We start from the raw sequence: 57,671 nt of genomic DNA on the forward strand, positions 1-57,671 counted from the left end.
AGCACTTTCGTAATAGAATCATTTTAAGTTCAAAATTATTCGCATCAGAAAAGAAAAAGGAAGTTAAGCAACAGCAAGTTGCCTAACCTCCTTAATTGAGCTGACCAGTCCTATTTGACAGAGAGCCAGAAAATTTTAATAAATCCCTCTATTTTTTACTAAATTTCGTGTATGATATTGCATAAGGAGGGATATTATGGAGTGGTTAAAATTAATTGGTATCATCATTATTGTACTAGGATTTTATTTTAAATGGGACACCATTGGTACAGTACTAATCGCTGCTGTCGTGACAGGTTTAGTTTCAAATATGCATTTTTTAAAAATCCTAGAAATATTAGGTCAAGCTTTTGTAGATAGCCGTATGGTTTCATTATTTGTATTAACGTTACCAATGGTCGGATTAATTGAACGTTACGGATTAAAGTCACAAGCAACACGGCTTATTCATAAAATACAGGGGATTACATCAGGAAGTATCATGTCCCTCTATTTATTTATTCGAGAATTAGCAGGACTCGCATCAATTCGTATTGGTGGTCATCCACAGTTTGTTAGACCATTAATGAATCCAATGGTTCAAGCTGCAGCACAGGCAAAATACAAAAGACCACTAGATGCAAAAGATGAAGAAAAATTAAAAGCACATATTTCAGCGATGGAAAACTATGGTAACTTCTTTGGTCAAAACTTATTTGTTGGTGCATCAGGTGTGTTATTAATCGTATCAACCTTTGAATCTTTAAATATGAACGTAACAGCGATTCAAATCGCATTATTTTCAGCGCCTATTGCTGTTGTGACATTAATTATAGGTGTAGTTCAAAATATATTATTTGATCGTAAGCTTGCACGTAAATACGGTGTGAAAGAAGGTCGAAAGCATGAGTGAAACAACAATTAATCAAATTCTAGAGTTTTTTTACATACTCATCGGTTTACAATTTTTTTATACAGCGTACCGTGTCTTGAAATTTAAAGATAATGATAAAAGAATAGGAACTGCTGCTTTTTGGATTATTTTAGGGTTAACCTTCATTATTGGACCATACGTACCGAATGTCATTAACGGTATCTTTGTTCTTGTGATGGGAGCGTTAACAATTACAAAAAATGTAAAGTTAGGGAAGGTCGTAGAAGTTAATCACGAGACTGAAGAAAAGGGTGCAACTCACTACGGGGTTAAACTATTTATCCCCGCAATTGTATTAGCAGTAGCAGCTATCATTATTTCTACGTGGACATCACTTGGTGGCGCTATAGGGATTGGTGCATCTTCAGTAATCGCACTCATTGCAGCCTATATCGTTTTAAAACCACGTCCTAAAGAAGGGTTGTATGATAGTGACCGTTTAGTTCAACAAATTGGTACGGTGGGGATATTACCACAATTTTTAGCGGCACTTGGTATTTTGTTTACCGTTAGTGGTGTTGGAGAGACAATTTCAAAAGGTATTTCAGGCTTTCTACCTGAAGGCAATGCACTTGTTGGTGCGACAGCGTATATTTTAGGAATGGTGTTATTTACGATGTTAATGGGGAATGCATTCGCTGCATTCACAGTAATTACGGTGAGTATCGGTTTACCTTTTGTAATTGCTATTGGTGGTGACCCTGCAATAGCGGGTGCGCTTGCAATGACAGGTGGTTTTTGTGGCACATTATTAACACCAATGGCTGCAAACTTCAATGCGTTACCTGTAGCACTACTTGAAATGAAAGATGAATTAGGAGTGATTAAAGCTCAAGTTCCTATGGCAGTCTTATTAATTATTGCACATATTGTTTTAATGTACTTGTTAGCATTTTAAATATGAGGAGGTATTTATATGAATATTTTAATTACAGGTTTTGATCCATTTGGCGGTGAAAAAGTCAATCCAGCACTTGAAGCGGTAAAGACTTTACCATCCGAAATTAAGGGACATCAAATAGATAAGTTGGAAATTCCTACCGTTTTTAACGACAGTATTGAAGTGATCAAATCACAGCTTGAGAAGAAAACGTACGACATTATTATAGCGGTAGGACAAGCAGGAGGACGTTATGAGATTACGCCAGAGCGCGTGGCTATCAATGTAGATGATGCACGTATTCCTGATAATCAAGGTAATCAACCTATCGATCAGCGTATACAAGATGATGGCGCACCAGCTTATTTTACAAATTTACCAGTGAAACGGATGGTAGAAGCAATGCGTAACGCACAAGTACCAGCAAGTTTGTCTAATAGTGCAGGTACTTTTGTGTGTAACCATATTATGTACCAACTGGCTTATCTTGCAGCACATTTAGATCATCCTGTTAAAACTGGATTTATACACGTACCATTTGCGCCTGAACAAGTCGTGGATAAGCCAAATCAACCATCGATGGCTATTGAAGTGATGACTAAAGGATTACGTATTGCAATAGAAACAAGTATTGAATACGATGGTGACGTAGAAGCTGTATTAGGCACAACACATTAGTGAATGATTTCAATTGCAAAGTCACCATTATTTGAAAAACGGACATAATGTGAAATATGGATTGAATTTGTGTGTTAATTTGTGTCCAAAGTATTACATTATTCTAATTTAAAGCAATGAAATGATATGCAATAAGATAATTTTATGGCTTATGGTTAACATTTTGTACAAAAGAGTATAAAATGGGGGTAACTAAGAATGTGGGGGCATCCTTAGGTTAGAGAAAATATAGGGGGGATATTTATGCAAGAACATCTTGTCGTAACTCTAGATGGTAAAGATTACCTTGTCGAACCCGGTAAGAACTTGCTTGAATTGATTAAAGAGCAAAATACGTTTGTACCTTCAATTTGTTATAACGAATCACTTGGTCCAATTCAAACGTGTGATACGTGTACAGTTGAAATTGACGGCCAACTTGCTCGTGCTTGTGGCACAACAGTTGATCGTTCAATGGTTGTAAATACCCAAAACAATTCGGTTCAAACAGCTCAAAAAGAAGCGTTAGACCGTATTTTAGAGAAACACCAACTCTATTGTACAGTCTGCGATTATAACAATGGCAACTGTGAAATTCATAATACTATGGATCAGTGGGGGCTTGAGCATCAAACATATGAATATAAACCAAAACCTTATGATGTTGACTTTGGCCCGTTCTATCGCTACGATCCAAACCAATGTATCTTATGTGGACGTTGTGTAGAAGTTTGTCAAGACGTTCAAGTTAATGAAACATTGTCTATCGATTGGGATAGAGAACAACCTCGCGTAATTTGGGACAATGACGTTTCAATTAATGAATCATCATGTGTTGGATGTGGTCAATGTGCTACAGTTTGTCCTTGTAACGCGATGATGGAAAATAATATGGTCGGTAACGCAGGTTATATGACTGATATTGAACCAGGTTCACTGGCTTCAATGATTGATTTAACTAAGAAAGCTGAAACAGGTTATGGTCCGTTATTTGCAGTGTCAGATTCTGAAGCGGCGATGCGTGAAGAACGTATTAAAAAGACAAAAACAGTATGTACATATTGTGGTGTAGGTTGTAGCTTCGAAGTTTGGACAAAAGATCGTGAAATCTTAAAAGTACAACCTTCTCATGATTCACCAGCAAACAAAATTTCTTCATGTGTTAAAGGTAAGTTCGGTTGGGATTATGTTAATTCAGAAGAACGCTTGACAAAACCTTTAATTCGTCGAAATGGTCAATTTGAAGAAGTTGAATGGGATGAAGCTATTCCTTATGTTGCAAAACGTATGCAAGAGGTCAAAGATGAATACGGCCCTGAAGCATTGACATTTATTTCTTCTTCAAAAGCAACTAATGAAGAGTCATACTTAATGCAAAAATTAGCGCGTCAAGTTGTTGGTACAAATAACATCGATAACTGTTCACGCTATTGTCAAGCTCCAGCAACTAAAGGTTTATTTAGAACTGTAGGTCATGGTGGAGATTCAGGTTCAATTGATGATATCGGTAAAGCTGAAATGGTTATTACAGTCGGAACAAATACAGCAGAAGCACACCCTGTTATTGCATCTCGTATTAAACGTTCTCATAAATTATTCGGTCAAAAACTTCATGTTTTCGATATTCGTAAACATGAAATGGCGGATCGTGCTGATGAATTTTATCAACCGCTTCCAGGTACAGATTTAGTATGGCTTTCAGCAGTAACAAAATATATCATTGATAACGGTTGGCATGATAAAGCATTCATCGATAAATGGGTGGATGACTTTGATAGCTATTACGATTCACTTGAACGTTACACAATGGAATTTGCTGAAGAAACAACTGGTATCAAAAAAGAACGCTTAATTCAATTAGCAAAAGAAATCGTAAGTGTAAACTCTGTCTCAATCTGTTGGGCTATGGGTGTGACACAACAAGAAACTGGTTCAGACACTAGTACAGCGATTTCAAACTTATTATTAGCAACTGGTAACTACATGAAACCAGGTGCAGGTTCATATCCATTACGTGGTCACAATAACGTACAAGGCTGTTCTGACTTCGGTAGTATGCCGGACAAATTACCAGGTTACTTAGGCGTTATGGACGATGAAGCACGTGGTCGCTTTGAAGAAAGATGGGGCGTTAAAATCCCTAGCGAACCAGGATATGACAACCATCAAATGATGGACCACATTCATTCTGGTGATGTACACAGTATGTTTATATTAGGTGAAGATACAGGTATTGTTGACTCTAATATTAACTACGTACAAGCTGCACTTGAAAAAGTAGATTTCTTAGTTGTACAAGACGAGTTCTTAACATTCACAGCTGAGTTTGCAGATGTAGTATTACCAGCAAGTCCATCACTTGAAAAAGATGGTACATTTACAAATACAGAACGTCGTATTCAACGTTTATATCAAGCACTTGAGCCACTAGGTGATTCAAAACCAGACTGGCAAATCACACAAATGATTGCAAAAGAAATGGGCTATGATTGGGGTTATACACATCCATCAGAAATTATGGATGAAGCAGCAGACTTAACGCCAATGTTTGCAGGTGTAAGATACCACCGTTTAGAAGGTTATAATAGTCTTCAGTGGCCTGTTGATGCAGATGGTACAGACTCACCATTACTATTTACAGAAAGATTTAATTTCGATAATGGTAAGGCGAAATTCTTTGCGTTAGACTTTAACAACTTCTATAAAACGCATGAAGAATACGATTTACATGTCAATAATGGTCGTGTACTTGAGCATTTCCATGAAGGTAATATGACTTATAAAGTGCCTGGCTTACAATACAAAATGCCAACAGCATTCATCGAAATCTCACCAGAACTTGCGGAAGAACGAGATATTCGTGAAGGTGCGGCAGTAAAATTAACGTCTGAACATGGTGAAGCAACAGGACACGTACACATTACAGATCGTGTGAAAGGTAAACAAATTTACTTACCATTAAATGATAATAGTGAAGCGGCTGTTAACTACTTAACAAGCAGTAGAACAGACCCAGAAACACATACACCGGCTTATAAATCAACATGTTGTCGTATGGAAGTTTTAAGTAAGCGTGGTAAGTCACCGTTGAATCCAACAAACTTCCGTAACCAAAAACGCAATCCGCAATATAGTGTTCAGGTTGAGAAAAAATGGGCAAGACCAGATTACGTCTTCCCAGGGGATCAGGTGATGAAATAATGGCAGAACGTATCTCTAAAATTAAAAGAATCGAAAAAAGCGACGCACAGATTAAAGCCGAAAACTTAAATGAAGTCACATCAGCTATTGCTGAAAATAAAGACAGCATTTTAAAAGCGATTGAGCTAATTGGCGCATTAGATCATGCTAAAATCCTCGATGCATTAAATGGTGCTGTTAAGCAACGTGGTGTGATTACTGAAAAAATTGTGACAGAACTGAATAAAGATCAATATTCAGGTATTCTGCATAATATGGGGCAAATGCTCTTCTTATTAGGCGCACTGGATACTGATGAATTAAGTACATTATTGAATAAAGTCAATAAAGGATTACGTGTGGCAAACCAAGCGAATCCGAATGCACGTTCTTCAGTTTCAGGACTTGTGAAAGTCTTAAAAGATGATGAAATTAATAAAAGTATTACGTATTTCTTAAACATTCTAAAAGGTATGTCTCGTTAAACGAAACGTGATATATTGGAGTAGGTTATCCAAACAGACTGGACAACGATTGTTCAGTCTTTGGACACCTACTCTTTTTTTTGAGGTCAAATTTAGATTCATCTACCAATGTGGTATGATAGTAAAAAAGTAAAAATTTTCGATATCACGTTAATATAGCATACTTAAGGTAGGTGATTAGATATGGATAGAAATCAAATGAAACATATTAAAAGACTAGGCATCATCTCAAATGTAACGTTAGTGTTAGGGTTAATTTTTTTATTTTTTATACCAATATTATCATTATTATGTTTTGTGATAACGTTAGGTTTGAGCTTATTATTATTTAATATGATTTTTAAAGGCAATCGTAAATTACGTATTATTGTAAATATTGCATATGTAGTTGTGCTCATTTTTATTATTGCTGTAATATATGGAATGAGGTAAGCCGTATAAAGGAGTTTAGAAGATGATGCGATGGATAAAGGAAAAGCCAATGCGAACAATCATTATCGCGATTTTAGCGATATTTTTTGTGCTTTTCATCATTAATGAAACAAGTTTGTTTAAAAATGATATTCATTATACATTTGATGAAGCGGTTGGAAAACAAACAAGTAACGGTATTTTACATACTCAAGAGGACAATGGAAGATTTTTAGAAGCTTCTCGTGAAAATGTTGCGGAAGCGATGAAAATCAAACACTCAGATTCGGATCTAATGTATATGGATATATCTGAACCGGTACGCATGTCTAAAGAAGAAGTTAACACAATGCTTAAAGGTAACGGTATTTTAGAAGGTCACGGGCAAGACTTTTTAGATGCTCAAGATCAGTACGATGTGAATGTCATTTATCTTGTAAGTCATGCGCAAGTTGAAACGGGAAAAGGCCAATCAGAGCTTGCGAATGGGATTGAACAGGGTAAAAAACGTTATTTTAACTTTTTTGGTATTGGTGCATTTGACCGTGATGCTATTGAAACGGGTTCAAGTTATGCCCAACAAGCTGAGTGGACTACGCCAGAAAAAGCAATTGAAGGCGGTGCAAAATTTATTCGAACGCATTACTTTGAAAATGGTCAAATCACACTGTATCAAATGCGTTGGAATCCTAAAGAGCCTGGTACACATCAATACGCCAGTGATATTGATTGGGCACGGAATATTGCACAACAGATGGCTGAGTACTATGATAAATATGGCATTAAAAAAGATGATATTCGCAAAAATTTTTATAAATAAAATTGAGCTATAATACGCTTAAGATACTAGAAATATGAAATAAAGTGTATCCATTATTGTGGCTTAGTTTTATGTGAGCAGTACAGATTCTTAAAGTACAACTTAAATGAGGTGAATGTATGAAAATTGGAATTGTAGGTGCAGGAATTGGTGGACTTACTGCTGCAGCCATGCTTAATGAACAAGGTCACCAAATAGAAGTTTTTGAGAAGAAGGCCGAATTAAGTGAAGTGGGCGCTGGCATTGGTATCGGTGGTAATGTCCTTAATAAGTTAGGTCAGCATGATTTAGCTAAAGGCATTAAAAATGCAGGACAAATTTTAGAAAGACTCAATATTTATGATCAAAAAGGACATCAATTAGCAGAGATGGGTTTTTCTATAGAGACTACTAACGTAACATTAAAACGTCAAACGTTATTAGATATTATTGCGAGTTATGTGCCTGAACACATCATTCAATTGAATCATGAAGTTAAATACGTAGAGATTAAAGAAGAGCACGTTCTATTAACATTTACAAATCATGAAACACGAGCGTTTGATCTTGTCATTGGCGCAGATGGCGTACATTCCAATGTTAGACAAGCAATTTTCCCTAAGTCAAAAGTGAATTATCAAGGCTATACTTGTTTTCGAGGTATTGTAGACGGAATGGAACAAATGCCTCATGTTGCAGATGAATATTGGGGAGAAAAAGGTCGTTTTGGTATTGTGAGCTTATTAAACGGGCAAGCGTATTGGTTTGCGACGATGAATGCTAAAGCAAATGATCCAAAGTTTAAAGGGTTTAATAAACCATATTTGCAAGCGTACTTTAATCATTATCCTGAAGCGGTTCGAAAAGTGCTTGATGAGCAACCTGAAACAGAAATTCTACATCATGATATTTATGATATGAAACCACTAACAACATTCACTGAAGCAGACCGTGTCGTATTATTAGGTGATGCGGCACATACAACAACCCCTAATATGGGACAAGGTGCAACGCAGGCCATGGAGGATGCTATTGTACTTGCTAATGTACTTCAAAAGTACGATACACGTTCTGATGCGCTCAAACGATATAATCGTTTACGTGTGAAACATACTAAAAAGGTGATTAAGCGCTCCCGTAAGATTGGTAAAATGGCTCAAAAAGATCGTCCTATCAGTATTAAAATGCGCAATGCATTGCTCAAACGTATGCCAGAACGCGTCATGAGAAGGCAAACGACATTTCTGTTTAAATCTAAAAAAGTATAAAAATATGCGGTTAGAACTCATAAATAAAGTTCTAACCGCATATTTGTTATAACTTAATTAACGATATAGTCTGGTGTTTCGCCATTTGCTTTTTTAATCAGGTTTGAGGCTACGATATCCGCCATCATATCACGTGCTTCAAATGTTGCGTTACCGATATGAGGTGTGATAACGACATTATCTAATGATTTTAAGCCTTCAGTAATTTCAGGCTCAAATTCGTAAACATCAAGTGCTGCCCCTTCAATTGTTTTATTTTTTAATGCTTCAAGTAATGCTTTTTCATGAACAATAGGTCCACGAGACGCATTAATTAAATAGGCTGTAGGTTTCATTAATTCTAATTGTGGCGTATCAATCATATGTTCCATGTCTTTATTATAAGCTGCGTTTAACGTAACAAAGTCAGCTTCTTTGAGTAACGTTTCTAGATCAACGTAACGTGCCCCAATTTCTTTTTCTTTATCTTCTTTACGATGTGGACCCGTGTAAAGAATCTCCATATCAAACGCTTTTGCGCGACGTGCAACGGCACTACCAATTTCACCAAGTCCAACGATACCAATCGTTTTTCCAGAAACTTCACGACCTCGGAAGAATAAAGGTGCCCAACCGTCAAACCCTTCATGACGCATTAATTGATCACCTTCAGGAATGCGACGTGCAACGGCAAGTAAAATACCCATCGTTAATTCTGCTGTAGCATTAGTTGAAGCTTTTGGAGTATTACTTACATCGATATTTTTAGAGCGTGCATAGTCAATATCGACATTATTAAAGCCAGCACCATAGTTAGCGATAAACTCTAAATTCTCAGCACTATCAATCACTTCTTTGTCTACATTTGTTGATAAAAGACTTACAAGACCGAACGCATCTTTAACAGATTCTTTTAGCGTTTCTTTATCAATGATGCCTTGACCTTCATACATATCCACTTCAAAGTGTTCTTTTAATTTTTTAAGCCCAGATTCAGGAATTGGACCTGCTACAAATACTTTTTTCATCGTACATTCCACCTTTCTTTTTAAGTATATGAAACCCTTTTCTAAAACTCAAGAAAACGTACCTTACGCAATTAACTTTAAACCAATTGCTGAAACTATAATTAGAAAAATAAAAAAGATACGTAAAAAATGTTTAGATTCATGATAGGCTATCATGCCTAACACAGTTCCACCGACAGTACCGATTCCTGTCCAAACCGCATAAGCAGTCCCCATTGGGATCGTGCGCATCGAAATAGATAAAAACCATAAGCTCAATGCGAAAGTAATTGCAAGCAGTATAATAAAGCGTTTTTGAACTTTAATTGCGTATTGATTTAACCAATAGACCCCTAAAACTTCAAAAGAGCCAGCAAATATCAAACTTAACCATGACATTATGATGCACCTTCTTCGTTAGATGTTAATTTTAATCCAATGACCCCAACCACTAGGCCTAAAATAAAAATAATCTTCATAATACTTGCTGGTTCACTAAAGAATAACATACCTGTAATGACAGTTCCGAGTGTACCGATGCCAACGAACACAGCATAAACGGTTCCTACTGGTAAATATTTTGAAGCAGAAAGCATCATCCAGAAACTAAAACCAATACAGAGCAATGTCAGTAGCCATTGATACCAATGGGTAGAATGTGTAATGCCAATGACCCAAAATACTTCAACGATACCAGCAACAAAAACTTTCAACCATTGCATGATTATCGCTCCTTTTTAAAAATACTAATGATATTAGTATAAAATATGAAACTATAAGGATAAACATAAACGCACAAAAAAGCCTAGAAACACAAGATATTACTATCATTTTAAGATTTGTGATAGTTTTATGCGTTTCTAGACTGAGTTTAAATATATTTATTTTAAGTGGATATAATTATATGAGCTTGCTTCAGCACTTGAAATTGTACGTTCACTTACGCTAAATGGTCCACCGTTATAGTTCATTTCAGAAACAGTAATAGAGCCGTCATTATTTACAGATTCAACATAAGCAACGTGACCGAATCCACCTAGGTCTGATTGTAAAATCGCACCAGCTTCAGGTGTTTGGTTTACAGTATAACCTGCTGCTCTTGCTGCATCGTCCCATTGATTAGCATTACCCCAAGTTGAGCCGATTTGACCACCTACTTTGTCGTAAACATACCAAGTACATTGACCAGCAGTGTATAAGTTACCTAATTGAGAAGTTCCAGTTGATTGTGTAGCTGTTGATGTTGTTGTTGTATAGTTGTCATTAGAATATGTTTGATTACTTTGTGATTGGTATGTGTAATCCATATTTCCTTCAGCATTTGTATTATATTGATATTGGTATGAATAGTTATATTGTCCTTCAGCAGCGTCCGCGTCATGATTTAATCCAACTGCAGCTGCACCAAGCCCAGCTGATACTGTAGTTAATGTTGTTAATTTTTTTAGCATTACAAAGTCCTCCTGTAAATATGAAATTTATATTTGAATTAAGTAATTGTATTTTTATTTTTTGATGTTTTACATCGACAAGGCATACAATAGCAAAAAATTAACCCTTTGTGTGTAATGTTACGACTTTGTAATGAAAATAAAAAAGCCGCTTGTCATGTTGTAATTTTATGACAAGCGGAAGAAATCTGTCGTTGCACCATTAGACACACGAAATATGTTGTTATAAATGTTGAAATATGACAACGACTGTAATATTTATTAACGGAAAAATCGTATTGATAACGGTGGTAAATAGTGTTCACCATTATACGCTTTAATAATACCTATAATATGGAAAATAAAAGACATAATAGCAAGAATAGGTGTTGTAATAAAACCAATTAACACAATCATTAAAGCAGTTGATATCGAAATCCAGATAAAATAAGAGATAAAGAAGTTTAAATAATTTTTTCCAGTTATATCTACAAAATGAGACTCTTCTCTATTTAATAACCAAATGATAAGCGGTGCAATGAGCGCTGTAAAAAAAGAAGTTACATAGATTAAAAGGGCCATGAGTCTTTCGTTTTCGCTAACATTTTGAGTGACTTCGTCGTAATTTCGACCATCAGGATGATGATAAGACATACCGTTTCCTCCTATAATTTAAATTGATTTGTATAATTACATTAAATCAAGAGGCTTATAAGATTACAAGTAATTAAATATTTAGAGTTAGGGTACAATTTAATAAAAGGTATCAAAAAATATCAAAATTTTGTTTTCTTTTGAGGGTTGTTTTGTTAATATCTTCATGAGTCACAATAAAAAAGAGAAGAAAGAAGGGTTAATTATGAAAATTGCAGTTGTCGGATCAGGGAATGGAGCTGTTACAGCAGCCGTAGATATGGTAGATCAAGGACATGATGTAAAACTGTATTGTCGCAATCAATCTATTGATAAATTTAATACAGCACTTGAAAAAGGTGGATTTAATTATAACAATGAAGGACAAGAAAGCTTTGTTAAATTCACAAATATTAGTGATAACATGGAAGATGTTATTAAAGATGCAGAAGTGATTATGCTCGTTATACCTTCATCATTTATTGAATACTATGCCGAATTAATGGCTTCATATATTAATGATGAACAAATTATTTTCTTTAATATGGCAGCTGCAATGGGGTCAGCACGCTTTATTAAAGTTTTAGATGAATATAAGATTACAACACGACCTGTTTTTGCAGAAGCAAATACATTAACATATGGAACGCGTGTTGATTTTGAGACAGCAACGGTTGATTTATCATTAAAAGTACGTAAAGTCTATTTCTCAACATTAGATGAAAAAGACTTAGTACCTGCTTTTGATAAAATTGAAAAAATTTACCCATATATTGTTAAAGAGGAAAGTTTATGGCGTACTAATCTTGAAAATGGGAATCCTGAAGTACATCCAGGACCAACATTATTAAATGTGGGACGTATCGATTATAGCCATGATTTTGCGTTATACAAAGAAGGCATAACAAAACATACAGTAAGATTGTTACATGCTGTTGAGATGGAGCGTTTATCTCTAGGACGTAAATTAGGCTTTGAATTAGAAACAGCTAAAGAAGCACGTATTGAACGTGGTTATTTAGAGCGTGAAATGGAAGACGAACCACTTAATAAAATCTTTAACCATAGTCCAGTATTTTCAAGAATTCCAGGACCGAATAAAGTCAACAACCGTTATTTGACAGAGGATATTGCATATGGACTTGTATTATGGTCTAGTTTAGGTAAAGAGATTGGCGTACCAACACCAAATATCGATGCCATCATTGTGATTGCATCTACAATTTTAGAGCGAGACTTCTTTAACGAAGGGTTAACCATTGATTATTTAGGTCGTGAAAATGTAGGACTCATTTCATATTAATCACTTTAGAGGTTATTAATTAAAAGGGGAGAGTGTTGTGTATGAAGAGACAGCCGACATTATTAGAATCTATTTCTACTATTGTTGTGATGATGTTCGTAGTATGTATTGGGTTTATTGTATTTGAAATACCTGTACAACCTTTATTAATTATTTCAGCAGCTTATGCGTCATGGATAGCGTGGCGCGTAGGTTTGCGTTGGGAAGATTTAGAGGAAGGCATCACAGATAGATTATCTACAGCAATGCCGGCAATTTTTATTATTTTATCAGTAGGGATTATAGTTGGATCTTGGATGTATTCAGGAACCGTTCCTGCATTGATTTATTATGGACTTAAATTTTTAAGTCCTAACTACTTTTTAGTTTCAGCATTTTTAATTTCTGCTATATGTTCAGTGGCAACAGGTACAGCATGGGGTTCTGCCTCAACAGCGGGGATCGCGTTGATGGCCATTGGATTACAAATGGATATTCCAGCAGGGATGGCAGCTGGTGCAATTATTTCAGGTGCAGTTTTTGGGGATAAAATGTCACCTCTTTCAGACACGACAAATTTAGCGGCGTTAGTGACGAGAGTGAATATCTTCAGTCATATTCGACACATGGTTTATACAACTGTGCCCGCATCAATTATTGGTTTGATGATTTGGCACTTTGCTTCTCGCGGGTTTGGAGCAAATGTAAGTACTAAAAATATTCAAACGATGCTTAAAGATATTGAATCGATGTATCACATTGGCTTTTTTGTCTGGGTTCCAATGATTGTGATTATAGTTTGTTTATTAATGAAAATTTCTACAGTCCCATCAATGCTCATTTCTAGCGTTTCTGCCATTTTAGTCGGTTGGCTTGTGAATGGTTTTGCGCTTAAAGATGGTTTTATAGCGACTTTTGATGGATTTACTTCTGATATGATGGGAAATCGTATTCAAGGTGTATCAGATAAAGCCTTATCTCTAGTTGAACAGGGCGGTATTATGAGTATGACACAAATTATAGTAACAATCTTTTGTGGTTATGCATTTGCAGGGATTGTGGAAAAAGCAGGTTGTTTAGACGTGTTACTACATAGTATTGCTAAAAACATTAAAACGCAAGGCCAATTAATACTTGCAACGGTTATAGGTGGATTAATTATGGTTTTAGCAGCAGGTGTTGCTTCTGTTGTCATTATCATGGTTGGTATTTTACTGATGGAAATGTACGATAAGATGAATTTAGATCGTGTCAACTTATCACGTACGTTAGAAGATGCAGGTACAATGGTCATTCCACTTATTCCATGGGGGACATCTGGTATTTATTATTCGCAACAACTGGGTGTAGGTGTAGGTTCATTTTTCCTATGGGCCATTCCATGTTATATCTGTTTAATGATTGCAATATTTTATGGATTTACAGGAATCGGCATTAAAAAGAAAGATAAAACAGTACAAGCAACAAAATAATTATAGACATAAGTTGTTAAGGTCGGGGCACACTTCATGTGTTTGTCTCGACCTTAATAATTTTACACGTATACTTTTGTTTTAAAAAACTTTAGAACGGATATACTAAATAGAAATGAGGTGATTTCATCTTTTATATTATTGTATGTATTGCGTCTGGACTCTTGTGTTATGGCTTACATCGATTATTGACTCAAAGTTATGACCAATCTAAGATAGTAGCGATTGTAACGCTATTCGTAAGTGTTCTAATGTATGGAATTGCTCTACTTTTAAATGGTATAGATGGCAATCATATCATCGAAAGTATTCATGAAATCGCGTTAATTACAAGCTTTAGTCTTATTGTAGCTTGGGTTTATTCTCATCTTCATCGTGGTAAAGATACAGTGATTTATACGATTATCATAATGGTATTAACTGCAATCTTAATATTAACACGTTTAACTCAGTTTGACCCTAGCTTCAATTTATCGATGATGATTATCGTACGTTTTGTATTAACTGCTATATTATTTGCAGTAGGGGTACATGTTTTAGCTAAGCAAATTAGGCAAAAAAATATGGAAAACTTACCATTGCTTTATTTGTTTGCTTTTGGTTATTGGTTAACAATCGCTTATACATTTTGATATGGTTTCTTAAAGTCATTATGTAAGTTGAAGTATAACAAAAAAACGAGTTGAATACCTCAACTCGTTTTTATATCTCTTTATTATTAGTGAATGAAGTTATAACCAGCAGCTTGTCCAGCTGAAAGTGTACGTGTAGTTACAACACCTGGGCCATAACCGTAGTTCATTTCTGAAACTGTGATTGAACCATCACCATTTACAGATTCAACATATGCAACGTGACCGAATGCACCAGCTGAAGATTGCATAATCGCACCAGCTGATGGACGATTATTTACAGTGTAACCAGCGCTTGCAGCTGCATTTGCCCAGTTATTTGCGTTACCCCAAGTTGAACCAATAGTACCACCTACGCGATCGAATACGTAGTAAGTACATTGACCTGAAGTGTATAAGTTTACACCGCTAGCACCGTTAGATACTGAACGGTAACCTGAAGTAGTAGTTGTTGTAGTTGTAGTCGTAGTTGTTGTATATTGTGGTGCAGCCATGCTTGGTGCTTGGTAAGCATTAGCTGTATTTGAGTAGCTTGAGTAACCATTATAAGTTGGTTGAGCTACATAGTTAGATGAATTATTTGAAGTTGTGTAGTACTGACCAGTGCTACCACCGTTAAAATATTCTGGAGACCAATTACCTTGCCAATCAAAGTGATAGTTACCATTTTGGTCAATTGTATAAGTGTAGCTATATGATGTTGGGTCTTGTGGATTATAACCATTATATTCCGCAGCATCTGCTTCGTGTCCTTGTGCAAGTGTTAAAGCAGCTAAACCAGCTGTAGCAATTGATGTTGTAGCAACGATTTTCTTCATAATAAAAAGTCCTCCTGTAATTAAACGATTTTTATAATTGATAAGGATGTATATAGATGATTCATTTAGTTAAGTTAAAAGAAGTAAAAAAGGAACTAAATGTGTATTTTAACTCTTCGGCATACATCCGCTTGATTTCTAGAAAATGATTTGTTATCTGCAACGTGTTTAACTTTATCAAAAAGGGTTCCTGTTGTATAGGGCTTTTTTAATTTGTAATGTTTAGCTAATTTAGGCTATTTAAATGTTTCAAGAGCGTATTAAGTGAATGTATTGATATCATCACATTTAAAGAGTTGTCATCTTAAAAAAGTTTAAGCTGATGTTATCTTTTGTTACAAAACTGTAATGTTTATGAAAAAATATTTCTTGGCATTTTCAAGAAGGATTATTAGAATTTTAGAATGTCACTGTTATAATTGAAGTAACTTTAGTTAGATAGGAGAATGAAGATGATATTAGATAAAGTCAATCCTAATGATTTATTTCCAACTGAAAAACAAGGCCCTTCTGTACTTGGTATCATAGAATATGAAGTACAAGGTCAAAGCGAATTTGAAGGCGCATATGTTGCGACAAATGAACGCTTAATTATGAATGTTGACATGAATGGTCAATTTTATTATCGAAATATCCCATATAATGAAATTAGTCATGTTAAATATGAAAATGATCAACTTTTAATGGGATTCGAAGTCGGTCAAGTTGCGATGAAAAATATTAAAAAGGGTGATATTGACGCCTTTATTTCTTATGTTGAATCGCATATTCAAAAGTAAAAATTCGTTAAAAGCGTAGGCTATAGTAGGCTATATAGGATAGGTTAGAATGTCACTCAATAACATCCATACATTCTAACCTATTGCCATATGGAATGGAAAATAATGAACAAATGCGCTTGGACGCATTTGTAAGAACCACTAACATCTGGAGGCTTAATGTGGTTAGTAACCTTTAGATAAGAGACTCCATATGAAGTGATTCTTTAAAATTCAAAGCGCTCTCTCAATGACCTTGTTGATAGACGGCATTTCGGAAGCAGGATTCTCGACAGAATTTCATAATGCGCTAAAATTAAAAACCAATTTTTGCGCATTATTCCATTCTGCTTGAACCCTAACCGCTTCCTCAATGACCTTGTTGATAAATGGTGTTTTGAGGGTTAATGTCTGGATAATCTTTTTTGTTGACTTTGGTTTTGAGTGTGTTTATAATGATGATATAATTTTTATACTGAAGAAGAGAGAGGTGAGTTTATGAAAGTTGAAATTGGATTAACTTCTTTTGCTGATAATCAGAAGATTAATACTGAAGAAGGACAATTTCCAGCAATACCAAGTGATGAACGTATTCGAAATGTTGTTGAAGAGATCAAGTTGGCTGATGAGGTTGGTTTAGATGTTTATGGTCTTGGTGAACATCATCGTCCAGACTATGCAGTATCTAATCCAGCAACAGTACTTGCAGCTGCAGCGCCATTAACAAAAAATATAAAATTATCGTCTGCGGTTACAGTATTATCTTCAGATGATCCAATTCGTGTGTATCAACAATTTGCGACCTTAGATGCATTGTCTAATGGACGTGCTGAAATTATGGCGGGACGCGGTTCGTTTATTGAATCTTTCCCATTGTTTGGATATAATCTTAATGACTATGATCAATTGTATGATGAGAAGTTAGAGTTATTAATGAAAATTAATCAAAATACAATTGTAAACTGGGAAGGTAGCTTGACGCCGAATATTGATGGTCGCGGTGTATATCCTAGAGCTGTACAAAAAGAATTACCGATTTGGCTTGCTACTGGAGGTACGCCAGAATCTTCATTAAAAGCAGGTTCACTAGGTTTACCAATCACTTATGCTATTATTGGTGGAGATCCGAAACGCTTCTCTCGAAATATTGCAATGTATCGGGCAATTGCTGAATCAAATGGCTATAAAGCTGAAGATTTACAAGTTGCTACACACTCGTGGGGATATATTGCAGAAACTGATGAACAAGCGCAACGTGAATTTTATCCTTCAGTAGAAGCAAGTCATAACAAACTTGCGAAAGAGCGTGGTTGGCCACCATTTTCAGTTGAACATTTCCAACGTGAAATTGGACCAGCAGGCGCGATGTATGTTGGTAGTCCTGAAACTGTAGCACAAAAAATAATTGATACAGTAGAAGCATTAGGATTAACACGTTTCATGTTACACTTACCGGTAGGGTCTATTCCACATGAATATATTATGAACTCGATTAAACTATTAGGTGAACGGGTAAAGCCTATTGTGGATGAATATTTTCAAAATAAATAATATCAAGGAGAGATTACAATGATTTTTAGTTATGCAGGAAACCTTAAAGTTGCAAAAGAATTATTCAACGCAGCAAAACCAAAATTACAAAATGACCAAGGTATGAAAGATGCTTTTGAAGGCTTCGACTTACCTAAAGAACTTGTACCAATCGTTGGTGCAGCAGAAGGTGCAGCTGCACTTTTCATGGTGCTTAGTATCTTCAATAAACGTTTTGCTCAAGCAGCTTCAATCATCACTTTAGCTGTTATGGTTGGTGCGATCACTAGCCACTTCAGAGCTGGTCACGGTAAAGAAGGCGCTCAACACGCTATTGACGTATTAACATTAGCTGGTTTAAGCTTAGCTGATACGTTCACTTCTCGTAAAAAATAATTGAATATTTGAAGTGATGATAAAGTCCTTACAAAGTTCTAAACTTTGAAGGGCTTTTTTTACGTCTAAAAATAACTATTAAATTACGGTACGTTTAGTATTCCTATATTTTTGAGAAATCATACTATAAAATTAATAAATCAAGTGTAAAAAGTGAATATATCGTTATAAAAGGAGAAAATTTAATTACATTTTAAGCACATTAAGATATGATGCAAAATTTCTGACATTTTGTGTAAAAAGGGTTTGAAAATTCCACACATAACGTTTAAAATTATAATTGTAATTAAATTAAGTTTCCAAGTTAATCTAGTTGGGTACCGATTATAACGATATAACTAATCATCTTGGATATGCAACATTAGAGGTGTAATAATTATGGAAAAGTATGCTTTTAAAAATATGAAGGAATTTATTCAAATCAGTCATACCAGTAAGACATTATATGCAAATTTAAAAAAACAATATGGCCTTAATTATGAAGAATTGTTTATCTTAAATTATATTCATGAACACAAATTACCGTGTTATAACGTCAAAGATATCATTACGGCTTCTCAATTTAAGCCTTATTACATTACAAAAGCGGTTCAAAAGCTTAAAGAATACAATTATTTATCTAAGCGTCGTAATGAGAAAGATGAGCGAACAGTGTTAATTGAAGTTTCAGAAGAACAACATCAAATGATTGATCAGTTATTTACTGAAATTGAAGCGCTGTTTTAGGATAAACTCGATCGCATACAAACATATAAACTATAAGTATCGTACGATTACACCAAATCGGTCCTTATGGGGCGATTTATCCAAATTCATTATATTTTAATCTAAATCAAGGCTAGAAGTCAGCTGATTTAACATTTAGTGCTACGTGAATGTTAATTCATACGACTCTAGTCTTTTTGTATTGCTCTTTAATTGTATCTTAATCTTTTGTGTTGTTTAAAAATGGTTATTTAAGACAAATTCAGGACAATATAATATGACCCTAGGTATATAGAGTAATTTGTATTATAATGTTGAGTGAGAAGCTAAGAAATAATAAATCTTGGAGGAATTAATTATGAAATCTGTATTAATTCAATCTGATTTTCAACGTGAATGGATTGAAAAGCTTGAAGGAAAGCGCAAAGCGTTCGAAGATTTTGCGAGCTCTAACGATCAAAATGCACGTTTTCCTTACGAAAATATTCAATGGCTTGTGGATTCAGGATATACGCAACTCACTTTACCGAAAGCTTACGGGGGCCAAGGCGCGACAATTGAGGATATGGTTATTTTACAGAGTGTACTTGGGTCAATTGATGGTGCAACAGCATTATCGATTGGTTGGCATATGGGATTAGTTGGCGAACTGTTTGAAAAGAATAACTGGCCACAAGATGTTTTAGATGAGTTTGCTGAGGCTGTGAAGCAAGGGGCGCTCATCAATCGTGCAGTGAGTGAAGCCGAAACTGGCAGTCCTACTCGTGGTGGTCGTCCTAGTACGAATGTGAAACTCGATGGTGAATACTACGTGATTAATGGTGTTAAAACTTTCACATCTATGAGTCGAGGTTTAACGCATGTCATTGTTGCAGCATATATACCTGAACGTGAGAAAGTTGGATTCTTCTATATGCCTACTGATATTGAAGGCTTAGAAATAGCAGATAACTGGGATATGATGGGGATGCGAGCAACAGAAAGTCATGATCTTATTTTAAATAATGTACGTGTACATCAAAAATATTTAGTAGAAATTAAAGGTGAAGGTAAACCTTATCAAAACGGTTGGATACTTCATATTCCAAGTGCGTATTTAGGTATTGCACAAGCGGCAAGAGACTATGCGATTGATTTTGCGAAAAGCTATAGTCCAAATAGTATTGAGGGAACAATTGGTGAGTTACCGGTTGTACAACAAAATATAGGTAAAATGGAAACGAAACTTTTAACAGCAAGACATTTATTATGGAGTACCGCAAAAGCATACCAACATTTAAATGATGAATCCATTTCAAATGAAACATCTGCAAGTAAAGTTGTTGTGATGAATGAGGGATTAGACGTTGTGGACCTTGCAATGCGTATTGTGGGTGCGAAAAGTCTTGAAATGAATCGTCCATTGCAACTTTACTATCGAGATATGCGCGCAGGGTTACACAATCCACCAATGGAAGACATGGCGTATACAACAATAGCACGTCAAACATTACAATAATATCGTCAGTTTGGAGGATTGAAAGATTATAACGTGCTCTTTATAATAGAGTCATTATTAGACATAAAAGGGCGTTATCAAAATGCGTTATATTTTAATTGGCATCGGTGCCATATTTACATTATTAGGTTTTTTAGGAGCGGTCTTACCATTATTACCTACAACTCCTTTCTTATTAGTCGCTGTTTTATGTTTTGCGAAAAGTTCTGACCGTTTTCACGACTGGTTAGTTCAAACTTCTATTTATCGTGCGTATGTTGAAGATTTTCGTAAATATAGAGGCTATACGATGCGAAAGAAAATACAATTGTTGATTAGTTTGTATATCGTTGTAGGATTTTCGATTTTTATGGTAGATATTACGATGGTACGTGTGGGATTAATCATTATGGTCATCCTTCAAACGATTGTATTGTTTACATGGGTACGTACGCTACCTAAAGAACATGATATTAAGTACAAGTGAATGATTCATTTATATTAAAACCCGTTAGAATAAGTACTTCTTAAAGCGATTCTAACGGGTTTTTTATTTTGTCTCAGTTCAAAATTAATACTCGCGTCTGTAAACAGATTCTGCGTGCTTATCAAAGATAGTTAAACCTGTAATATTTTTACGTGGTGATGGAATGATAAGACTTGAAATATACGCAACGATAAAGGCAATCATAAAGGCAATTATTGATGTATAGAATGGTGAACCAGCACCGCCAACACCTTGTAAGAAATAACTTGCGATAACAGCTACTAAAATACCGATGATAACACCAATACCATGTGTACGTTTTGTGAAAATACCTACTGCAAAAATACCCGCAATTGGAACACCGAATAAACCAGTAATCAGTAAGAAAAGATCCCAAACATCACTAGAGTCTGCAGCAATCAAGTACAGTGATGCCAACATACCAACGATTCCAATAACGATGGTAACAAGACGTGCAAAACGCACCTCAGCTTTTTCATCTTGCTTACCAAAAAAGCGTTGTTTAATATCCACAGAAATACATGCGGCAATTGAGTTAAGACTCGATGAAATTGTTGACTGTGCTGCAGCGAATATAGCAGCAATCAATAAGCCGGCGATGAACGGTGGCATTTCCGTTAAAATAAAATAAGGTACAATAGATGACGTATTAAAATCTTCAGGTAATTGTGTATGTTGAGCATAAAATACGAATAATACAGTACCCATACCATAGAATAGCGGTGCAGATATTAAGGCTAACACACCATTTGTCCAAATAGATTGAGAGGTTTCTTTAATTGAGTCAGACGCTTGGTAACGTTGAACTACATCTTGACTTGATGTATATTGTTGCAAGTTGTTAAAGACACTACCAATAAAAATAATTGGAATCGCAGCAGCAGCAGCATTGATTTTCCAGTTATCTGCACTGATCAGTTTTTGATTTTGTACGGCATCGTGCACAACTGTTGAAAGGCCGCCATCAATATGTGTAATACCCATAATGATAATCACGAGTGCGCCACCTAGTAATATAATACCCTGAATAAAGTCACTCCATACTACACCTTCAAAACCACCTAAAAATGTATAAACAATACATAAAATACCTACTAAACTTGCGACAATGTATGGATTAATATCTGATACCGCTGTAATCGCAAGTGTTGGTAAATAAATGACAATAGCAATACGCCCAATATGGAATAAAATGAATAACAGCGATCCAATCACACGTACGGCTGGATTGAATCGAGCTTCTAAATATTCATAGGCTGATGTGACACGTAATTTTTTAAAAAACGGAATATAAAAATGAATTAACAATGGAATAATCGCGACAATTGCGATATTTCCTGCAATATAAGACCAATCCGTTAAAAACGATTTTTCTGGTGTTGACATAAATGTAATCGCACTTAAAGTTGTTGCATAAATTGAAAAGCCAACAATCCATGACGGTAAGCGACCGCCTCCTGTAAAGAAGCTATTGGCATCTTGACCCGCACGTTTTGTGAAAAAAGCGCCAATCCCTAACATTAGCAATAAGTATAAAATTAAAGCGATCCAGTTCCAAAAACCAAACCCTACAGATTCCATAATTAATTCCCCCTAATATGTTGATTCCCAAATGAAGAAAACGCTTCCAAAATATAGTGTAAGTACGGAAGACAACAGGGTTAACTAGAGAAGATGAATGGTATGAAATGAGTCAATGCTCCTGTTGTCTTCGCGAAAATCGAAATTATAATTGATATTGCTTAATTAAATCTTTTAATGCTTCTCGATATGTTTCATTAAAAGGATGGAATGGTGCTTTAGGTTGACCAGTATCAATCCCTTTTTCAGTTAAAACTGCTTTTAATGTTGGATAGAGTCCCATTTTTAAAACAGTTTCAATAATGTCATTTGATTCATGTTGAATTTCATATGCATGTTGTATATTGCCTTGCTTTGCAGATTCAAAGATTGTTCGTGCACGTTGACCGTTAATATTATAAGTTGAACCAATTGCACCATCTACCCCAGAAATAGCAGCTTGAACGAGCATTTCATCAAAACCTGAAAAGATTAAATGATTTGGGAACGCTTGACGTAAACGTTCTAATAAGAAAAAGTCAGGTGCTGTGTATTTAACACCAATAATTTTGTCGTTTTCAAATAGCGTTTTAAATTGTTCAATTGAAATATTGACACCTGTTAAACCTGGAATTGAATAAATAATCATGTCATTTCCCGTAGCATCGATAATCGCATTATAGTAATCGCGAATCTCTTCAAATGTGAAAGGATAGTAAAATGGTGTCACAGCAGATAAACTATCATAACCTAATTCAGTAGCATATTGTCCAAGTTCAATGGCTTCATTTAAATCAAGAGAACCTACCTGCGCGATAAGTTTAACATCTGATTGTACTTCATCTTTTGTAATACGAAATACTTCTTTTTTCTGTTCAGTATTCATTAAAAAGTTTTCACCAGAACTACCATTGACATACAAACCATCAATATTTTGGACATCAATCGCATTACGGATGATTTGACGCAAGCTATTTTCCATAATTTGTCCTTCATCATCAAAAGGGACAAGAAGCGCTGCATATAATCCTTTTAATTCGTCTCTCACTTTTTAGACCTCCAGTATGTTGTAATATTGGTCTGACCAATTTATAATTATATTGTAAGCGTTAACATTTATAGCGTCAATCCTTAATTACATAGAACTGTGACGTTTTTATAAACATTATCAATAAAGAGAGTGCATGACGTTATAAAAGTATTTCATTATGATTACTTTGTGATACACTTATAGCAAAATTTTGTGAAAAAGGGTTGTTACAATTGAAAGAGAAAAATCGTGATAAAGTGATGGGGCTAAAACAAATGATGGTAGAACAGTTAAAGCAATATATTTTAGACCATCGCCTAAAAGTAGGAGATAAATTACCAACTGAAAGACAACTCGCAGAAGATTACCAAGTCAGTCGATCGGTAGTACGGGAGGCATTGAGTTATCTGGAAAATACTGGTGTTACAGAAAGTGTTCAAGGAAAAGGGACACTTGTGAAAGCGCATGACATTACACCATTGATTGATGGGTTTTTATTTAGTTTTCAAGTGGCTGAAGGTGACATTCGTGATCTTTTAATGTTGAGATTAACGTTTGAACTTGCTGCGATTGATATCATTGAACAACATCAATTGCCAATTGACAAAATTAAGTCGGCTTTAGTTGATGACGTCAATGCTTTTAATGCCCAACAAGATCAAAATTTCCATCAGAGTATTCTTGAATCTGTGCATTCAACACTATTTCAACAAATGAGTGCAGTCGTACAAGCTTATTTTTATCGTCATACTATAGTCACGACGAAAGCAGAAAACCAAGTGAGTATTAAAGAGCATCAAGCGATATATGATGCATTAGCGCACAATGATTTTAGACAAGCGAAAATGTTATTAACACAACATCTAATGAAGGGAGAACAACGTTATGATTAAAATCGCATTTGATATCGGAGGGACAGAGATAAAGTCGGCAGTTGTAAGCCATGGTGAACTTGAAATGTACGATAAAGTCCCCACACCTAAGAATGAAAATCAAGCTATTGTGAAAACAGTTATCCAACGATTGGAAGTGTTATCTGAAGCATACCAAACCACAGATATACATGTAGGTATTTCTACAGCAGGCGCGGTCAATCAAGCACAAAAAAAGATTGCTTATGCGAATCCTAATATTTTGAATTATACTGGAACAAATTTTGAAACGTATTTAAAAAATAAAGTGCAGCAACTACATGTGTATAATGATGTGGACGCTGCATTATTAGGAGAATTAACACAGTATGAAAACTTTCCTGATAGTATCTTTTGTTTAACATTAGGAACAGGAATTGGTGGGAGCTTTTATCACAAAGACTTTGGATTATTATCAGGTGCAAGACATCGTCCAAATCAAATTGGATATTTATTATACGATCCGGAAACTGGTACTGATTTTGAACATCGTGCGTCAACCCGTGCATTGAAACACTATTTAGAAACACAATCTTACTCACATAAGGATATTCCCTTATTATTTGAGGAAGCAGAAACCGGCAATGAAAAAGCACAACGTCTATTGATAAATTGGGGCGATGAGGTTGCAAGAGGTATAGCGCAAGTTCAACTGATGTATGACCCGAGTGAAATCATTATTGGTGGAGGTATATCGGCACAACAAGAACGATTGCTACAGTATATTGTACCGAATCTCGGTAACTATTTACCAAGTGGTTACGGTCACGCTACGGTTCGTTGTGCTAGGTTAAATAATGATGCAGCATTAATTGGAGCAGTCAGCAGATTGTAAATTAATATGGATAATAAGTTTACAATGAGCTATAATAATCAAATGGAAATCTTTTTCACATCTTAATATTGATATATGTTTTAGGGGGATTCTATTTTGAAAGCTCGAAATTTAGTTTATACTGCTTTAATGACTGCAATTATTGCAATTTTAGGTTTAATACCGTCTGTACCGTTACCATTTATTCCGGTACCAATTGTTGTTCAAAATGTTGGTATATTTCTAGCTGGTATTTTACTTGGACGTAAGTATGGATTTTTAAGTGTCATCGTATTTTTATTACTTGTATTAATTGGTGCACCAATTTTATCAGGCGGACGTGGCGGATACGGTGTATTTTTCGGACCAACTGTAGGTTATTTAATCATGTATCCAATTACAGCTTTTCTGATTGGATGGATGAGAGACCGTCAATTTGAATATTTAGATTTTAAACGTATATTTATTACAATTTTAATCTTTGGTGTATTATTATTAGATGCTGTAGGTGCAATTGTAATGGGGCTCATTATCCATATGCCAATTCCACAAGCATTAGCACTATCTGCATCATTTTTACCAGGTGATATTATTAAAGCAATTATCGCATCGGTTATTGCTGTAGCTTTAATCAAAAATCCTGTAACATTAAGAATGATGAGATCATTTATGGATTAAGATAAGGAGGAGATAAGATGGTTGCGATGGCTGATATCTATGTAGACAGTCAATATATAGAAATGAATGAAAGGTATACAGTACATCAAACACCATCTCATCCCTTATCCTACGATGGTAATAAATGGATGTACCATCAAATGCCAGACGTTTTAACTTTTCAAAATGATATGATTTCACAAGAAGCGGCACATCGTAAATATGGCGCATCACATCTTCAATTTGATTTTCCAGAAAATATTAAGCCGAATGTGGAGATGATGCGATTTTTACGTGGGAAAGATTTCCAATTAGGATGTGTCGAGTTGTATAAAATTGCTGGGAAAGATTTACAACATTTAACCCATCAATCTATAACACTTAAACGTATGACTAATGCAACGATTTCGGATTACTTTTCTATTTTTAATCCGATGAGTTTAGAGTTTGGTGAAGATTATGTACAATCAACTAACGATCACATGCTTCAAAATATTGAGCGACATACAAATATTCATTACTACACTGCTTATGAACATGAACAACCTGTCGGTATCGTGAATCTTATTGAAACAGATCAAACTGTTGAAATTGATGGTTTCGCCGTGAAGCCTGAATTTCAACGTCAGGGAATTGGGACCCGGATGCAAGCAGCAATTGGGAAAATCGCAGGATCTCGAAATGTGATATTAGTTGCCGATAGTGAAGATACTGTGAAGACGATGTATCAAAACCAAGGGTATGACTATATAAGTTTTAGATATAGTGCATTACTGAGCCTTTAGATACGAATAGGAGTTAAACATACATAAAGCGCCTTGAAAATGAGACAGAACCATGTATCATTTATGCTTCAAAATGATAATGGCATTCAACTCTTTTTCAAGGCGTTTTGTTTATAAATTAAGATGGATTATGAATACGCTCAGGGTGACTATAAATATTAAAATGATGATCACGAACGAATCCGACAGCAGTGATGTTTAAGTCATGCGCAAGTTGAATTGCGAGTGTAGTCGGTGCTGATTTTGAAACAATCATGCCAACACCAATCTTGGCGGCTTTAATTAAAATTTCTGATGAGATACGGCCGCTGAAAATTAATATTTTATCACGAACAGAGATACGACGTTGTATACAGTATCCAAAAAGTTTATCAAGTGCATTATGTCGACCAATATCCTGTCGATGAACATAAAATGCATCCCCATCGCTAATTGCAGCGTTATGCAAGCCACCTGTCATATGAAAAGTACGACTTTCTTCTTGTAATCGTGCCATCATGTTTAAAATTTGATCTGGTCGAACTTCGATGGTCGACATTGATGTCTTAGCGATAGCTGCATCATTTTGGAAATAGAATTCACGACTTTTCCCACAACACGATGCAATCATACGTTTAGTTGAAAGTTGCATGCGTTGACTGATATCTGTTGTAAGTTCGACATATGCAAACCCCTTACTATCATCAATATCAACAGACTTAATTTCAGACCTTTTTAAAATCACACCTTCAGAAGCTAAGAAACCAAGGACAAGTTCTTCAATGTGATTAGGACTACAAATAACCGTCGCAAATTCTTCACCATTCACCATGAGTGTGAGTGGGAATTCAGTCACATAACTATCTTCCGTTTCATAAAGTTTTCCATTTTCATAACGTATAATAGGTTGATTGTATTGAATATCCCGATTCACTTGATGCCCCCCCTTTGTTTAAATTGTTTAATATGTATAAAAAATAACTATAGATTATTTTAAAACTTTCCTTCATTTAATGAAAGTGTTTGATTTTTATGAAACATTTATTTTATACTAACGTTTAGTAAACATTAGTAAACTAAATGAGGTGTGATCATATGGTAACCATTCGTGATATTGCGAAATATGCACATGTCAGTCCTGGAACGGTTTCTAGAGTACTCAACGAAGACCCGTCTTTATCTGTGAACCCGGATACACGTGCACGTATTCAACGCATCGCAAAAGAGATGAATTACGCAGGAAAAACTAGAGCGTCACGTCAAATTCAGATTGTGACTCATGCATCTAAGTCTAAAGAAATGGCTGATCCTTATTATCGAGAATTGCGTCTAGCAATTGAAAAAGAAGTGAAACAGCTCAATCTTTCACTGAAGAAAACGATTAGAACGGATAATATTAAAACTTTAACGGAGCTCAAGCAATTGGAAAAATCAGGTGGTGTGATTGTGATTGGGCCTTTTCAAAATGAGGTCATCCAAGCGTTGTATCAATATAACAGTAATGTGGTGCTCATTAATCAAACGGATCCCCCTACATATATAGACACAGTCTCATCAGATTTATATCAAGCGATGATGCAGTTACTTCATACGATAGACCAACACCATTTTAACCGGGTGTGTTACGTAGGTGGATTGACTAAAGTAAGACATATTGGTAATGAGTCTAATGTAGTGCGTGATGATGATAGACAAGTCGCATATTTAGACTGGTGCAAAGCGCATCATATTGAGCCATATTATTTTGAAACGACTTGGCAAAGAGAAGGTGCACATCAAGTGATACAGGATATTGTAGGGGGAGTGCTTCCTGATATGATTGTGGCAGGTAATGACATGCTTGCTGTAGGTCTCATACAAGAGCTTCAAAAACAACATATTAATGTACCGAATGATATTAAAATTGTGAGCTTCAATGATTCAGAGGTTGCGGAATACACTGTTCCTATGTTGACCAGTGTTCATATCCCTATTGAAGAGTTTGGACGACAAGCTGTACGACTGCTCCTTGAACGGATGCAACACCGTCGGCAAGTGGCAATTCATATGCAATTAGAGACAAGTATTCATTATCGTGACAGTTTCTAGACAAATGAGATGAAAGATTGACAAATCTATGAAGTAAAAAGTAAACTATTTATAATGTTTACTATATAAATGGAGTGGAAATCGTGTCACATTTAAAAGAAGTATTTAACGAACAGTTTCATGCAGAACCTACAGTATTCGCTTTTGCGCCTGGCCGTATTAACTTGATTGGCGAGCATACAGACTACAATGGGGGTTATGTTTTTCCTGCAGCCATTGAACTTGGTACATACGGCGTAGCAAGATTACGTGAAGATGACCAAATTAATATTTACTCATTGAATTTTAAAGAAACAGGCGTCATGTCTTTTAGTTTGAGTGATCTTTCATATCAAAAGAAACATCAATGGGCTAATTATCCTAAAGGTATGATTCACTACTTAGTTGAAACCTATCCAGAAATTAATCAAGGATTTGACATTGTAGTGGAAGGCAATATTCCAAACGGTGCAAGCCTTTCGTCTTCTGCGTCAATTGAATTACTAACAGGCCATCTTGTTACAGAATTATTTGAATTACAAATAGACCGGTTAGAACTTGTGAAGCTCGGACAACGTGTTGAAAATCAATTTATCGGTGTGAATTCGGGAATAATGGATCAATTTATAGTGGGGTTTGGACGACGTGATCATGCAATCCTTTTAGACACACATACTTTAGAATACCATCATGTACCTACTGAATTTGGAGACTATAAAATTTCAATTATGAACACGAATAAAAGACGTGAATTAGCAGAATCGAAATATAATGAACGTCGTAGTGAGTGTGAAGCGGCGTTGAAATTGTTACAACAGCGTTTAGATGTCAGTGCGCTAGGTGAAATTTCAGTCGCATCATTTGAAGCAAATCAAGATGTCATTGACAGTGATGTGTTGCGTCGTCGTGCACGACATGCGATTACAGAGAATGCGCGTACTAAAGCAGCATATCAAGCACTGCAAAACCATGATTTTGAAACGTTTGGACAATTACTAAATGCTTCTCATCAATCCCTTAAAGAAGATTATGAAGTCACAGGCATTGAGTTAGATACATTAGCAGAATCTGCTCAAGCGGTAGAAGGTGTGCTTGGTGCACGGATGACAGGAGCAGGGTTTGCAGGGTGTGCCATTGCATTAGTACATCAGGATAAGATACAAGAATTAGAACGTCAAGTCACTGAGCAATATGTGAAAACAGTAGGCTATGCACCTTCATTTTATCACGTTGATATTGTAGATGGTGTAAGAACAATTATAGAGCAGTAAAGGAGTGTAAGTGTTATGGCAATGTTAGTACTTGGTGGTGCAGGTTATATTGGAAGTCATTGTGTCGATCAATTAATTGAAAAAGGACATGACGTTGTGGTTGTAGATAATTTAGTCAAAGGCCATCAAGAAGCGATTCACCCTAAAGCAACATTTCATCAAGGGGATATTAGAGATAAAGCATTTTTAAATGAAGTATTTAAACAGACACAAATTGAAGGTGTATTTCATTTTTGTGCCTATTCTTTAGTAGGTGAGTCTGTAGGTATACCGCTAGACTATTTTAATAATAATGTATACGGCTTACAAGTGTTACTTGAAGTGATGCTTGAGCACGATGTAAAACATATTATTTTCAGTTCAACAGCAGCAGTTTACGGAGAACCGAAACGTGTACCCATTCATGAAGAAGACGATAAAACACCAACAAGTCCATATGGTGAGAGTAAATTAATGATGGAAAAAATGATGCATTGGTGTCATGAAGCTTATGGTATGAACTATGCAGCGTTACGTTATTTTAATGTTGCAGGGGCGAAAGAAGATGGTTCAATTGGTGAAGATCATCACCCTGAAACACATTTAATTCCTGTTGTGCTACAAGTAGCACTCGGTCAACGTGAAGAATTGAAAATGTTTGGTGATGATTATGATACACCAGATGGGACACCTATTCGAGATTATTTACATGTTGTTGATTTAATTGAAGCACATATTTTAGCATTAGATTACCTTCAAAAAGGTGGAGAGAGTGGCGCGTTCAATCTAGGTACGAATCATGGATATTCAGTAAAAGAGATTTTAGATGCCGCACGCGCAGTGACAGGTGAGACTATTCCTGCAACAGTAGCTGAAAGACGTGCAGGCGACCCAAGTAAATTGGTAGCATCAAGTACAAAAGCACAAAATGTATTAGGATGGAAACCAAAACACGATGACATTCAAGACATTATACGTACAGCATGGCAATGGCATCGTAATCATCCTGAGGGCTATCAAAAATAGAATAAAAAGGAGTATCATACGTATGGCGAATGAAACACATGTCAATCAGTTTGCAGATTTTGTGATTGCATATGGTGAATACGAAACGATTGATCGTCGTTATGTTGTGAATCGGATACTGCACTTACTTGGTGCAACAGACATTACTTTATCGGGTAATGCATCAGAAAAGAATCCTGAAACGCCGATTGAAATAGCGTGGATCTTAATTGAGGATGCGATTAATCGTGGTGTGATAGATGATGTATTATTTGAGAGAGAACAGTTAGAAGCGGCATTAATGGATTTGGTAACACCCAAGCCATCCACTGTGAATCGAGAGTTTTATAAACGGTATCATCATTCTCCAGAAGCGGCAACGTCCTATTTTTATCAGTTGAGTCATGATAATCACTACATTAAAAGTGAAGCAATTGCGAAAAATATAGCATATAAAGTCCCGACTGAATATGGTGATTTTGAAATAACGATTAATCTGTCAAAACCGGAAAAAGATACGAAGCAAATCGAAAAAGAAAAAAATGCACCTGCAGCAACATATCCTAAATGTGCATTATGTATGGAAAACGAAGGGTATTATGGCACAGCAACACAAGCAGCACGATCAAATCATCGAATCGTACAAGTGACTGTGAATCATCAAAATTGGGGGTTCCAATATTCACCATACTTGTATTTTAATGAACATAGTATACTGTTATCAGAAAAGCATGAACCGATGCGTATACACAAAACAACTTTTGAAAATTTGATTGATTTTGTACGTCAGTTCCCACACTATACTATTGGTTCTAATGCAGATCTTCCTGTTGTTGGTGGCTCTATATTGTCACACAATCACTATCAGGCTGGACGTCATGACTTTCCAATGGCACTTGCACCTGTAGAAGCAACATTTACACTTGAAAACTATCCAGAGGTTACTGCAGGTATTGTTAATTGGCCAATGAGCGCGATTCGACTTCGTGCTATAGAGCCGACTCAACTCATTGAAGCGAGCGAACATATTCGTTTAATGTGGCAAGATTATAATGACTCATCTGTTGGCATAAAAGCATATAGTGACAATAATACGCCTCATCATACTGTGACGCCTATTGCGCGATTCCGTGATAATGCCTATGAGATGGATATTGTATTAAGAGATAATCAACGTTCTAAACTATATCCAGATGGCGTCTTTCATCCTCATCCAGATGTACAACATATTAAGAAAGAAAATATTGGATTGATTGAAGTTATGGGGACAGCCATCTTACCGGGACGATTGAAAGCAGAATTGAAAGCGGTTGAACAATATGTTTTAGGTGATACATCAATAGATGTTGGTGTACACAAAGCCTGGGCTGAAGATATGAAATCACGTTATACATTTAATGCAGACAATGCGTCTTCGATTATACGTAAAGAAGTCGGTTATAAATTTGAACGTGTGCTTCAAGATGCAGGCGTGTTTAAACGTGATACTAAGGGACAACAGGCGTTTCGAACATTTATAAAACGATGTCAAGAAAGATAAGGATACGGATTAGGAAATTGGACTGGTATGGAAATTGAACTCTAAACTCAGAAACGCTGTTTCAAAAATTAGAGGTTTAATTTCCATATTTTTTGAGGGAAAGTGCATAAATTTTTAAAAATGTTGCATATATTTTAAAGGAAAATTAATATGAATATATAAAGTGTTTCATCTCAAAATGAGGCAACATGCAATGTGTCTTGTTAAATAAGTTGACAAATAATGAAAGAAGGGGTAACAATGCGAAAGTTATTATTCGTTATGATGGCGTTACTTTTTGTTCTTGCTGGGTGTAATAGCACACCATCTTCTAAAAGCGAAAAGCATGAAACATTAACCGTTTCCGCTGCAGCGAGTCTTACAGATGTGACAAAAGATCTTGAAAAAGCATTTAAAAAGAAAAATCCTAATATTAATGTAGAATTTAACTATGGGGGTTCTGGTGCATTAAGAACACAGATTGAAAAAGGTGCACCTGCTGATGTATTCATGTCAGCTAATACAAAAGATGTGGAACAATTAAAGTCATCTGATAAAGTGAAAGATACATATGACTATGCACAAAACACACTTGTATTGATTCAAAAAGAAGGTCAACATTATAAAAGTGTTCGCGATTTAAAACAAGACGATAAACTTGCAATTGGAGAAATTGAGTCCGTTCCTGCTGGTCGCTATGCGAAAACATATTTAGAAAGCCAGAATGATTGGCAATTTGTACAACCGCATCTTGTCTATGCCAAAGATGTACGAGAAGTGTTAAACTATGTTAGTAAAGGGAACGCACAACTAGGATTTGTATACGAAACGGATTTATATGTAGGGGACGCTAAACATCAGGGTGTTGAAAAAGTCACAGATGTTCAATTGGAAGATCCTATCATTTATCGTATGGGTATCGTTTCAGATAAAGATGCTGCCCATAAATGGTTTGCATTTTTGAAAAGTGATGAAGCGAAAGAGATTTTAAAACAATATCATTTTAAAGTATAGGTGAAGCGTTATGCTAGATTTGACACCATTTTGGATATCATTACGTGTCGCGCTTATCAGTACCATCATTGTTGTGATATTGAGTATTATTTGTGCGAGCGCATTATATCATCGTCACCAAAAATGGGTAAAGGTGCTTGAAAGTTTTATGTTTTTACCTATTGTTTTGCCTCCTACTGTTATGGGGTTTTTACTCTTAATTGTTTTTTCAGTAGATGGATGGTTCGGTCAATTATTAGCCCAAATGTTTGGTATTCATGTTGTATTTACAGTACTTGGGGCTGTAATTGCTTCAGTCATCGTGAGCTTCCCGTTAATGTATCAACATACAGTTCAGGGATTTCGTAATATTGATCCTAAAATGTTAAATACAGCACGTACGATGGGAGCAAGTGAACGTAAAATATTTTTTAAGATTCTTATCCCTTTATCGAAACGAGCGTTAATATCAGGAACGATGCTTGCATTTGCACGAGCAATTGGAGAGTTTGGAGCGACACTAATGGTTGCAGGGTACATTCCAGGAAAAACGAACACATTACCACTTGAAATTTATTTTCTTGTTCAACAAGGTCGGGAGAGTCAAGCATGGATATGGGTGCTTGTACTTGTAGCTTTCTCAATCTCAATCATAGGGATTATGAACATGTTGACCGATGACCGCTTCCGAGGAGTGAAATCTTAAATGCTATCGATTCAAATTTTAAAAGAGATAAATGGTAAACCCATCACCGTGGATATCCAATCACAGCAACCTAAAATTTATGCACTACAAGGTATGTCTGGGATTGGCAAAACAACATGTTTGAATATCATAGCGGGTATTCAAGATGCAGATTCAGCGTATATAGCGATCAACGAACAAGTATTGACAGACACTCGCAATCTTATACAAACACCGATTCGTCAACGTCAAATTGGATATCTTTTCCAAGACTATCAACTATTTCCTCATATGTCAGCTTTAAAAAACATTACGTTTATGACAGAGGATAATGCACATATTCAAACATTGTTGAAAACCTTAAACATTCAGCATTTAAAAGAGATGTATCCAGGACAGTGTTCAGGTGGTGAAAAGCAACGCATTGCTTTAGCACGTGCGCTAAGCACCAAACCACAAATTTTACTATTAGATGAACCTTTCTCAAGCTTAGATGACAAGTCTAAACAAGAAGGGATTCGCTTGATTCAGCATATTTACGAAGCGTGGCATATTCCAATTATTTTTGTCACGCATTCACAATCAGAAGCACGCCAACTTGCGCACGAAATCATTACATTGACGTAATGCAATGGATGAAAGCACGTTGGGTGCTTTTTTATATTAAAAATTAGGGGATTCTCCTCAATTATTTTAATACTATGGCGTATTGTTTTTCTAAGTGAAATGCGTTTCAATTAATTGAGTAGACGCTTACAAGTTCGTATAATATATAAGAAGATTAAGTTAGAAAGGCGTATTCAAATGACACAAAATCGCTACTCTAGACAAATGTTATATCGAAATATTGGGGAAGAAGGTCAGGCGAAAATCAGCCAGAAATCTGCACTTATCGTTGGTATGGGAGCGTTAGGAACTCATGTTTCAGAAGGATTAGTACGTGCAGGTATTGGTAAAATTATTATCATTGATAGGGATTATATTGAGCATTCAAACTTACAACGTCAAACATTATTTACAGAAAAAGATGCCGATGAAAGTATTCCGAAAGTCATTGCGGCCGAGCGAGCTTTACGAGACATTCGGCAAGACGTCACAATTGAAGCTTTCATCGATCATGTTGATGCCGCGTTTTTAGCACAATATGTTCCCGAAGTAGATGTCGTTATTGATGCTACAGATAATTTTGAAACGCGCATGTTAATAAATGATGCCGCGTACTATTATCAAAAACCATGGATTTATGGTGGGGTTGTCCAAAGTACATACGTTGAAGCCGCGTTTATTCCTGGCGAAACGCCGTGTTTTCAGTGTTTGGTTCCGCAAATTCCTTCAATGAATCTCACTTGTGATACAGTGGGTGTGATACAACCTGCTGTCACTATGACAACCAGTTTACAAATTCGAGATGCGTTAAAAATCTTAACGGAGACTGCGTTTACGCCAAAATTGACTTATGGTGATATTTGGGAAGGCACACATTATACATTTGGCTTCACCAAATTGTATAACCCACAATGTTCAACGTGTGGTGAGACGCCGACGTACCCTTATTTAAATGAACAAGCACCGCGTTTCGCTTCAATGTGCGGAAGAGAGAGTGTGCAATATCAACACCCTACTTTAGATCAACATCAATTACTTGAATATTTACAATCAAGAGATATTCCTTACCGTTCAAATGACTATTTAATACAATTTAAATTTGACGGTTATCGATTTGTAGGGTTTCAAAATGGACGTATTTTAATACATGGATTAAATGACGTCAAACAAGCGCAAACTATGATTCACAAGTTATTTGGTTAAAAGGAGGATTGAAATGCATACAAATGTTAAATTAGACCGTCCTATCCGTTGTGCTGTGTTGACAATCTCTGACACACGTACTCCTGAAACGGATAAAGGAGGGCAACTGGCTCAAGATTTATTAAGTTCGATAAATACAACGATAGAAGCGCAACACTATAAGATTGTTAAAGATGATCAAGAGGAGATTCGTCAAACAGTTCGTACGTGGTTATCAGATGACATTGATGTCATTATTACAACAGGTGGGACAGGTATTGCACCTAGAGATGTGACAATAGAAGCAATTAAACCATTATTAACAAAAGAGATAGAAGGATTTGGGGAGTTGTTTCGTTATTTGAGTTATACAGAAGATGTAGGCACACGTGCACTTCTATCACGTGCTCTAGGAGGTACGGTAAATCAAAAGCTTATATTTTGTTTGCCGGGGTCAACAGGCGCTGTTAAATTGGCGTTAAACAAATTGATTTTACCTGAATTAAATCATCTCGTACATGAGATGCATAAATAAAATTAAAAAGACGGCATCATATGAATATGCGTCATAGCGCAGTTCACGATCCGTCTATTATTTTAATTTAAGACATGATTCATTTAGCGATTATAGTCGGATTTACCTCCTGTTTTTTGCATTAAATAAGTTTCGCCAATAATCATCCCTTTATCAACAGCTTTACACATGTCATAAACAGTCAAAGCGGTAAGTGATGCAGCAGTTAAAGCTTCCATCTCAACACCTGTACGCCCTGTTGTAGATACCGTTACAGTAATCAAAAGTGTGTAATCGGACTCGTTCTGTTGCCAATCAAATGAAACATCTACACCAGATAATGGTAGTGGATGACACATTGGAATGAGTTGAGAGGTTTGTTTGGCTGCCATAATCCCAGCAATTTGCGCAGTGTTTAACACATTACCTTTTTTAGCAGTATTATGCGTAATTTGTTCATAAATTGTCTTGTTGACAGTAATACTTGATTTAGCGATAGCTGTACGTTTCGTAATAGCTTTTTCAGATACATCGACCATTTTAGCATGACCTTGTGCATTAATATGTGTGAAATCTGACATAGTATTCCTCCTTATAATGTGCAAGGTTAGTATAGCATGATTCTAAATATTTGTTAGGAGTGAACGTCAAATGCCAGTCGAGAAAAGAAATCCAATCCCTGTATCAGAAGCGATTCATCGTGTTGTTTCGCAAGATATTAAAACAGAAGGAACACATATGAATATTTATGAAAGTGAAGGATACATACTTTCAGAAGATATCGAAGCGACTTATGATATCCCACGTTTTAATAAATCCCCTTATGATGGATTTGCGATTCGTAGCGAAGATTCACAAGGCGCAAGTGGTGACAATCGAATTGCATTTAAGGTGATTGATCACATTGGCGCAGGAACTGTTTCACAAAAAACGTTAGGTGAAAATGAAGCAGTTCGAATTATGACAGGTGCTGAAATTCCAAAAGGAGCAGATGCAGTTGTAATGCTCGAACAAACGACAGAGACAGATGAAGGATTTACCCTTCGAAAGTCCTTTAAACATCTTGAAAATATTGCATTAAAAGGTGAAGAAACTACAACTGGAGATATCGTTTTAAAGAAAGGACAATACATTAATGCGGGTGCTGTAGCGGTGCTTGCGACATTTGGCTATGTAGATGTGCCTGTTTATCGTAAGCCATCCGTGGCTATTATTGCGACCGGTTCAGAGTTGTTAGATATTGATGCCCCTTTAGAACCTGGGAAAATTCGTAATTCCAATGGTCCTATGATTCATGCATTATGTCGAAAAGAAGGATTAGAAGCGACTGTATATAAAATACAAAAAGATGATTTTGAGAGTAGTCTTAATGTTGTTAAACAGGCGTTATCAGAGCATGATATCGTTGTCACAACAGGAGGCGTTTCGGTCGGGGACTTCGATTATTTACCAGACATTTATCGTGAAATTGATGCAGAGGTACTCTTTAATAAAGTAGCGATGCGTCCAGGTAGCGTTACGACTGTTGCAGTGCACGGCAATCAATATTTATTTGGTCTTTCTGGAAATCCTTCAGCATGTTATTCAGGTTTTGAATTATTTTTAAAACCGGCTTTATATCATATGATGGGTGCTGAAAAATTTTACCCAGCAATGGTACGAGCGACGTTAATGGAAGATTTCAAGAAACCAAATCCTTTTACACGCTTTATTCGTGCAAATGTTAAAATGACAGGACGAGAAATGACAGTTAGTCCCTCTGGATTCAATAAATCAGGTGCAGTCGTTTCTATCGCACATAGTAACGGCATGATTGTGTTACCAAGTGGGACTAGAGGGTTTGAAAAAGGCCATCAAGTCGATGTGATTTTAACTGCCTCAGATGCGTTTCAGGAAGAATTATACTTATGATTTTACAAATTGTAGGGTTTAAAAATAGTGGCAAAACGACCATGATGACTTATGCAGTGCGTTTTTTTAAAAGTTTAGGTTACCAGGTGACAACGATTAAGCATCATGGTCACATGGGAGAAGAGATTGAACTTCCTCGTGCAACATTGGATCACATGAAACATTTTAATGCTGGAGCAGATCAAAGTATCGTGCAAGGCCATGCTTATATGGAATTGGTCAAGCGGGATAATGAAAGCACCTTAGAGACTTTAATTCAAGATTATGGTACGATAGAAAACAACATAATTTTAATTGAAGGCTATAAGCAGGCGCAGTATGATAAAGTAATTTTATATCGCAATCCAAATGAATATGAGCAACTTAAGCAATTACAAAATATCGTATTTGAAATAGATGTGTCACAATCTGATGACATAGAAGCACAATTGAAACAAAAGTTAAAGCTTTGGATTGAAAACAAAGGAGAATGACTAGTGAAACAATTTGAAGTGACGACAGATCCGATTAATCCTGAACGCTATCGCGAATGGACATTAAATGCGAAACAAGGTGCTGTTGTCGTATTTACAGGACACGTGAGAGAATGGACGAAAGGGGTTCGAACTGAATATTTAGAATATGAAGCGTATATTCCCATGGCAGAGAAAAAACTTGCACAAATTGGTGATGAGATTAGTGAGAAGTGGCCCGGAACAGTGACAGCTATCGTACATCGTATTGGAGCGCTTGATATTTCAGACATCGCAGTTTGTATTAGTGTTTCATCACCACACCGAAAAGATGCGTATCGTGCGAATGAATATGCGATTGAACGCATTAAAGAAGTCGTGCCAATATGGAAAAAAGAGATTTGGGAAGATGGTGCCGAGTGGCAAGGCCATCAACGTGGATATCACGACGACGCTATACGTGAGGAGGGGCAATCATGAAAATATTGTATTTTGCAGAATTAAAAGAATTGGTCGACCGTCATGAAGATGTCTTTCATTTTGATTATGCATTAACGGTTGAACAACTTAAAAATCATTTATTTAGTACTTATCCAGTGATTCAAGGTAAAAAATTCCAAGTTGCAGTGAACGAAGAGTTTGTTCAAACGGATGAATTAGTTAATCCAAATGATGTTGTTGCTTTGATTCCACCAGTTAGTGGGGGATAAACAGATGAAGGCAATCATTTTAGCAGGTGGTCAGTCAAGACGCTTTGGTTCTGACAAAGCTTTTGCGACCATTGAAAACGAAGCGTTTTATCAAAAGTTAATTCATACTTTAGAATCCACGAATCTATTTAATGAAATTATCATTAGTACTAACGCACAATTAGCGTCACAATTTAATTATCACAATGTAGTGATTGATCAAGTTGAACATCAAAATAAAGGTCCGTTATCTGGCATATATAGTGCAATGCAACAAAATGAACAAGATGAAGATGTATATTTCGTTATTTCTGTTGATACACCTATGGTAACGGATAAAGCTATTAGTGCGTTGTATCAGTTTATGGTTCAAAATCTTATCGAAGAACAATTAGATGTCGCTGGGTTTCAGTCAGATGGCTATCCAATTCCGACAATTGCTTTCTATCATCAACGCGTCATGTCAGTTATTGAAGCGGTACTCTATTCGCAAGATTTAAGTATGAAACATCTTTATGACCAAGTTTCCGCAGACTGGCTAGATGTTAATACGATTCAGGGACCATCATATTGGTACAAAAATATTAACACACAAGAAGACTTAGAAAGATTAAAATCTGAAATAACAGAGTAAACGATAAAAGGAGGGCGCATATGACACAACAGATTTTAGATAAATTAGGTAGACCTATTCGTGATTTGCGCATTTCCGTCACAGATCGTTGTAATTTTCGATGTGATTATTGTATGCCAAAGGAAATTTTTGGAGACGATTATGTTTTTCTACCTAAAAACGAATTGCTATCATTTGAGGAACTTGTGCGCATCACACGCATTTATGCTAAATTAGGCGTTAAAAAAGTAAGAATCACAGGTGGAGAACCTTTAATGCGTCGTGATTTACATCTATTGATAGAACAAATTAATCAAATCGATGGCATTGAAGATATTGGACTTACTACAAATGGCTTACTACTTAAAAAGCATGGTCAAAAATTATATGATGCTGGATTAAGACGTTTAAACGTGAGTTTAGATGCCATTGATGACAAGCTTTTTCAAAGTATTAATAATCGTAATATTAAAGCTTCAACAGTCTTAGAACAAATCGACTATGCCTTATCAATCGGATTTAATGTTAAAGTGAATGTCGTTGTACAAAAAGGCATTAACGATGATCAAATTATTCCGATGCTACAATATTTTAAAGATAAAGCGATAACGATTCGTTTTATTGAATTTATGGATGTTGGTAATGATAATGGTTGGGATTTTAGCAAAGTGGTTACTAAGGACGAGATGCTTAATAAGATTGAACAACAGTTCGATATCGAAAAAGTGCCACCGCAGTACTATGGCGAGGTTGCGAAATATTATCGTTATGCAGGATCTACATCGAAGTTTGGACTGATTACGAGTGTATCTGACTCATTTTGTCATTCTTGTACAAGAGCGCGTTTATCTTCAGATGGTAAATTTTATGGTTGTTTATTTAGTACCGTTGATGGCTTTGACGTCCGTCCGCTTTTAAGAAGTGATGCTACAGATGAAGAAGTTGAGGAACAATTGAAATCATTATGGCGCATTAGAGATGACCGCTATTCTGAAGAAAGAACAGAACAAACTGTTAAAAATCGACGTAAAAAGAAAATTAATATGAACTATATAGGTGGATAATAAAAAAGTTGGGACAGCACATTGTGAGTTTGAAGAGATATCATAATTTCTCAAAACCATGTGCTTATCCCAACTTTTTGTGTTAATGTGGACGTTTAAAAATGAGAATCAATCCAACGATTAATAAAGGTAGACCTAGAATAATGCCGAATATCGCAAAACGTTCACCAGTTGTTGGTAATTGGTCATTATGTTTTTTTGCGGTGTTAATTGCTTTTTGAATCTCACCAAAAGTTTCAGCACTTGAAACTTTGGCTTTATATTGATTCTTTTCTGATTGTGGTAATTGTTTTAAATTTTGAATATACAATTGACCTTCAGATTTTTTTTGATCGATAACCGATTTGGATGGTTCTTGTGTATCCTCGGTAGGTGTGTGTTGTGATGCTTTGTATTGCTTAAAGTCAATTTGTGCGAGTAACGGGTCATGATCACTTGCACGACCTGACATATCTGTAAAGTCACTATTTACATGAATCATGTCTAGTAGTGTATATGGTTTAAGGTTTTCGCTTACTAGTATGTGATCTAGTGTTTGGCTATTACCTTGGTAAACATAAGAATATCTTAATGCTGCTTCAACATCATTTACCATATTGTACAAACCATGAGAAGCGAGTGTTTGTACAGCATCTGACCATTGAAAGTCATTATAGTCACCAACTGAAACGATGTGCGCATTTGGATTATCTTGTTGAATTTGATCTACAAAAGCACCGACGAGCTCAGCTATTTGTTGTCGTTGTACTTCGCTTTCATACGCAACTGGCTGCTTTTGACCAAATAATGGGTCATCTCCACCTTTAGAATTCCAATGATTTACAATCGCAATAATTTGCTCACCATTGAATTTAAATTGTGCTGCTAAAGGTTTGCGTGAATTTTGAAATGCCTCTGAATTCGGTGCGATACGACCAGGATTGTGCGTTAAATTCCCATTTTTATAGCCTACAGCTGTAGAGGCATCTCCTGGCGAGATATGATCGTCAAACGTAACGCGTTGTGGATTATATAGGAAACCTACACGAATATTTGCGTCAGGTTGTCCGCCATCTTGATTATTGTTTGGGTCGATATTGATGTATCGATAAGTTGGACCTCCTGCTGCCTCAATGGCTTGTATCAATCGTTGATAAGATTGATTCGCTTCAGCTGTTCCTTTATCTGGACCATTATTATCTTGGACTTCTGTTACACCGATAATATCGGGCTTTTTCATGTGCGTTACAATTCCCTTAGCTAGCTTTTGTGCTTTGTCATCAGATGATGTCTTTTTATTGTTTGAAAAGTTTTCTAGATTATAAGAAGCGATAGTCAATTTATCAGGATCGGGTTCAATTTTTGTTCCTTTTGGGTAACTTTGACTCTCATGGAACGCATCCTTCATATCTTTTGTATCTACTAACACTTTATAATTTTGATAGCCGTATCCGACAACTCCTGTAATTGGACCTTTAAACGTATCACCCGTTTTGACATTAAATGATTCTGCTTCATTTTGGTTGTCCATGAGTTTAAATGCAATACGGTCTCCATTTTGGTCAGAAGGTTGTAAGAGAACGCCGCCATTTTCAGTTTCTTTCTTGCGCTGATGTAATACAGCAAAAATATCACCATATTGTTGTGGACCGACACTGCGAACATTGCCAAATTCAACGCGCATACCTTCTAGGGATTCCCAGAAGTCAATCGCATATTGGTTACGGTCATATACATTGAAGTGTTGATCTGATGCGATTTGACGAGGTATGTGTTTAATTTTAATTGGTTTCGGTAACTTCTGATTAGATGCTTTGGTTACGATAGCGCCACGTGCACTTTGACGTGCATCAAGTTCAGTAATTGGTAAATCTGTTTCTTGTCGATCACGATACCCCTCAATCGCGTATTCACGAATGGTACCTGAAACATGCACAAGATCCCCAACTTTAACGTCTGAAGGTGTTTTGCCCGTATAGACGATAAGCGCTTCTGATGTATTTAAATCTTTATCAGTATGCTTGTCAGGTGTTTGGATGTGCAGATAGTGTTGTCCTTTTATCTCATATTGATAGGTGACAATCCCCTCTACATTTTGGACAAATTGATCTTTATATTCAGATTGATGTTTAGCCCCTTGAATGTCATGAATTTGAGTAACGGATTCGGCGGCATTGGTGGACATGTAACTTGAAAAAATAACACCAAACCCACTTAATATTAGTAAAAACATTAAATATACTTTAAATACGTGACGTTTCAAAACAAATCCTCCTAAAAATAGTAGTAAATGGTGCGAATTCTTAGAAGCGAATATAACCCCAAAATCATTACAAGTAGGTTAGTCAGACTGATGTATCTGATATAACAAATGATGGTAGAGCTGTTCTAGTACGATATTCGTTTGCTCAAGGTTTTCTTCAGGTATGTCCATAGTATTAAGTACGTCACGCTGTAATTGTTCAATGCGTTTTTTAACACTGTGATGTACAAATTGGCCAGTTTTTGTCAAACTGAGCAACTTTTCACGTTTATCTTCACCCGGTTTAACATTGAGCCAACCTCTATCATCGATGGCTTTTAAAATTTTACGTGTTGTTGGTTTTTCGATGGATCGTCGCTTTGAAATTTGTACAAGTGTTGTCTCAGGATGTAACGCGATATCTTTCATCACTAACCATTGCGCAGTATGTATATCGTATCGATCTAATAAAGGTTGAGTGAGCTTAATATAAGGACGATATAGTCGGGTGAAATGATCAAATAAGTCTGAAGGTTGCATAAATAACTCCTTTCTATAGGTATTGAGAAGCAGTCATGTTTCATACTTGTGAAACATTCAAAAATTATAATGAATTTAACACTATTTATAAATTATTATAGCATGTCTAACATAGTTTAATAGAGGTGATAATGTTAATGTTGGTTGAATTTTACAAGAGGGACGATGAAGTCTTGTGAGCGCAATATAGACACGATGTCATAAAAATGAGATAAGATATTTCAAAGAGATTTCATTAAGAATATTTGATAAAATAGCATTAGGACTTTTTGATGAGGAAGGCGATGACATGATAGAGATTCAATTTGACCATATCATACATTATATAGATAATTTAAAAAGGTTTGAATTTCCCGGGCAATATTTAAAAATTCATAATGGAGGTCGACATGAAAAATTAGGAACATACAATCGACTCATTCATATTGATCTTAGTTACATCGAATTACTAGACCGCTTCGATCATGGACGTGTTAAGCAACAATCGAAAACAAATGAAGGTAAACAGTCTTTTGCATCTTCTATCTTAGAAAATGATGCGAAACAAGGATTTAAAAAAATTTGTTTACGTACGAATAATATTGAAGGGTTGCAACAGGAACTGGAAATGAAAGGGATTAAAACGATTGGTCCAATTGATATGACACGTCAAAATAAAAAAGGCCATACACTTTCATGGCAATTGTTATATATTGACACTACGTTATGTTCAGCTTTATCCCCATTCTTTATCCAATGGCAACAAAGTGACGAAGCGCGACGTTCCGAGTTACAAACGCACTTTCAAAGTCATTTAAAAATAGATACAGTAGGATTTCGTACATATCAGAGACAAATGATGGTTGACAACTGGCAACAATGGCTAGGTATGGAAGTAGTTGAATCGTCAGATAAAGTCACAGTACTTCAACATCCTAATACACCTGTAAAGTTTAAAATCACAGAAGGTAAAGAGGATATGATAGAAAGTATACGACTCATTGATGAGACGATTACAGCCCCCGTTCAAATTCGTATCAAAGGTGCGACATATCAATTTGTGCCACCTAATGATACAACGTTAAATAAACCGCACGAACTAGCATAACAACATGAACTAACGCAATACTTAAACTGAATAGTGCAAGTATGCGTTGCGTGCGTGTTTGGTACAGTAATATAAGATACACAGATAAGACTGTAGTTAATGCAACAATTAGAATTCGAATGCTTAAGTAATCGATTCCTAAAGTTTGAAATGTAAGTATCAATCCCACTAAATTGATGATTGAAAATAAGATTAAAATAATATTTCGCATTAATTTGACCTCCGTCACAGATTATAACACAATAAGATATAAGGCTAATTTAATACGATTTCGTTAGATAAGGAGTAGTAGAAAAGAATGAAGTTAATGAATATTACGAATCAAGATCATGATGCTTTTGTAAAAAGTCATCCGAATGGTGATTTACTTCAGTTAACACAATGGGGTGAGACCAAAAAGTTAACAGGTTGGTACGCTAAACGTATCGCTGTAGGTGAAAATGGAGAAATTAAAGGCGTAGGACAATTACTATTTAAAAAAATTCCGCGTACGCCCTATACACTTTGTTATGTATCAAGAGGGTTTGTAGTTGATTATACAGATTTACGTGCTGTTAAAACACTTTTAGCAGAAGCGATAAAAATCGCAAAAGCTGAAAAAGCATATACAATTAAAATTGATCCCGATGTCGAAGTCGATAAAGGAATGACTGTAGTTCAAGAATTAAAAGATTTAGGTTTCCGTCACAAAGGATTTAAAGATGGATTAGCTAAAGATTACATTCAACCTCGAATGACAATGATCACACCAATTGATAAAACGGATGAAGAACTCATTCAAAGCTTTGAAAATCGTAATCGTTCAAAAGTGCGTTTGGCCATGAAACGTGGTACGGTTGTTGAGCGCAAGTCACGTGAAGATCTTAAAATATTCGCAGACCTTATGAAAGAAACAGGTGAGCGAGATGGCTTTTTAACACGTGATGTTTCTTATTTTGAAACAATTTATGATGCGTTACATCCAGATGGAGATGCTGAACTCTTCTTAGTGAAATTAGATCCAATCTCTACGCTCAAAAGTTTTAAAGCAGAAGATGAAGCATTAGAAGAAGAAAAGGACAAACTCAAGCAAAAGAAAACACAATCTAAAAAGATTAAAAATAAAATTAAAGATGTTGAATTGAAGCAACAAAAAAATAATGAACTGATTAAAGAGCTTGAAGAACTCAAAACGACACATCCAGAAGGTATCTATTTATCAGGAGCGTTATTAATGTTTGCTGGACATAAGTCATACTACTTATATGGAGCTTCATCTGATCACTATCGTGACTTCTTACCAAACCATCATATGCAATTTGAAATGATGAAATTTGCACGAGAAAAAGGAGCGAAAACGTACGATTTTGGTGGTACGGATAATAACCCAAGCAAATCATCAAGTCATTATGGACTATGGGCATTCAAAAAAGCATGGGGGACGCATTTAAGTGAGAAAATTGGAGAATTTGACTTTGTTTTAAATCCAGTGGTGTATAAAGCTGTAGAGCAGTTTAAGCCACAATTGACACAAGCCAAAATTAAAATTGTGCGTAAACTCAAAGCAATCAAAGATAACCGGAGATAGAGAGACATGTGAATAAGTAGGAGTGAGGACGATTTATAGATTCATCTTTAACGACTCGCTCCTATTTTACATATGAATATAATAATGGAGGTACTCATATGATTAAAAAATTGATAGACTTTTCACTATCAAATAAATTCGCGGTTATGTTGATGGTATTGTTAGTTATCATTGGAGGTATTTATTCAAGTTTTAAAATGCGTCTTGAATTATTACCTGATGTCGAACCTCCTACGATGACGATTGCAACTGCAATGCCAGGCGCAACACCAGAAACCGTAATGAAAGAAGTCAGTGATCCGATTGACGATCAAATTCGGGGGATGGCAGATGTAGAGAGTGTTAAAACAGAATCGCTATCCAATGTTTCACTGATTACAATAAATTTTGACGAAAAAACAAACTTAGATGATGCAGAACAAAAAATACAAAAAACATTGAGCAAAATCAACTTTGACGATCAAGTCGAAGAGCCAGATATTCAACGTAACTCAATGAATGCATTTCCAGTCGTAGCCTACTCTGTCTTACAAAAAGACGATAATGTAAAAGAAGCAACTTCAAAAGTAAAAAACAACCTCATTCCAAAGCTCCAAACTATTGATGGTGTTCAAAATGTAAATCTCAATGGTCAAACAGAACGTAAAGTAAGTATTCAATTTAACCAAGAAAAATTACAAGGTATTGGACTTAACGAAAAACAAGTGACTGACTATATTGAGGGAGCAACTAAAGAAGCACCCCTCGGACTATTCCAATTTGGAGATACTGAAAAGTCTGTGATAGTAGATGGTCAATTCACATCTGTAAATGCTTTAAAAGATATGAACATCCCAGTCACAGCCCTTCAACAAAGTAATAGTACATCAAGCGAAGACGATTCTAAGCAAAATGACCAACCAGAATCATCTGCTCAAACAATGACACAACCTCCAGAAAGTGAATCAACACCACGTGAAGTTAAATTAAGTGATATAGCTCAAGTAAAATTATTAGATGAACGTGATTCGATATCAAGAACAAATGGTAAAGAAGCAGTTGATATCCAAGTCATTAAAGCACAAGATGCAAATACAGTGGCTGTAGCGAATAAAGTTGATAAAGTTGTTAATGACTTTATTAAGGACAATAAAGATCTTAAATCTGTTCAAATTATGGATACAGCTAAACCAATACAAGACTCACTTAACACGATGATTGAAAAAGCACTTTTAGGATCTATTGTTGCGATTATTGTTATTATGCTATTCTTACGTAATATACGAATGACGGCCATTGCACTTGTATCCATTCCGATGTCATTATTAATCGCGATGATGGCATTGAAATTAACAGATGTTTCCTTAAATATCCTGACACTCGGTGCGTTAACAGTAGCGGTAGGTCGTGTTATCGACGACTCTATTGTAGTCATAGAGAATATATATAGACGGCTTAATCGAACGGATGAACCTTTATCGGGCGAACCACTCATTGTCTCTGCGACAAAAGAAGTGTTTATACCGATTATGTCATCTACACTAGTAACCATCGTTGTGTTTGCACCATTGGCATTCGTAACTGGCTCAGTAGGTCAAATGTTTAGACCGTTTGCTTATGCAGTGAGCTTTAGTTTACTCGCCTCATTATTAATTTCGATTACAGTAGTACCAATGTTAGGTTCGGTCTTTTTCAAAAAAGGATTAAAGAAAAAATCCCAAACACAATTGGGTGTAGTAGGTACTGGGTATAGAAAAGTGCTGAACTGGAGTCTTAATCATAAGTGGATTGTATTATTACTTAGTACGTTATTACTTGTTGGTGTGCTCATTTTAGGTGTCATGAAAGTGGGAACAAGCTTTATTTCTACAGGCGAAGATAAATTTATGGCGTTAACATATACGGCTAAACCTGGAGAAACTGAAGCAGGTGTTCTAAAAAATGCCGAGCAAGTCGACAAATATTTGCAAAACAACAAATATGTTAAAAATGTTCAATATTCAGTAGGTGGCAAGTCGCCGATAGACCCAACAGGCGATACAAACAATATGGCATTAATGGTAGAATATGCATCTGATACACCAAACTTTGATGAAGAACCTGAAAAAGTTTTAAACGATATCGACCGTTATCATCATAAAGGTGAATGGCAACAACTGGATATCGGAACAGGTGGTATGAATAATGCATTAGAAGTGAAAGTGACAGGACCATCAACAAAAGCGATTGAAGGTACAGTTAAATCAGTTGAAAAAGAAATGAAAACGGTTAACGGATTGACGAATGTTAAATCTGACCTTACAGAAACATATGAAGAATATCGCGTTAAAGTTGATTCGGATCGTGCAAGTCGTTACGGTGTGACTGCAGGACAACTTGCATTACTGTTAAATCAAAATATTCCTGAAGTGACAGTGTCACAAGTAAAAGACAAACAACACACATATGATGTTGTCGTTAAACATGAAAAAGAAACACATTGGACTGAACAAAAATTAAAAGAAACACCACTACCGACACCTGTTGACCCTAATGCAACATTAAGTGATATCGCGTCAATAGAAAAATCGACGACACCAAATTCACTGGTTAAAGAAGGTGGAGATTATACAAGCACAGTAACTGGCCAAATCTCAGGTGATGATGTGGGTGCCATTTCACAACAAGTTCTGAAAAAACTTGAACAGTTAGATACACCAAGTGATGTGCATACTTCACTCGGTGGTACAAACGAAGATATTCAAGATGCATTCTCTCAACTTGCGATTGCTATGCTTGCAGCGATTATTATCGTTTATCTAGTGTTAGTTTTAACATTCAAAGGTGCATTGGCACCATTTACAATTTTATTTTCACTACCGTATACTGTGATAGGTGTAGTCCTTGCACTTATTTTTACAGGTGAAACATTATCTGTACCAAGCATGATTGGTGTGCTCATGTTAATCGGTATTGTCGTAACTAACGCTATCGTGTTAATTGATCGTGTTATTACGAATGAAAGACAAGGCTTAACGATGAAAGAAGCGTTGTTAGAAGCGGGAGGCACGCGTATTAGACCTATTTTAATGACCGCGATTGCAACAATCGGTGCATTGATTCCTTTACTTTTTGGACAAGATAGTTCAATTCTTATCTCAAAAGGACTTGCAGCAACAGTGATTGGTGGGTTATTATCATCTACATTACTAACATTAATTGTAGTACCCGTTATTTACGAAATTCTATTTACACTGAAGCGTAAAATGATAAAGTAAACATCATAAGACATTTTAATAATAGATAAGCATCTTATGAAGTGAGGACAGTATAAGCTATTGAATTCTGATTGTATTCTGAATCAAAGTATGTCCTACTTCTAAGATGTGTAGTCTATTATAGAAGGGGAGTAAGTATGAGTTATACAACAATATTGAATGAAATTCCGGATAGTTATTTTGGAAAGACAATGGGAAGAAAAGTCGAACATGGCCCATTGCCATTAATTAACTTAGCAGTAGGTATACCTGATTCAGATACACCACAAGTAATATTAAATGAACTGAGTCAAGCGATTTTAAAACCAGAGAACCAAAAGTATCTCGCATTTCAAGGAAAAGATACCTTTAAACAAGCCATAGTTGATTTTTATCAACGTCAATTTAATGTCACGCTCGATCCTGAAAAAGAAGTATGTATACTATATGGGACTAAAAACGGTCTTGTAGCTTTACCAACGTGTACGATTGAACCTGGTGAAGAAGTCCTATTACCTGATCCTGGATACACTGATTATTTAGCAGGAGTTTTACTCGCAAAAGGGCAACCGAACCCATTACCATTATTACCTGAAAATCATTATTTACCGGATTGGGAAAATATTGATACATCAAAAACGAAACTCATTTATTTAACATATCCAAACAACCCAACAGGCTCTGTAGCTACACCGGAATTTTTCCAAGATACAATCAATCGTTTCAAAGGCACAGAAACAAAAATTGTGCATGATTTTGCGTATCAAGCGTTTGGTTTTGATCATCCGAATCCGAGTATATTACAAGCAGAAGGGGCGAAAGATGTGGCTGTTGAAGTCTTTTCATTTTCAAAAGGCTACAATATGTCAGGATATCGTGTTGGCTTTGCGGTAGGTAATGCGGACATTATTAAAAATTTACAAAAATATCATACACACACGCAAGCAGGCATGTATGGTGCATTACAAGATGCATGTACAGTTGCATTAAATGAGTGTGATGATGTTTTAGAAGAGCAAAATGAAATCTTTGCGCGTAGACGAGATATCATTGAGCGCGCACTAGTAGAGGCTGATATTCCACACGAACCTATTAAAGGTGGTATATTCTTATGGCTACAATGTCCTCCGGGATATTCAAGTGATGCGTTTATTGAATATTTACTAAAAGAGTTATCAATATTAGCAGCGCCTGGGCATCCGTTTGGTGAACGTGGTGAGGGATACGTACGTGTCTCATTTTCTATAGATGAAGCACAACTCAAAGAAGCTTTAAATCGTCTTGTGTCTATACAACATTTATATCATTAAAAACAAGTTTCGTATTGTTGCGTTTGAAAACTTTACAAGAGATGCGTGATCTCATCATTTCCAGTTTGATATTGTATAAAAAAGACTGATTTTCACATAAAATGAGAATCAGTCTTTTTTGATTAGATTTATATCTGCACACTTTTCTGTGTTACATTACTACAAATGCTAAGATAATATAGATTACTACTATCAATATAGAAACTAAATTTAAAAGTTGGACTCCTTTTTGATCGCCTTTAGCATGTTTAAATGCGGTAATTTCAATATTTGCGATTAACAGTACTAGCACTACAAACAACCACCATGCTGAAGCCGGGTAATACGTTAAAGAAGTTGCGACGACTATAATAAGTAATAACCCCATGAGACCACGTAAAATTTTAGGAAGTCTCATGTTCATCTTAAAGATACTGATATAGCTCACAACGAGATACAAAAGTGGTAAGAGTATCAAATAGAGTAACATGACCTGCATCCTTTCTACTTTATATCAATTGGAGATTTCAAAAATAAAACAACATTATCATCATTAGGCGCATGTTTGGATTGTTACTTTTCCTTAAATCAATTGCAATCCTATATACATTTTAAAAATAGCTCATATCATTCAAAAGAGGGGATGATTGGCGCCTTATACGATGTATTTATTACAAACTATGTAATTACTGTTGACGAAGTTGTGTACGTAATTCTGAAATTTGTTTTTCAATACTTTCGAGTTGTTGAATCAGTGGGTCAACGGCTTGAGATGTTGATTCACGCTTTTCTAAATCTCCTTGTAATCGAATATAGTCTAATTTTAATTCTTCTAATTGATCTTCTAATCCCATAAAACAAACATCCTCCTTTTTTATTAACATTTATTATAACATGCGTTTTCAATAATCATAAATCGGATGCGTTAATCATATTACTGTGATGGAACTACAGTCAAAATGTCAATTGATTACCGGATACATATTTAAATTTACGATATTCTGATGAGATATGGAAACCAAGTTCGTTAAAACGTTCTACAAGGCGATGATTTTTACTTCGAATTTTAAAATAAATTTGAGTGACCTCTTTTTCATTTAAAGCAAAGTGAATCGCATGTTGTATTAAATCAAAAGCAATACCTTTTAAGCGATAATCCGAATGGGACGAAAAGTACTTGATTTCAGCGTGCTGATGTTGTGTATCAATAATCAAATATAGATACCCTTTTAATATACCTTCTGCCATATATAAAAAGAGATGATGATTGTCATCTAATGAAGCTTCAATGTCTCGAGCTGACATCGCATTATGCGTGAAAGTGGATTCATGTAACTTTTGAAATGCACGGAAATAGTTTGGGTGGTACTCGATCATGTGATGTAAGTTCTCAGACTCCCCAATATCGTTTTGTGCTTCTAAATAGTAGTCTGTGAAAGTGTATGACGCACCAATCGTTTTCATATAGGACTTAATATGTTGATGTTCAGCTGCATAAGCAAAGTAATATGTTGTATGGGGATCGTGATGTTGAATCATTTCATAAAATAAGGATTTAAACACTGGACCAGTTGGTGTGTAACCTTGCTTGATAATTGGGCCTATAACTTTAAAACGACCTTCAAAATACGGCATGCACATGAGTGCCATTTGGATCGTTTGATTGTCTCTTACAATATATATACCTGTCGTTTCCATAATTTCATCTATAAAAAGTGATAAACCTGCTTCAGATTTTAATGGAAGCTTATTCGTATAAGATTGTGCCTTGTTGACGTTATCTTGAATAAATGTCATAACTTCTAATTTTGACTCTGCTTTAGTAATCTCCATCATGCCCCTCCTCCAAAGAAATACTTATATTTATTATAAGTGGTTTTAGAAAGAATTGAAAGAAGGGATAAATGGATGTGTATGCAGTAAGTTGAACGTGTTACAATAAGGCCAATACATCATATAAAGGAAGATAAACTATGAAATCATTAATTTTAGCAGAAAAGCCTTCTGTCGGACGTGATATTGCTAAAGCATTAAATGTGACACAAGCACGCAATGGTTTTTTTGAAAATAATAAATATATTATTACTTGGGCGTTAGGTCATTTAGTGACAAATGCCACACCAGAGCAATATGATAAAAAGTATCAGAAGTGGGTATTAAGCGATTTGCCAATTATCCCTAAAACTATGAAAACGGTTGTGATTGGTAAAACACGTAAGCAATTCAATACCGTACAACAACTGATGAAAAGAGATGACGTGAAAGAAATTATTATCGCGACAGATGCTGGACGTGAAGGAGAACTTGTTGCCCGATTGATTATTGATAAAGCGCATATCCGTAAACCGATTAAACGTTTATGGATCAGTTCAGTTACTGAAAAAGCGATTCGCGAAGGGTTTAAACATTTGAAAGACGGTAGAGCATATAATCATTTGTATCAAGCAGCGCTCGCACGAAGTGAAGCAGATTGGATTGTTGGGATTAATGCTACTCGTGCGCTAACTACAAAATATGATGCACAATTGTCTTTAGGCCGTGTACAAACGCCTACGATTCAACTGGTAGCGACACGTCAACAAGAAATCAAACAGTTCCAACCGCGTAGTTATTATACATTGACTGTGCAATATCAAGACGCCACATTTGAATATATTCATCAGCACCGTATTTTTGATCGTACAGCGCTAGAGAAGGTTGTTGAAAATATTCGAGATCATTCAGCACGTGTGACATCAGTGGAAGAAAAAACAAAAAAGACTTATCCGGGTTTACTATATAATTTAACTGATTTACAACAAGCGGCATATCAGAGATATCGGATGGGTGCAAAGCAAACTTTAAATGCATTACAGCAGTTATATGAACGTCATAAGTTGGTGACATATCCAAGAACAGACTCTAATTATTTAACAACAGATATGGCAGATACGATACAAGAACGTGTACAAGCGACAATGGCGACAGATTACCGTGAAGCGGCTAAAGCGTTAATTAAGCAAACATTCACTGCTAAGGCGAAGTTTATAAATAACCATAAAGTGTCTGACCACCATGCAATTATTCCAACTGAAGTAAGACCACATTTAGAACAATTATCTGCGAGCGAAAAAAATGTGTATTTATTAGTCGTTCAACGATTTTTAGAAGTCTTATCACGCCCGTATCAATATAAAGAAAAGAAAATAACGCTAAATATCAATGGAGAAAAGTTCCAACATCAATCCCATGAAACGCTACAATTAGGATTCAAAGCATTACAAAAAAATCAAACTGTTAATCATACGCGTATCTCCTTAAAAGAAGGGGATGTAATTCAAACACAAGGTGCTACAATTCACTCACATGAAACAACGCCGCCGCCTTATTTTAATGAAGGCACATTACTTAAAGCGATGGAGCGCCCAGACCAGTTTATTAAAATTAAAGATAAGCGCTCAGCACAGACATTAAAATCAACAGGTGGTATCGGAACAGTTGCGACACGTGCAGATATTATTGATAAGCTTTTCAAAATGAATGCGATTGAAAATCAAGACGGTAAAATCAAAGTGACTTCTAAAGGGCGTCAAATATTAGAACTTGCTCCAGAAGCGCTTACTTCTCCATTATTAACAGCAGAATGGGAAGATAAATTAACGCAAATTGAAAAAGGTAAATATCAACGTCAACAATTTATAAATGAAATGAAACAGTTTACCCATGAAATCATTCAAACAATTAAAAACAGTGACCAAAAATATAAACATGATAATTTGACGACGGCGGAATGTCCAACGTGTGGTAAGTTTATGTTAAAAGTTAAAACTAAAAATGGCTCTATGTTGGTTTGCCAAGATCCTTCATGTAAGACAAAAAAAGATGTACAAACTAAAACAAAAGCACGATGTCCGCAATGTAAGAAGCGCCTCACAAAATTCGGTACTGGAAAAAGTGCAACATATCGTTGTGTGTGTGGATTTACAGAAACTCAAGAAAATATGGACAAGCGCTTTAAAAATAAAGGGAAAGATAAAGTATCTAAACGAGATATGAAAAAGTATATGAAAGACGAGGAGTTAGATAACAATCCATTTAAAGATGCATTGCAAGGATTGAAACTATAAACTCTAAATCTCGAACATAAGATATAGAAAAAGATGAAAAGTTCGTATTTCATATTGAAATCAAGTGCTAAACGTATTAAACTATGAAAGTATTTTAAAAAAGAGGAGAAGAAACAGTGAAACGATATTTCCAATTTGACAAGTACCACACAAATTATAAGCGTGAAATATTTGGTGGTCTTACGACTTTCTTATCTATGGCATATATTTTAGCAGTTAATCCTCAAGTTCTAAGCTTAGTAGGTGTTGAAGGTGTTTCACCTGAACAACGTATGGATCAAGGTGCGATATTTGTTGCAACGTGTCTAGCAGCTATTGTAGGTTGTTTATTTATGGGCTTTATTGCACGTTATCCTATCGCCCTTGCACCGGGGATTGGACTCTCTGCATTCTTTGCATTCACAGTTGTTGAGAGTATGGGGATTCCATGGCAAGTCGGTTTAACAGGTGTATTTTTCTCTGGCTTTATATTTGCGATATTAACGGTCACAGGTCTAAGGGAAACCATTATTAACGCCATTCCCTATGAAATGAAGATGGCAGTCTCAGCAGGTATTGGAGTATTTATTACATTTGTTGGCCTTCAAAGTTCAGGGATCATTACTAATGAAGAATCAACTTTAGTCACGTTAGGTAATATTACAGAGCCATCTGTATTACTTGCGATATTTGGGTTGATTTTAACAGTTGTACTTTATGCGAAAAAAATTCCAGGAGCTATTTTTATTGGAATGGTGATTACAGCGATTGTGGGATTACTAACGTCACAAATCGCACCGCCGTCATCTGTAATCGGTAAAATACCAAGTATCGCACCAACGTTCGGCGCAGCATTTGAGACATTTCAAGATCCAGCACAACTGTTTACGATTCAGTTCTTGATTGTGGTCCTTACATTTCTATTTATTGATTTCTTTGATACTGCGGGAACATTAGTTGCTGTTGCATCACAAGCAGGGTTTATGAAAGATAATAAATTACCAAGAGCAGGACGTGCTTTATTCTCTGACTCATTAGCAACAATGGTGGGCGCTATTTTTGGTACGACAACGACAACGTCTTACATAGAGTCAACAGCTGGAGTTGCTGTAGGTGCACGTACAGGATTTGCAAGTTTAGTGACAGCTTTATGTTTCTTACTTGCGTTATTTTTCAGTCCATTAACAGCGGTTGTAACACCTGCTGTTACAACACCAGCACTCGTAGTAGTTGGTGTGTTGATGGCATCTAACTTAGCAGAAATTAGTTGGAAGAAGTTTGAAGTGGCTGTACCTGCATTTATTACAGTCATTATGATGCCTTTATCATATTCAATTGCAACAGGTATTGCGTGCGGATTTGTTTTCTATCCAATTACGATGTTATTGACTAAACGTTATAAAGAAGTTCACCCGATTATGTATGGACTGATGGTGATCTTTATTCTATATTTTATTTTTGTACACGGTTAAATAAAAAGCTAGAGGCTAGGAACTAATTCCTAACTTCTAGCTTTAATTTTATTTATACATTGTTTTATGATCATACATTACTTTTGCGTTTCGATTAGATAGATACACAGGTGTCATGAATAAAACTAATAAAAAGAAAATAGTCAGTCCGACCATTAACCAGTGAAGCAACATGCCTAAAAACGGCACAACAGCTATCGCGTTTGCAATAATACCGATTAGTGGAATTACAAGCATCGGTTTAATTGCGCTTTGACGATCGAAAACAAGAACAAGTAACATAATAAGATAAATAAAGGCATTAAATGCGAGCAACTGCCAACCAGAAGCTAAAATAAAAATACCTCCAATAAATGGAAAACCAGATATAAATTCAGAGATAAGCACGATTATTCCTAAAATAATAAGCGCACTTTTTGAGTTTCGTTTCATCAAATCACCTTCTAGATAAACAATTGATTATATAAAATTAGTAAAAAGGATATTAAGTTATCCATTCATCTACTATATATTATAATGTGTAAAAAGAAAAACACCAAAAAACATGATTTTATCCTAAAAAAATTGAGATAAAAGGTTGAACTTAAAAGTTATTTACAGTAAAATAACATGGTATGCAAAAAGGCAACAAAAACTTTATGAAAAGTCTTGACATACATATGCGTAGTCGTGTATGATGTCAAATGTTG

59 protein-coding genes are annotated in these 57,671 nt (G+C 35.7%); 42 read left to right on the plus strand and 17 right to left on the minus strand.

What is annotated here, in order from left to right:
* Positions 1-196: 196 nt before the first annotated feature.
* From HHH54_RS03110 to HHH54_RS03145, 8 genes are all read left to right on the plus strand, one after another.
* Positions 197-892 carry a DUF969 domain-containing protein gene (locus tag HHH54_RS03110; protein WP_198617381.1) on the plus strand — a complete coding sequence of 232 codons (696 nt, stop codon included), beginning with the start codon at positions 197-199 and terminating at the stop codon, positions 890-892.
* On the plus strand, positions 885-1,811 hold the full coding sequence (locus HHH54_RS03115) for a DUF979 domain-containing protein (protein WP_198617382.1): 927 nt from the start codon (positions 885-887) through the stop codon (positions 1,809-1,811). Before HHH54_RS03110 ends, HHH54_RS03115 begins: the two co-directional genes overlap by 8 nt.
* A gap of 18 nt (positions 1,812-1,829) precedes the next feature.
* The gene (pcp, locus tag HHH54_RS03120) at positions 1,830-2,471 is read left to right on the plus strand and encodes a pyroglutamyl-peptidase I (protein ID WP_198617383.1); all 642 of its coding nucleotides are present in this window, start codon (positions 1,830-1,832) and stop codon (positions 2,469-2,471) included.
* A gap of 243 nt (positions 2,472-2,714) precedes the next feature.
* Positions 2,715-5,651 (plus strand): formate dehydrogenase subunit alpha, encoded by a 2,937-nt coding sequence (fdhF, locus tag HHH54_RS03125; RefSeq protein WP_198617384.1) that lies wholly within the window; start codon positions 2,715-2,717, stop codon positions 5,649-5,651.
* The gene (locus HHH54_RS03130) at positions 5,651-6,115 is read left to right on the plus strand and encodes a helical membrane plugin domain-containing protein (protein WP_198617385.1); all 465 of its coding nucleotides are present in this window, start codon (positions 5,651-5,653) and stop codon (positions 6,113-6,115) included. Before fdhF ends, HHH54_RS03130 begins: the two co-directional genes overlap by 1 nt.
* Positions 6,116-6,298: 183 nt before the next feature.
* Positions 6,299-6,547 carry a hypothetical protein gene (locus HHH54_RS03135; protein ID WP_232796226.1) on the plus strand — a complete coding sequence of 83 codons (249 nt, stop codon included), beginning with the start codon at positions 6,299-6,301 and terminating at the stop codon, positions 6,545-6,547.
* A 22-nt stretch (positions 6,548-6,569) separates the two neighbouring features.
* Positions 6,570-7,346: an N-acetylglucosaminidase gene (locus HHH54_RS03140; protein ID WP_198617386.1), complete on the plus strand. Its 777-nt coding sequence runs from the start codon at positions 6,570-6,572 to the stop codon at positions 7,344-7,346.
* 119 nt (positions 7,347-7,465) lie between these two features.
* Positions 7,466-8,593: an FAD-dependent monooxygenase gene (locus HHH54_RS03145; RefSeq protein WP_198617387.1), complete on the plus strand. Its 1,128-nt coding sequence runs from the start codon at positions 7,466-7,468 to the stop codon at positions 8,591-8,593.
* Between the two features lie 53 nt (positions 8,594-8,646).
* Here the strand turns inward: HHH54_RS03145 and HHH54_RS03150 are convergent, their stop codons facing one another.
* From HHH54_RS03150 to HHH54_RS03170, 5 genes are all read right to left on the minus strand, one after another.
* Positions 8,647-9,600, minus strand: a complete 954-nt coding sequence (locus HHH54_RS03150; protein WP_198617388.1) for a 2-hydroxyacid dehydrogenase family protein — start codon at positions 9,598-9,600, stop codon at positions 8,647-8,649.
* 63 nt (positions 9,601-9,663) lie between these two features.
* Complete coding sequence (locus tag HHH54_RS03155) at positions 9,664-9,978, minus strand: DMT family transporter (RefSeq protein ID WP_198617389.1); 315 nt, start codon at positions 9,976-9,978, stop codon at positions 9,664-9,666.
* Complete coding sequence (locus HHH54_RS03160) at positions 9,978-10,301, minus strand: DMT family transporter (RefSeq protein WP_198617390.1); 324 nt, start codon at positions 10,299-10,301, stop codon at positions 9,978-9,980. The genes HHH54_RS03155 and HHH54_RS03160 overlap by 1 nt, the downstream gene beginning before the upstream one ends.
* A gap of 159 nt (positions 10,302-10,460) precedes the next feature.
* Positions 10,461-11,030, minus strand: coding sequence for a CHAP domain-containing protein (locus tag HHH54_RS03165; RefSeq protein WP_198617391.1), 570 nt, complete (start codon positions 11,028-11,030; stop codon positions 10,461-10,463).
* Positions 11,031-11,291: 261 nt separating this feature from the next.
* Positions 11,292-11,663: a DUF4870 domain-containing protein gene (locus HHH54_RS03170; protein WP_198617392.1), complete on the minus strand. Its 372-nt coding sequence runs from the start codon at positions 11,661-11,663 to the stop codon at positions 11,292-11,294.
* A gap of 205 nt (positions 11,664-11,868) precedes the next feature.
* Here HHH54_RS03170 and HHH54_RS03175 point away from each other — a divergent pair, with 205 nt between their 5' ends.
* The 3 genes from HHH54_RS03175 to HHH54_RS03185 all read left to right on the plus strand — a co-directional run bounded on the left by HHH54_RS03175 (position 11,869) and on the right by HHH54_RS03185 (position 15,028).
* Positions 11,869-12,945: an NAD/NADP-dependent octopine/nopaline dehydrogenase family protein gene (locus HHH54_RS03175; protein ID WP_198617393.1), complete on the plus strand. Its 1,077-nt coding sequence runs from the start codon at positions 11,869-11,871 to the stop codon at positions 12,943-12,945.
* A gap of 41 nt (positions 12,946-12,986) precedes the next feature.
* A complete protein-coding gene (nhaC, locus tag HHH54_RS03180) occupies positions 12,987-14,396 on the plus strand; it encodes a Na+/H+ antiporter NhaC (protein ID WP_198617394.1) in 1,410 nt (469 codons plus the stop codon).
* A gap of 188 nt (positions 14,397-14,584) precedes the next feature.
* Positions 14,585-15,028, plus strand: a complete 444-nt coding sequence (locus tag HHH54_RS03185; RefSeq protein ID WP_198617395.1) for a hypothetical protein — start codon at positions 14,585-14,587, stop codon at positions 15,026-15,028.
* Positions 15,029-15,114: 86 nt separating this feature from the next.
* Here the strand turns inward: HHH54_RS03185 and HHH54_RS03190 are convergent, their stop codons facing one another.
* Positions 15,115-15,846: a CHAP domain-containing protein gene (locus HHH54_RS03190; protein ID WP_198617396.1), complete on the minus strand. Its 732-nt coding sequence runs from the start codon at positions 15,844-15,846 to the stop codon at positions 15,115-15,117.
* 452 nt (positions 15,847-16,298) lie between these two features.
* On the opposite strand from HHH54_RS03190, the gene HHH54_RS03195 reads away from it, so the two are divergent.
* The 6 genes from HHH54_RS03195 (at position 16,299) to HHH54_RS03220 (ending at position 21,199) form a co-directional block, all read left to right on the plus strand.
* Positions 16,299-16,625 carry a PH domain-containing protein gene (locus tag HHH54_RS03195; RefSeq protein ID WP_198617397.1) on the plus strand — a complete coding sequence of 109 codons (327 nt, stop codon included), beginning with the start codon at positions 16,299-16,301 and terminating at the stop codon, positions 16,623-16,625.
* Positions 16,626-17,102: 477 nt separating this feature from the next.
* Positions 17,103-18,155 (plus strand): LLM class flavin-dependent oxidoreductase, encoded by a 1,053-nt coding sequence (locus tag HHH54_RS03200; RefSeq protein ID WP_198617398.1) that lies wholly within the window; start codon positions 17,103-17,105, stop codon positions 18,153-18,155.
* A gap of 18 nt (positions 18,156-18,173) precedes the next feature.
* Positions 18,174-18,530, plus strand: a complete 357-nt coding sequence (locus tag HHH54_RS03205) for a DoxX family protein (RefSeq protein WP_198617399.1) — start codon at positions 18,174-18,176, stop codon at positions 18,528-18,530.
* A gap of 378 nt (positions 18,531-18,908) precedes the next feature.
* Positions 18,909-19,256: a transcriptional regulator, SarA/Rot family gene (locus tag HHH54_RS03210; RefSeq protein WP_198617400.1), complete on the plus strand. Its 348-nt coding sequence runs from the start codon at positions 18,909-18,911 to the stop codon at positions 19,254-19,256.
* A gap of 337 nt (positions 19,257-19,593) precedes the next feature.
* Entirely contained in the window at positions 19,594-20,733 is a 1,140-nt protein-coding gene (locus HHH54_RS03215) for an acyl-CoA dehydrogenase family protein (protein WP_198617401.1), read from the plus strand.
* An 82-nt stretch (positions 20,734-20,815) separates the two neighbouring features.
* Positions 20,816-21,199, plus strand: coding sequence for a YbaN family protein (locus HHH54_RS03220; RefSeq protein ID WP_198617402.1), 384 nt, complete (start codon positions 20,816-20,818; stop codon positions 21,197-21,199).
* Between the two features lie 84 nt (positions 21,200-21,283).
* Here HHH54_RS03220 and HHH54_RS03225 read toward each other — a convergent pair whose 3' ends face one another.
* On the minus strand, positions 21,284-22,801 hold the full coding sequence (locus HHH54_RS03225; protein ID WP_198617403.1) for a sodium:solute symporter family protein: 1,518 nt from the start codon (positions 22,799-22,801) through the stop codon (positions 21,284-21,286).
* Between the two features lie 145 nt (positions 22,802-22,946).
* Positions 22,947-23,828: an N-acetylneuraminate lyase gene (locus HHH54_RS03230; protein WP_198617404.1), complete on the minus strand. Its 882-nt coding sequence runs from the start codon at positions 23,826-23,828 to the stop codon at positions 22,947-22,949.
* 215 nt (positions 23,829-24,043) lie between these two features.
* Between HHH54_RS03230 and HHH54_RS03235 the strand changes: the two genes are divergently transcribed.
* The 4 genes from HHH54_RS03235 (at position 24,044) to HHH54_RS03250 (ending at position 26,977) form a co-directional block, all read left to right on the plus strand.
* The gene (locus HHH54_RS03235) at positions 24,044-24,703 is read left to right on the plus strand and encodes a FadR/GntR family transcriptional regulator (RefSeq protein WP_232796227.1); all 660 of its coding nucleotides are present in this window, start codon (positions 24,044-24,046) and stop codon (positions 24,701-24,703) included.
* The gene (locus tag HHH54_RS03240) at positions 24,696-25,556 is read left to right on the plus strand and encodes an ROK family protein (protein WP_198617405.1); all 861 of its coding nucleotides are present in this window, start codon (positions 24,696-24,698) and stop codon (positions 25,554-25,556) included. The genes HHH54_RS03235 and HHH54_RS03240 overlap by 8 nt, the downstream gene beginning before the upstream one ends.
* A gap of 96 nt (positions 25,557-25,652) precedes the next feature.
* A complete protein-coding gene (locus tag HHH54_RS03245) occupies positions 25,653-26,213 on the plus strand; it encodes a biotin transporter BioY (RefSeq protein ID WP_198617406.1) in 561 nt (186 codons plus the stop codon).
* Positions 26,214-26,230: 17 nt separating this feature from the next.
* Complete coding sequence (locus HHH54_RS03250; RefSeq protein WP_198617407.1) at positions 26,231-26,977, plus strand: GNAT family N-acetyltransferase; 747 nt, start codon at positions 26,231-26,233, stop codon at positions 26,975-26,977.
* A 118-nt stretch (positions 26,978-27,095) separates the two neighbouring features.
* Here HHH54_RS03250 and fdhD read toward each other — a convergent pair whose 3' ends face one another.
* A complete protein-coding gene (fdhD, locus tag HHH54_RS03255; RefSeq protein ID WP_198617408.1) occupies positions 27,096-27,890 on the minus strand; it encodes a formate dehydrogenase accessory sulfurtransferase FdhD in 795 nt (264 codons plus the stop codon).
* A gap of 161 nt (positions 27,891-28,051) precedes the next feature.
* Between fdhD and HHH54_RS03260 the strand changes: the two genes are divergently transcribed.
* The 9 genes from HHH54_RS03260 to HHH54_RS03300 all read left to right on the plus strand — a co-directional run bounded on the left by HHH54_RS03260 (position 28,052) and on the right by HHH54_RS03300 (position 36,798).
* Positions 28,052-29,044 (plus strand): LacI family DNA-binding transcriptional regulator, encoded by a 993-nt coding sequence (locus tag HHH54_RS03260; RefSeq protein WP_198617409.1) that lies wholly within the window; start codon positions 28,052-28,054, stop codon positions 29,042-29,044.
* 80 nt (positions 29,045-29,124) lie between these two features.
* Positions 29,125-30,294: a galactokinase gene (locus HHH54_RS03265; RefSeq protein ID WP_432813789.1), complete on the plus strand. Its 1,170-nt coding sequence runs from the start codon at positions 29,125-29,127 to the stop codon at positions 30,292-30,294.
* A gap of 15 nt (positions 30,295-30,309) precedes the next feature.
* Positions 30,310-31,299: a UDP-glucose 4-epimerase GalE gene (gene galE, locus HHH54_RS03270; protein ID WP_198617411.1), complete on the plus strand. Its 990-nt coding sequence runs from the start codon at positions 30,310-30,312 to the stop codon at positions 31,297-31,299.
* A gap of 22 nt (positions 31,300-31,321) precedes the next feature.
* On the plus strand, positions 31,322-32,818 hold the full coding sequence (galT, locus tag HHH54_RS03275) for a UDP-glucose--hexose-1-phosphate uridylyltransferase (RefSeq protein ID WP_198617412.1): 1,497 nt from the start codon (positions 31,322-31,324) through the stop codon (positions 32,816-32,818).
* Positions 32,819-33,058: 240 nt separating this feature from the next.
* A complete protein-coding gene (gene modA, locus HHH54_RS03280; RefSeq protein ID WP_198617413.1) occupies positions 33,059-33,811 on the plus strand; it encodes a molybdate ABC transporter substrate-binding protein in 753 nt (250 codons plus the stop codon).
* A 10-nt stretch (positions 33,812-33,821) separates the two neighbouring features.
* Entirely contained in the window at positions 33,822-34,496 is a 675-nt protein-coding gene (modB, locus tag HHH54_RS03285; RefSeq protein WP_198617414.1) for a molybdate ABC transporter permease subunit, read from the plus strand.
* Positions 34,497-35,102, plus strand: a complete 606-nt coding sequence (locus HHH54_RS03290) for an ATP-binding cassette domain-containing protein (RefSeq protein ID WP_198617415.1) — start codon at positions 34,497-34,499, stop codon at positions 35,100-35,102.
* A gap of 177 nt (positions 35,103-35,279) precedes the next feature.
* Positions 35,280-36,284, plus strand: coding sequence for a ThiF family adenylyltransferase (locus HHH54_RS03295; protein ID WP_198617416.1), 1,005 nt, complete (start codon positions 35,280-35,282; stop codon positions 36,282-36,284).
* Positions 36,285-36,297: 13 nt separating this feature from the next.
* Entirely contained in the window at positions 36,298-36,798 is a 501-nt protein-coding gene (locus HHH54_RS03300; protein ID WP_198617417.1) for a MogA/MoaB family molybdenum cofactor biosynthesis protein, read from the plus strand.
* An 83-nt stretch (positions 36,799-36,881) separates the two neighbouring features.
* Here the strand turns inward: HHH54_RS03300 and moaC are convergent, their stop codons facing one another.
* Complete coding sequence (moaC, locus tag HHH54_RS03305) at positions 36,882-37,358, minus strand: cyclic pyranopterin monophosphate synthase MoaC (protein ID WP_198617418.1); 477 nt, start codon at positions 37,356-37,358, stop codon at positions 36,882-36,884.
* Positions 37,359-37,428: 70 nt separating this feature from the next.
* On the opposite strand from moaC, the gene HHH54_RS03310 reads away from it, so the two are divergent.
* The 6 genes from HHH54_RS03310 to moaA are packed head-to-tail and all read left to right on the plus strand — an operon-like array spanning position 37,429 to position 41,506.
* Positions 37,429-38,688 carry a molybdopterin molybdotransferase MoeA gene (locus tag HHH54_RS03310; protein ID WP_198617419.1) on the plus strand — a complete coding sequence of 420 codons (1,260 nt, stop codon included), beginning with the start codon at positions 37,429-37,431 and terminating at the stop codon, positions 38,686-38,688.
* Complete coding sequence (mobB, locus tag HHH54_RS03315; RefSeq protein ID WP_198617420.1) at positions 38,685-39,161, plus strand: molybdopterin-guanine dinucleotide biosynthesis protein B; 477 nt, start codon at positions 38,685-38,687, stop codon at positions 39,159-39,161. The genes HHH54_RS03310 and mobB overlap by 4 nt, the downstream gene beginning before the upstream one ends.
* A 3-nt stretch (positions 39,162-39,164) precedes the next feature.
* Entirely contained in the window at positions 39,165-39,620 is a 456-nt protein-coding gene (locus HHH54_RS03320) for a molybdenum cofactor biosynthesis protein MoaE (RefSeq protein WP_198617421.1), read from the plus strand.
* Positions 39,617-39,850: a molybdopterin converting factor subunit 1 gene (moaD, locus tag HHH54_RS03325; protein ID WP_198617422.1), complete on the plus strand. Its 234-nt coding sequence runs from the start codon at positions 39,617-39,619 to the stop codon at positions 39,848-39,850. The genes HHH54_RS03320 and moaD overlap by 4 nt, the downstream gene beginning before the upstream one ends.
* A gap of 4 nt (positions 39,851-39,854) precedes the next feature.
* Positions 39,855-40,463, plus strand: coding sequence for a molybdenum cofactor guanylyltransferase MobA (gene mobA, locus HHH54_RS03330; protein WP_198617423.1), 609 nt, complete (start codon positions 39,855-39,857; stop codon positions 40,461-40,463).
* A gap of 20 nt (positions 40,464-40,483) precedes the next feature.
* A complete protein-coding gene (moaA, locus tag HHH54_RS03335) occupies positions 40,484-41,506 on the plus strand; it encodes a GTP 3',8-cyclase MoaA (RefSeq protein WP_198617424.1) in 1,023 nt (340 codons plus the stop codon).
* 82 nt (positions 41,507-41,588) lie between these two features.
* Here the strand turns inward: moaA and HHH54_RS03340 are convergent, their stop codons facing one another.
* Together HHH54_RS03340 and HHH54_RS03345 are read right to left on the minus strand one after the other, a co-directional pair.
* Positions 41,589-43,670 (minus strand): DUF8508 domain-containing protein, encoded by a 2,082-nt coding sequence (locus tag HHH54_RS03340; protein ID WP_349771830.1) that lies wholly within the window; start codon positions 43,668-43,670, stop codon positions 41,589-41,591.
* Between the two features lie 156 nt (positions 43,671-43,826).
* Positions 43,827-44,267 (minus strand): MarR family winged helix-turn-helix transcriptional regulator, encoded by a 441-nt coding sequence (locus tag HHH54_RS03345; RefSeq protein ID WP_198617426.1) that lies wholly within the window; start codon positions 44,265-44,267, stop codon positions 43,827-43,829.
* Positions 44,268-44,556: 289 nt separating this feature from the next.
* Between HHH54_RS03345 and HHH54_RS03350 the strand changes: the two genes are divergently transcribed.
* Complete coding sequence (locus HHH54_RS03350; RefSeq protein ID WP_198617427.1) at positions 44,557-45,354, plus strand: VOC family protein; 798 nt, start codon at positions 44,557-44,559, stop codon at positions 45,352-45,354.
* Here the strand turns inward: HHH54_RS03350 and HHH54_RS03355 are convergent.
* Entirely contained in the window at positions 45,314-45,565 is a 252-nt protein-coding gene (locus tag HHH54_RS03355; protein WP_198617428.1) for a hypothetical protein, read from the minus strand. The genes HHH54_RS03350 and HHH54_RS03355 overlap by 41 nt on opposite strands.
* An 87-nt stretch (positions 45,566-45,652) precedes the next feature.
* Here HHH54_RS03355 and HHH54_RS03360 point away from each other — a divergent pair, with 87 nt between their 5' ends.
* The 3 genes from HHH54_RS03360 (at position 45,653) to HHH54_RS03370 (ending at position 51,446) form a co-directional block, all read left to right on the plus strand.
* Positions 45,653-46,921: a lipid II:glycine glycyltransferase FemX gene (locus HHH54_RS03360; RefSeq protein WP_198617429.1), complete on the plus strand. Its 1,269-nt coding sequence runs from the start codon at positions 45,653-45,655 to the stop codon at positions 46,919-46,921.
* 98 nt (positions 46,922-47,019) lie between these two features.
* Positions 47,020-50,157, plus strand: a complete 3,138-nt coding sequence (locus HHH54_RS03365) for an efflux RND transporter permease subunit (RefSeq protein WP_198617430.1) — start codon at positions 47,020-47,022, stop codon at positions 50,155-50,157.
* Between the two features lie 137 nt (positions 50,158-50,294).
* Positions 50,295-51,446: an aminotransferase class I/II-fold pyridoxal phosphate-dependent enzyme gene (locus tag HHH54_RS03370; protein ID WP_198617431.1), complete on the plus strand. Its 1,152-nt coding sequence runs from the start codon at positions 50,295-50,297 to the stop codon at positions 51,444-51,446.
* Positions 51,447-51,597: 151 nt separating this feature from the next.
* Here HHH54_RS03370 and mspA read toward each other — a convergent pair whose 3' ends face one another.
* From mspA to HHH54_RS03385, 3 genes are all read right to left on the minus strand, one after another.
* Positions 51,598-51,915: a membrane stabilizing protein MspA gene (gene mspA, locus HHH54_RS03375; RefSeq protein ID WP_198617432.1), complete on the minus strand. Its 318-nt coding sequence runs from the start codon at positions 51,913-51,915 to the stop codon at positions 51,598-51,600.
* Between the two features lie 196 nt (positions 51,916-52,111).
* Positions 52,112-52,279, minus strand: coding sequence for an SE1832 family protein (locus HHH54_RS03380; protein ID WP_198617433.1), 168 nt, complete (start codon positions 52,277-52,279; stop codon positions 52,112-52,114).
* 100 nt (positions 52,280-52,379) lie between these two features.
* Positions 52,380-53,258: a GNAT family N-acetyltransferase gene (locus HHH54_RS03385; protein ID WP_198617434.1), complete on the minus strand. Its 879-nt coding sequence runs from the start codon at positions 53,256-53,258 to the stop codon at positions 52,380-52,382.
* Between the two features lie 140 nt (positions 53,259-53,398).
* Here HHH54_RS03385 and HHH54_RS03390 point away from each other — a divergent pair, with 140 nt between their 5' ends.
* Together HHH54_RS03390 and HHH54_RS03395 are read left to right on the plus strand one after the other, a co-directional pair.
* On the plus strand, positions 53,399-55,531 hold the full coding sequence (locus tag HHH54_RS03390) for a DNA topoisomerase III (protein ID WP_198617435.1): 2,133 nt from the start codon (positions 53,399-53,401) through the stop codon (positions 55,529-55,531).
* Between the two features lie 116 nt (positions 55,532-55,647).
* Positions 55,648-56,982: an NCS2 family permease gene (locus HHH54_RS03395; RefSeq protein ID WP_198617436.1), complete on the plus strand. Its 1,335-nt coding sequence runs from the start codon at positions 55,648-55,650 to the stop codon at positions 56,980-56,982.
* A 48-nt stretch (positions 56,983-57,030) separates the two neighbouring features.
* On the opposite strand, the gene HHH54_RS03400 is transcribed toward HHH54_RS03395, so the two are convergent.
* Positions 57,031-57,414: a hypothetical protein gene (locus HHH54_RS03400; RefSeq protein WP_198617437.1), complete on the minus strand. Its 384-nt coding sequence runs from the start codon at positions 57,412-57,414 to the stop codon at positions 57,031-57,033.
* Positions 57,415-57,671 lie beyond the last annotated feature (257 nt).

This window comes from Staphylococcus canis (genome assembly GCF_016238445.1).
GTDB classification, from domain to species: domain Bacteria; phylum Bacillota; class Bacilli; order Staphylococcales; family Staphylococcaceae; genus Staphylococcus; species Staphylococcus canis.

What these genes read in the sequence shown, in the direction of transcription:
- HHH54_RS03175 (WP_198617393.1), top strand. Translation starts at nt 11,869, where the DNA reads ATGAAAATTGCAGTTGTCGGATCAGGGAATGGAGCTGTTACAGCAGCC.
- HHH54_RS03210 (WP_198617400.1), top strand. Translation starts at nt 18,909, where the DNA reads ATGGAAAAGTATGCTTTTAAAAATATGAAGGAATTTATTCAAATCAGT.
- HHH54_RS03355 (WP_198617428.1), bottom strand. Translation starts at nt 45,565, where the DNA reads ATGCGAAATATTATTTTAATCTTATTTTCAATCATCAATTTAGTGGGA.
- modA (WP_198617413.1), top strand. Translation starts at nt 33,059, where the DNA reads ATGCGAAAGTTATTATTCGTTATGATGGCGTTACTTTTTGTTCTTGCT.
- HHH54_RS03170 (WP_198617392.1), bottom strand. Translation starts at nt 11,663, where the DNA reads ATGTCTTATCATCATCCTGATGGTCGAAATTACGACGAAGTCACTCAA.
- HHH54_RS03135 (WP_232796226.1), top strand. Translation starts at nt 6,299, where the DNA reads ATGGATAGAAATCAAATGAAACATATTAAAAGACTAGGCATCATCTCA.
- HHH54_RS03130 (WP_198617385.1), top strand. Translation starts at nt 5,651, where the DNA reads ATGGCAGAACGTATCTCTAAAATTAAAAGAATCGAAAAAAGCGACGCA.
- HHH54_RS03345 (WP_198617426.1), bottom strand. Translation starts at nt 44,267, where the DNA reads ATGCAACCTTCAGACTTATTTGATCATTTCACCCGACTATATCGTCCT.
- HHH54_RS03155 (WP_198617389.1), bottom strand. Translation starts at nt 9,978, where the DNA reads ATGTCATGGTTAAGTTTGATATTTGCTGGCTCTTTTGAAGTTTTAGGG.
- HHH54_RS03225 (WP_198617403.1), bottom strand. Translation starts at nt 22,801, where the DNA reads ATGGAATCTGTAGGGTTTGGTTTTTGGAACTGGATCGCTTTAATTTTA.
- HHH54_RS03240 (WP_198617405.1), top strand. Translation starts at nt 24,696, where the DNA reads ATGATTAAAATCGCATTTGATATCGGAGGGACAGAGATAAAGTCGGCA.
- HHH54_RS03205 (WP_198617399.1), top strand. Translation starts at nt 18,174, where the DNA reads ATGATTTTTAGTTATGCAGGAAACCTTAAAGTTGCAAAAGAATTATTC.
- HHH54_RS03150 (WP_198617388.1), bottom strand. Translation starts at nt 9,600, where the DNA reads ATGAAAAAAGTATTTGTAGCAGGTCCAATTCCTGAATCTGGGCTTAAA.
- HHH54_RS03385 (WP_198617434.1), bottom strand. Translation starts at nt 53,258, where the DNA reads ATGGAGATTACTAAAGCAGAGTCAAAATTAGAAGTTATGACATTTATT.
- HHH54_RS03340 (WP_349771830.1), bottom strand. Translation starts at nt 43,670, where the DNA reads ATGTCCACCAATGCCGCCGAATCCGTTACTCAAATTCATGACATTCAA.
- HHH54_RS03200 (WP_198617398.1), top strand. Translation starts at nt 17,103, where the DNA reads ATGAAAGTTGAAATTGGATTAACTTCTTTTGCTGATAATCAGAAGATT.
- HHH54_RS03220 (WP_198617402.1), top strand. Translation starts at nt 20,816, where the DNA reads ATGCGTTATATTTTAATTGGCATCGGTGCCATATTTACATTATTAGGT.
- HHH54_RS03110 (WP_198617381.1), top strand. Translation starts at nt 197, where the DNA reads ATGGAGTGGTTAAAATTAATTGGTATCATCATTATTGTACTAGGATTT.
- HHH54_RS03145 (WP_198617387.1), top strand. Translation starts at nt 7,466, where the DNA reads ATGAAAATTGGAATTGTAGGTGCAGGAATTGGTGGACTTACTGCTGCA.
- moaC (WP_198617418.1), bottom strand. Translation starts at nt 37,358, where the DNA reads ATGTCAGATTTCACACATATTAATGCACAAGGTCATGCTAAAATGGTC.
- HHH54_RS03360 (WP_198617429.1), top strand. Translation starts at nt 45,653, where the DNA reads ATGAAGTTAATGAATATTACGAATCAAGATCATGATGCTTTTGTAAAA.
- galE (WP_198617411.1), top strand. Translation starts at nt 30,310, where the DNA reads ATGGCAATGTTAGTACTTGGTGGTGCAGGTTATATTGGAAGTCATTGT.
- HHH54_RS03165 (WP_198617391.1), bottom strand. Translation starts at nt 11,030, where the DNA reads ATGCTAAAAAAATTAACAACATTAACTACAGTATCAGCTGGGCTTGGT.
- HHH54_RS03140 (WP_198617386.1), top strand. Translation starts at nt 6,570, where the DNA reads ATGATGCGATGGATAAAGGAAAAGCCAATGCGAACAATCATTATCGCG.
- HHH54_RS03365 (WP_198617430.1), top strand. Translation starts at nt 47,020, where the DNA reads ATGATTAAAAAATTGATAGACTTTTCACTATCAAATAAATTCGCGGTT.
- HHH54_RS03215 (WP_198617401.1), top strand. Translation starts at nt 19,594, where the DNA reads ATGAAATCTGTATTAATTCAATCTGATTTTCAACGTGAATGGATTGAA.
- HHH54_RS03260 (WP_198617409.1), top strand. Translation starts at nt 28,052, where the DNA reads ATGGTAACCATTCGTGATATTGCGAAATATGCACATGTCAGTCCTGGA.
- mspA (WP_198617432.1), bottom strand. Translation starts at nt 51,915, where the DNA reads ATGTTACTCTATTTGATACTCTTACCACTTTTGTATCTCGTTGTGAGC.
- HHH54_RS03310 (WP_198617419.1), top strand. Translation starts at nt 37,429, where the DNA reads ATGCCAGTCGAGAAAAGAAATCCAATCCCTGTATCAGAAGCGATTCAT.
- HHH54_RS03190 (WP_198617396.1), bottom strand. Translation starts at nt 15,846, where the DNA reads ATGAAGAAAATCGTTGCTACAACATCAATTGCTACAGCTGGTTTAGCT.
- HHH54_RS03370 (WP_198617431.1), top strand. Translation starts at nt 50,295, where the DNA reads ATGAGTTATACAACAATATTGAATGAAATTCCGGATAGTTATTTTGGA.
- moaA (WP_198617424.1), top strand. Translation starts at nt 40,484, where the DNA reads ATGACACAACAGATTTTAGATAAATTAGGTAGACCTATTCGTGATTTG.
- HHH54_RS03160 (WP_198617390.1), bottom strand. Translation starts at nt 10,301, where the DNA reads ATGCAATGGTTGAAAGTTTTTGTTGCTGGTATCGTTGAAGTATTTTGG.
- mobB (WP_198617420.1), top strand. Translation starts at nt 38,685, where the DNA reads ATGATTTTACAAATTGTAGGGTTTAAAAATAGTGGCAAAACGACCATG.
- HHH54_RS03350 (WP_198617427.1), top strand. Translation starts at nt 44,557, where the DNA reads ATGATAGAGATTCAATTTGACCATATCATACATTATATAGATAATTTA.
- modB (WP_198617414.1), top strand. Translation starts at nt 33,822, where the DNA reads ATGCTAGATTTGACACCATTTTGGATATCATTACGTGTCGCGCTTATC.
- HHH54_RS03390 (WP_198617435.1), top strand. Translation starts at nt 53,399, where the DNA reads ATGAAATCATTAATTTTAGCAGAAAAGCCTTCTGTCGGACGTGATATT.
- pcp (WP_198617383.1), top strand. Translation starts at nt 1,830, where the DNA reads ATGAATATTTTAATTACAGGTTTTGATCCATTTGGCGGTGAAAAAGTC.
- HHH54_RS03290 (WP_198617415.1), top strand. Translation starts at nt 34,497, where the DNA reads ATGCTATCGATTCAAATTTTAAAAGAGATAAATGGTAAACCCATCACC.
- HHH54_RS03380 (WP_198617433.1), bottom strand. Translation starts at nt 52,279, where the DNA reads ATGGGATTAGAAGATCAATTAGAAGAATTAAAATTAGACTATATTCGA.
- HHH54_RS03300 (WP_198617417.1), top strand. Translation starts at nt 36,298, where the DNA reads ATGCATACAAATGTTAAATTAGACCGTCCTATCCGTTGTGCTGTGTTG.
- HHH54_RS03195 (WP_198617397.1), top strand. Translation starts at nt 16,299, where the DNA reads ATGATATTAGATAAAGTCAATCCTAATGATTTATTTCCAACTGAAAAA.
- HHH54_RS03295 (WP_198617416.1), top strand. Translation starts at nt 35,280, where the DNA reads ATGACACAAAATCGCTACTCTAGACAAATGTTATATCGAAATATTGGG.
- galT (WP_198617412.1), top strand. Translation starts at nt 31,322, where the DNA reads ATGGCGAATGAAACACATGTCAATCAGTTTGCAGATTTTGTGATTGCA.
- mobA (WP_198617423.1), top strand. Translation starts at nt 39,855, where the DNA reads ATGAAGGCAATCATTTTAGCAGGTGGTCAGTCAAGACGCTTTGGTTCT.
- nhaC (WP_198617394.1), top strand. Translation starts at nt 12,987, where the DNA reads ATGAAGAGACAGCCGACATTATTAGAATCTATTTCTACTATTGTTGTG.
- HHH54_RS03400 (WP_198617437.1), bottom strand. Translation starts at nt 57,414, where the DNA reads ATGAAACGAAACTCAAAAAGTGCGCTTATTATTTTAGGAATAATCGTG.
- HHH54_RS03115 (WP_198617382.1), top strand. Translation starts at nt 885, where the DNA reads ATGAGTGAAACAACAATTAATCAAATTCTAGAGTTTTTTTACATACTC.
- fdhF (WP_198617384.1), top strand. Translation starts at nt 2,715, where the DNA reads ATGCAAGAACATCTTGTCGTAACTCTAGATGGTAAAGATTACCTTGTC.
- moaD (WP_198617422.1), top strand. Translation starts at nt 39,617, where the DNA reads ATGAAAATATTGTATTTTGCAGAATTAAAAGAATTGGTCGACCGTCAT.
- HHH54_RS03250 (WP_198617407.1), top strand. Translation starts at nt 26,231, where the DNA reads ATGGTTGCGATGGCTGATATCTATGTAGACAGTCAATATATAGAAATG.